Source organism: Glycomyces albidus (assembly GCF_009451885.1).
Taxonomy (GTDB): Bacteria; Actinomycetota; Actinomycetes; order Mycobacteriales; family Micromonosporaceae; genus Glycomyces; species Glycomyces albidus.
In genome coordinates this window covers 1-42,186 of sequence record NZ_WIAO01000039.1, presented here as the reverse complement: position 1 = coordinate 42,186, position 42,186 = coordinate 1, and the positions used below count along the sequence as shown (strand labels likewise).

Here is a 42,186-nt window from a genome sequence, read left to right as displayed (position 1 = left end):
CGGGCCGGCGTCGACGGCACCGACCTCCTGTCGCTCGCGCCGGCCGCGATGCGCCGCCGCCGCGGCCGGGACCTCGCCATGGTCTTCCAGGACCCGCTGTCGAGCCTCAACCCGGTCGTGCCGATCGGCCGCCAGATCACCGAGGTCCTCGAACGGCACCGTGGTCTCAAGGGCGACAAGGCGTCCAAGGAGGCGACGAGCCTCCTCGACCGGGTCGGCATCCCCGACCCGGCCCGGCGCCTCCGCGAGTACCCGCACCAGCTCTCGGGCGGCATGCGCCAGCGCGTGCTCATCGCGATCGCCGTCGCGTGCGCGCCGCGGCTGCTCATCGCGGACGAGCCGACGACGGCGCTGGACGTGACGATCCAGGCGCAGATCCTCGAGCTGCTCAAGGACCTCGTCGACGACGAGGGCACGGCGCTGCTCATGATCACGCACGACCTCGGGGTCGTCGCGGGGGTCTGCGACGAGGTGAACGTGCTCTATTCGGGGCGCGTGGTCGAGTCGGCGCCGGTGCGGGAGCTGTTCGCGCGGCCCACGCACCCTTACACGATCGGGCTGCTCGGGTCGATCCCGCGGCTCGACCTGCCGATCCACGAGCCGCTGACGCCGATCCGCGGTTCGATCGCGGACGTGATCCGGTGGCGGGACGGCTGCGCGTTCGCGCCGCGCTGCGACCGGGTCGCCGAGGCGTGCGTCGCGGGCGAGCCGGCGCTGGTCGGATCCGTGCACGCCCACCGCTGCGTCCTGGCCGAGGAGATCGCATGAGCACCGAACCCGATGGCCTCGACCCGAAGGTCCCGGCGCAGCGCGTGGAGGAGCCCGTGCTCCCCGCCGCGGCCGCGCCGGCCCTGCTGGAGGTCGAGGATTTGCAGGTCCACTTCCCGATCCGCCGCGGCATCGTGGTGGAGCGGACCGTCGGCCACGTCCGCGCGGTGGACGGCGTCAGCCTGTCCGTGCCGCAGGGCGGGACGTTCGGGCTGGTCGGCGAGTCCGGTTGCGGCAAGACCACGTTCGGGCGGGCGGTGCTGCGCCTGGAGGAGCCGACGGCGGGGCGCGTGTCCCTCGGCGGCGAGGACGTGACGGCGCTCAGGGGCGAGCGGCTGCGGAGGTTCCGCTCCCGCATGCAGATGGTGTTCCAGGACCCGCTCGGCTCGCTGAACCCGCGGCACAACGTGGACATGCTGCTGTCGGAGCCGTTGAAGGTCCACGGCGTCGGCTCGAAGGAGGAGCGCCGCCGCCTCGCGGTGGAGACCCTCGACGCGGTCGGCCTGCCCAAGTCGGTGCTGGAGCGCTTCCCGCACGAGTTCTCGGGCGGGCAGCGCCAGCGTCTGGGCATCGCCAGGGCGCTGATGCTGCGCCCGGACCTGATCGTCTGCGACGAGCCGGTGAGCGCGCTCGACGTGTCGATCCAGGCGCAGGTGATGAACCTGCTCGACGAGCTCCAGGACGAGTTCGGCCTCACCTACCTGGTGATCGCGCACGACCTCGCGGTGGTCCGGCACCTGTCGGACCGGGTCGGGGTCATGTACCTCGGCAAGCTCGTCGAGGAGGCCGACTCCGAGACGATCTACGAGCACCCCCGCCACCCGTACACGAAGGCGCTGCTTTCGGCTGTGCCGCAACCGGATCCGGAGATCGAGGCGACCCGCGAGCGGATCATCCTCAAGGGCGACCTGCCGTCCCCGGCGAATCCGCCTTCGGGCTGCCGCTTCCGCACCCGCTGCCCCTGGGCGGAGGACATCTGCGCCGAGAAGGAACCTCAGTGGCGCGAAGCGGCGAGCGGCCACAAGGTGGCGTGCCACTTCGACCTCTGAACCGGCGTCGCAGGCGCGGACCGCGGCAGGGGTCCGCGCCTGCGACCGTTCACCCTTCGGCCAGCCGCTCGATGTCGACGACGGTGGGTGGTACGAGTTCTTCCAGGTACGCCGTGAGCTTGTGGTGCCCGTCGGGCATGTACGCCGGCCCGCCGCCGACCGGTCGCAGCAGCACCAAGGCGGGCCGCGCGCCGTCTCTGATCGCCTTGCGGTATCCCCGGACGGCGTTGCGGTCAGGGGCCGGCCAGCAGTCGGTCGGGACGAGTTCGATGTCCGTGTCGAAGCAGTACCACCATTGGCGCTCGCCATCGAGGTGGACGACCTTCACTACGGGTATCCGGTAGCCGTGGGCCGTCTCGTGCTTCGGGCGCGTGTACCCGCCGACGCACGCGAGCCCGGGCGCGATCTCCTCACGCGGAGCGAGGAGCAGGGAGTCCAGCTCGCGCATGTCGACCCGGTACTTTCCCGACTCAAGGAGCTGCAGCAGCGGGCGGGTCCCGGCGAGTACGTCTTGCGGTCCCGTCGGCTCCGCGAGCCAGCCGCGGACCCGGTAGAGCTCCTCCGCGGTCATCCACCGGTCGAGACCGGGACGCCGGTGCCACGACTTCGGTACCCGCACCGCCATCCGTCCGGCGCTCCCGTCGCACCATCCCTGCCTCACCCACGGCGCCAACTCGATCAGCAGCTCGCTGTGGTGCTCGTCCCCGGAGACTCGGATGGTTCCGAACCCGTCCTCGATCTCGACGGACCCGTCCTCGAGCCGACGCATCACGAGTATCCGGTCGAGGGCAGTCCGTCGAGCCGGCCCCTGCGCGGATGCTCGCGTTCGAAGCGCCGCTCCCACATGTGCAGGGCCGCACCGGCTTCAGCGAGGTCGGGACGGTACAGGCGGCGGATCTCACCGTTCGGTGGCCGGTTCAGCAGGAACGCCCAGAACTTCAAGATCGCCTCCTCGGCTTCGCGAAGCGGGTACGACTGGATCTCGCCGTCGATGTCGACCAGGACGAGCTCCTCGGGCGTGTAGAGCGTCTCCATGTACTCCGTGTCGCCTTCGAGTGTCGAGCACGTGCCCGAGCGCACCCGGTCGACCGCATCGAGCGCTTCGAGCACGCCCTCCTCACCCCGAATCTCCATGATGATCCAGACCGCGAGGAGCATGGATCGGTCGTCATCGAAGTCGCACCTCGGCCGACCGTACTCGCCTTCGAAAAACCCGTTGATCCCCATCGAGCTCCGATCAGAGAGGGCGCGGCCTGACCCCCGGGGGGCCGTGCGGCAAGGGGCTCAGGCTGGACCTGTCGCGGGGATGCCTTCGACGCGGCCGCGGTACGGGTGCGGCCTCCGCCAGTATGCTTCCCATTTGAGCAGGCTCGACAGGTGGGGCGGCAGGTCGGGGCGGAACTCGTACGTCACGTTCGGGTTGGCCGGTACGGTCAGCAGGAATCGCCAGAATGCCTCTGTCGCCCTCCGGACTTCGTCGATCGGATAGGTGCTCGGAGGTATGTCGTCGTGGTGAATGTTCCTGAACACCGCTTCGCGGGTGTTCATCTCGATGGCGAACTCGTTGCCTTCGAACCCCGCATCCGGATCCCTGCCGGAGACGGCGTCGTCCACCGCGCGCAACGCATCCAGGCAGGCGGTGAAGGAGAGATCCACGTCCCATGACAGCCACATGCCGAGGGCGGCGTATTTCCGTCGGTCGCCGACCTCGTACTTGGTGGAGCCGTCGGCATCGCGGTAGAAGCGGATGTCCATCAACCCTCGATTTCCTCTACTGGTCGGCGACCCGTGCCGGGTAGCCGTGTCCGATCTTACCGGTGTCGGGGTCCCAGCCCCCCTTGATCTTCACGCCGTCGTAGACGCCCTCCCATCGCGGGACGCCCTGGTCGTCGATGAACTTTCGGCCGTTCTTGAATGCCTCGGTGGTCGCTTTGTCGACCTTCTGCGGCGACCAGTCGTCGGGAAAGAAGGTGTTGACCGTGCCGTTCTTCTTGGGCACGAAGGGGGGTGGCGGTTTCGGGTTCTGGAATTCCGGCCGGGCTTCGTACACGCCGTTGGTGTGCCGCGATTCCGGTTGGGCGATGCGCCGGCCGGGGTAATCGTTGCCGCCGGGGCGGTGGTGGTATCCGCTGCCGCGGTACGCGCCTTCGCGGCGGTCCCATTTGACTTCGCCGCGTTGCTGGTGGCGCAGCGAGGAGCCGGACATCCGGTTCGGCCCGCCCTTGCGCTTGCGGTTCTTCCTCAGGAAGTCGAGCGCCGCGCGGATCAGCGGGTTGGCGCCGCCGCTGCGTCTGCTGTTGGGACCGGGCACCTACGCCTCCAGCAACTTGAAGACCGCCTCTTGGAAGAGGTTGCTCACGACGGTGCGGGCGAGCTGCTGGAAGATCGGGATCTGGACCAGCGAGGCGCCGAAGGTGACGGCCGCCTGGGCGATCGCCATCGCGATCTGGACGGCGAGGATGATCAGCTGGACGATCACCATGATCTTGAGGCACAGGACGATGACCGCGCAGATCATGAGGCCGACGCCGGCGATCATCGCGCCGATGGCGCCGTCCTCGATGACCTTGCGGGGGCTGTCCTCGCCTTCCCACCAGGTCTTGAACGCGTCGATGTCCTGGCCGATCTGGTCGGCCCACGCGCTCGCGGACGCGGCGCCTGCCTGGGATCCGATGTCGCCGAGGTCCCCGCTGAAGTCCATCCAGGACTGCCCGAAGTTCATGAGGTTCGTCTCGTCGGACTGCGGCCAGTCGTAGCCGAGCATGCCGAGCACGGCGACGAGCTCGGACGGCAGGGTCATCCCCATCAGGACCTCCCGAGGTCGGAGGAGAGCTGGGTGAAGATCTGCGCGATCGCGTTGTCGGCGTCGAGGTGCTGCTTGGCGAAGTCGCGCACGTCGATGCCGGCGTCGGCGATCTCCTGGGCCGCTTCCTGGAAGCACTCCTTGGCCCACGCGAACACCTCGGTGTGGGCCTGCTCGATGAGGCCGCCGATCTCGTCGGACCCGCAGGCCTCGGTGACGCCTTCGATGCTGGAGGCGAAGCGGTCGACGGCGGCGAAGAACTGCTCCGCGACCGCCTCCATGGCCTGGCCGGCGCCGTCGAGGGCGTCGGGGTCGATCTGGAGGCCCGACATCACTCGACTCCCTTCGCCTGGGCGGCGGCCTGCACGATCCTGGAGTGGGACGCGGCGAGGGTGTTCATGAACGACGACAGCTGCTGCACCGACTGCTGCTGGATCTCCTCCACCTTCTCCGACAGGGCCGCGAGGTCGACGGCGCCGGGCATGCCGGCCTGCTCGCGGGCGGCGTCGAGCGCGGCGTTGATGCCCGCGGTGAGCTCCTCGCTCAGGTACTCCTTGCTGAGGCGCATCGCCCGCGGGTCGAGGATGTCGACGGCGACCTTCCCCGCGAGGGTCGCCGAGGCCCGGACCATGCCGTCGGCGGCTTCGACCTCGACCCGCTGGACCTCGGTGCCCTCCTGCGCCTGCCGACCCTCGCGGACGAGGTCCATCGCCTTCGCGAGCGCGTCGGTGATGCCGTTGGGTTCGGGTGTCGAGCTCATGGGGGCTCCTCTGGGTCGTCGGGATGTTGGAGCACACCGAAGTTAACAAGCCGGTGCAAACCTCGGATTCGTCGATGCGTGCCCTTTGCGCCGCACCAGCGTCCCGGCTTTCGCCTTGCCGCCCTGCGTGACCCGGTTTCAGGCGCGGCGGCCCCGGTGAGGACCGCCGAGTGCACCCGGGACGACCTGTCCGAGTCGTGCCTCCGCCGCGAACGGGCCGGTCACGGCACGTCTCCGGGGGTAGCGTGGTGAGGGACGGGCTGGAGTGCACGCGTGTGACGCGGGGGCGCGGAGGCGATGCGATGGCGGAGCTGGATTACGCCGCATTGTTCGAGGCGACGCCGAGCCCGCACCTGGTGATCGACACCGGCCTGGTGATCGTCGAGGTCAACCGGGCCTATCTGCGGGCGACCGGCCGCACCCGGGAGGACCTGCTCGGCAAACCCCTCTTCGCGGCGTTCCCGGCCAACCCCGACGATCCGGAGGCCGACGGGGTCCGGAACCTGACCGCCTCGCTGCAGCGGGTCATGTCGACCCGCCGGCAGGACACGATGGCCCTCCAGAAGTACGACATCCCGGTCGCGGGCCGGCCGGGCGTGTTCGAGGAGCGCTGGTGGTCGCCGGTCAACTCGCCGATCACGGGCCCGGACGGCGAGGTGGCGCTGATCATCCACCGGGTCGAGGACGTCACCCCGTACATCCGGGCGCTCGCGTCCGGGGACTGGCCGCCGAGCGGCCGTCCGATCGACCGGGAGGCGGTCGTGGCGGAGCTGTACGCGCGGGCCCGCGAGCTGCAGCGGCTGAACGATGAGCTGCGCTCGGCCCACGCCCGCGAGCGCCAGGTGGCGCTGACCTTGCAGGAGGCGATGCTGCAGTCGCCGGACCTGGCCCGCCACGACAACGTCGCGCTGCGGTACCTGCCGGCGACGCGGTCGCTGGAGGTCTGCGGGGACTGGTTCGACATGGTGGACCTGTCGGACGGGAAGTTCGGGGTGGCGGTCGGCGACGTCGTCGGGCACGGCCTGGAGGCCGCCGCCGTCATGGGCATGCTGCGGAGCGCGCTGAGCGCGACCATCCGGGCGCTGGAGCGGCCCGCGCAGGCCCTGGACGTGCTGAACCTGTACGCCCGCTCGGTCGAGGGGGCGCAGAACACGACGGTGGTGTGGGCGATGGTCGATGCCCGCAGCCGGTTGATCACCTACAGCAACGCGGGGCATCCGCCGCCGGTCCTGGTGCACCCGGACGGCGGCTGCGAGCTGCTGGATCAGGCGGTCGACCCGCCGCTGGGCGCGCGTCCGGAGCACGTCCCGCACCCGCAGGCGGGTCTGCCGTACGCGCCGGGCGACACGCTGGTGCTGTTCACGGACGGGCTGTTCGAGCGCCGCGGCGAGGACATCGACACGGGTCTGGAGCGGCTGGTGGCGTCGCTGCGGAGCCATGCCGCGGAGGGCCCGGAGCAGGTGGCCGACGCGGTCCTGGAGGACCTGGGCGTGGCGCGCGGCGCGCGCGACGACATCGCGCTGCTGATCATCCGGTTGTAATTCCGCCGACCCGGAATTGTCGGGTACCCGACACTACCGGGGTTCGCCGCGCCTGAATGACCGCGCCTCCGGCGGTCCATTGGAGGATTCCGATCCCGGGATCGGTCACGATTCGTATCTTTCTCATGACCGCAAGTAGCGGCTCGAAGAGTTCAAGTGCCCCACCTGAACGGTGGGAGCGGAAGGAGCACCAAATCATGCGCAAGCGCATCATGGCGAGCATCGCCGCCGGATTCCTCATCGTCTCGGCCCTGGCCTCCCCTGCGTCGGCCGGGTGGGACCACGACCACCACCACGACGGTCCGGACGACTGCCCCCGTCACGCGGTCTGCTTCTGGGAGAAGCCGCACTTCAAGGGCGACATGGACGTGGTGTGGAAGGTCGGCCACAAGTGCCACGAGGCGGAGGACCACAAGATCGGCTCGGTCGTCAACAACACCCACAGGAAGATCAAGCTGTACAAGGACGACGACTGCGACCACAAGGTCGACGTCGTCCACGCTTGGGACTGGGACAAGCACGTCCACGCGAAGAGCTGGAAGGGCAAGTAGGCGCTGCGCCCGCTTACCCCTGGGCCCCGCTCCGCGAGGAGCGGGGCTCTTCGCGCTGTCCGGGAGCCGCTTCCCCGCCAGTGCGGCCGGCCCGATCGCCCCGGCCGCTCCTCATGTCGAGAGCCGGTCGACCTTCACCTCGCCGCCCTGCATGATCAGCTTGAGGCGCGTATCAGGGTCGGTGAGGACGCCGAGGTCTTCGAGCGGGTCTCCGTCGACGACGAGGAGGTCCGCCAGCGCCCGGGGGACGATCTGTCCGAGCCGCCCTTCCTCGCCGAGCAGCCGTGCCGCGGTCACCGTCGCGGACCGGATCACGTCGGCCGGGGGGATCACCGCGCCTCGGATCGCGAACTCCTGCAACTGGTGCCGCCGCATGCCGCCGAGCAGATCCGAGCCGTAGCAGAGGTTGACGCCCGCGCGGTGGGCGAGCTCGAGCGCCTGGAGCCCGGCGTCGAGGACGAGCGCGTTCTTGGCGAGGTTCGCCTCCGAGAGCCCGTATTCGGCGCCTTCGGCGGCCATGCGGTGGTAGGTCACCAAGGTGGGCACCAGGAACGCGTCGTGCTCCAGGAACAGCTCGACACTGGACTCGTCGAGGAGGTTGCCGTGCTCGATGGAGCGGACCCCGGCCTCCAGTCCCCGGTTGATGGCCCGCGCGGTGTAGGCGTGTCCGGCGACGTACCGGTTGGCGGCCTGCGCCTCGTCGACGATCGCGCGGATCTCGTCGAGGGAGAACTGCGTCGAGTCGATCCGGTCGGTCGGGGAGGCGACGCCGCCGGACAGCATGATCTTCACGTGGTGGGCGCCGGTGCGGAGCTGCTCGCGGGCGGCCTTGCGCACGCCGTCGACGCCGTCGCAGACGAGCCCGAGGCCAGGGCAGCACCGGTGGTCGTCGTGCACCGACCGGCCGCGCGGGCGCATGTCGACGTGGCCCCCGGTCTGCGAGAGCGCCTTGCCGCCGAAGAAGAGCCGCGGCCCGTCGATGAGCCCTTCCGCGACGGCGTCGTGGATGCCGAAGTCGGCTCCGCCGGGGTCGCGCACGGTGGTGAACCCGCGGTGGAGCGTCTCCCGCAGCTCGATCGACGCCTTGACCGCGACATAGGCCGGCGACTGGTCGCCCAGTCCGGCGAGGTCCGCGGTGTGGGCGTTGACGTGCACATGGCAGTCGATCAGCCCGGGCATGAGGGTTCTCCCGCCCAGGTCGACCACCCGCGCCCCCGCGGGCGCGGCGACGTCGGTCCCGACCGCGGCGATCTCGCCGCCGCGCACCAGCACCCGCTGCCCCGCAGCGATCGCCCCCGCCGCGGTGTCCAGCACCCCGGCGTTCGTGAACAGGATCTCGCTCATTCCCGGCTCCTTCGACTCTCGCCGCACGCCTTGCCGAGCGGCTAGTACACCTTGTCAATATGCCGGATCGCCCGCGCCCGCCGAACCGCGGACCGGGAGTCGCGGGTGCCGCGGCCCGACGCCGGTTTCCGCCGACTCCCAGCGCGGTGCGATGATCGTGGCGAAAGGAGCGTGATCGACTTGACCTATCCCGAACCGAGGTACTTCGGCGACGACGGCGAGATCAGCGCCTACTTCCGGCCCGCGTCGGCCCCGCCCGACCTGGTCTACCCGAACGGCGGCTCGGCCGGCTACCTGGCGACCGGCAAGACCACGAACGGCCAGTTCGGGCTGTACCAGTGGAACATGAGCGGGGCCCGCTCCGGTCCCGACCCGCACTTCCACCGCACGATCTCCGAGTCCTTCTACATCCTCTCGGGGACGATCAGGATCTACAACGGCGCGAAGTGGGTCGACCACGAGCCCGGCGACTTCGTGCACGTCCCCGAGGGCGGGATCCACGGCTTCCGCAACGAGTCGGGCGAGCCCGCCTCGATGCTGCTCATGTTCCACCCCGGCGCGCCCCGCGAGGACTACTTCGAGGGCCTCCTGACGCTCGGCGAGCTGTCCGAAGAGGAGCGCAAGGAGTTCTTCGCCCGCCACGACAACTTCTGGATCGAGGAGTAGCGCCCGCCCGCACGGCGCCGCACCCGGGCAGACCGCGCACTGGTAAAGACAGCGCACCTGGAAAGGCAGCGCACCCGGAATAGACGGGGGGCCGGGCAGCATCGCCGCCCGGCCCCGTCCGCTCCGCTCGCTTAGAGGTTCTCGATGACCTCGCGCATGAGGCGCGCGGTCTCGCTCGGGGTCTTGCCGACCTTGACGCCGGCGGCCTCGAGGGCCTCCTTCTTGGACTCCGCGGTGCCGGCCGAGCCCGAGATGATGGCGCCGGCGTGGCCCATCGTCTTGCCCTCGGGGGCGGTGAAGCCCGCGATGTAGCCGACGACCGGCTTGGTCACGTGGTCCTTGATGAACTCGGCCGCGCGCTCTTCGGCGTCGCCGCCGATCTCGCCGATCATGACGATCGCCTTGGTCTCGGGGTCCGCTTCGAACGCCTTGAGGCAGTCGATGTGGGTGGTCCCGATGACCGGGTCGCCGCCGATGCCGACGGAGGTCGAGAAGCCGATGTCGCGCAGCTCGTACATGAGCTGGTAGGTCAGCGTGCCGGACTTGGAGACGAGGCCGATCGGGCCGGCGCCGGTGATGTCGGCGGGGGTGATGCCCGCGTTCGACTTGCCGGGGCTGGCGATGCCGGGGCAGTTCGGGCCCACGATGCGGGTCTTGCCGCCCTTGGCCTCGGCGTGGTTCCAGAAGGCCACGGAGTCGTGCACCGGGATGCCCTCGGTGATGACGATGACCAGTCCGATCTCGGCGTCGATCGCCTCGATCACGGCGGCCTTGGAGAACGCCGGGGGCACGAACACGACGGAGGTGTTCGCGCCGGTCTCGGCCATGGCCTCCTGCACGGAGGCGAACACGGGGAGGCTCACGCCGTCGACGTCGACCTTGGTGCCGGCCTTGCGCGGGTTGACGCCGCCGACGATCTCGGTGCCGGCCTTGAGCATGCGTCGGGTGTGCTTCATGCCTTCGGAGCCGGTCATGCCCTGGACGATGACCTTGCTGTTCTCATCGAGGAAGATAGCCATCGGTCTAAGCCTCCTTGTTCGCGAGTTCAGCGGCCTTGTCGGCAGCGGCGTCCATGGTCTCGACCACGGTGATGAGCGGGTGGTTCGCGTCGGCGAGGATCTGTCGACCCTCCTCGGCGTTGTTGCCGTCGATGCGGGCGACGAGCGGCTTGGTGACGGTCTCGCCGCGGTCGGCGAGGGTCTGGAGGGCGCCGAGGATGCCGCGGGCGACCTCGTCGCAGGCGGTGATGCCGCCGAAGATGTTCACGAACACGCTCTTGACCTGCGGGTCCGACAGGACCACTTCGAGGCCGTTCGCCATGACGGCGGCGGAGGCGCCGCCGCCGATGTCGAGGAAGTTCGCGGGCTTGACGCCGCCGTGGGCCTCTCCGGCGTACGACACGACGTCGAGGGTGGACATGACGAGGCCGGCGCCGTTGCCGATGATGCCGACGGAGCCGTCGAGCTTCACGTAGTTGAGGCCGGAGTCCTTGGCGCGCTGCTCGAGCGGGTCGACGGCGCCCTTGTCCTCGAACTCGGCGTGCTCGGGGTGGCGGAAGTCCGCGTTCTCGTCGAGGGTGACCTTCGCGTCGAGCGCGAGGACCTTGCCTTCGGGCGTGCGCACGAGCGGGTTGACCTCGACGAGGGTGGCGTCCTCGGCGACGAAGGCGCCCCAGAGCTTCACGAAGATGTCCACGAGCTGGTCGCGGAGGTCCTCGGGGAAGCCGGCCTTGTCGACGATGCCGCCGGCGATCTCCGGGGTGACGCCGACGCCGGCGTCGATCGGGAGCTTGACGACCTTCTCGGGGGCGGTGTGGGCGACCTCTTCGATCTCCATGCCGCCGGCGGTCGACGCGATGCACAGGAAGGTGCGGTTCGCGCGGTCGAGCAGGTACGAGAAGTAGTACTCCTCGTCGATGTCGGCGGTGACCGTGAGCATGACCTTCTCGACGGTGTGGCCCTTGATGTCCATGCCCAGGATGTTCTGGGCGTGGGTGTTGGCCTCGTCGACGGTGTCGGCGAGTTTGACGCCGCCCGCCTTGCCGCGGCCGCCGACCTTCACCTGCGCTTTGACGACCACCCGTTCGCCGAGGCGCTCGGCGAGCTCCACGGCCTCCTGCGGTGTGGTGGCGACGCCGCCGTCCAGTACCGGCACTCCGTGCCGGGCGAACAGTGCGCGGCCCTGGTATTCGTACAGATCCACTGTAGAGTCCGCTCCACTAGCTAGTCTTCTTTGACCGGACGGCCTGGGCCTCCCCGCCCGGGCCCGGTGCGGGCCGCGGTCTCGGCGAACCGGGTCCGGTCGGACGGGGGAGCACGTGCAGGTGCCCGTTATCGCAGGGTAACCCCGCGCGAGGAGCGGAAGCCCCCGGCGGGCGGCAGGTGTGACGAGGTCGAGGATTTCACGGCGGCCAGGGCGCGCGGTGAGGTCGGGCCGCGTCCCGGGGACGGGAGTGCCGGGAAGGAACCGCCCACGGCTTCGGTGCCGCCCGGTGGGTGCGACATGGGCGGCGCGGCCGCCGGAGGTCCCGGGGCCGGTGCGAAGCGGGAGGGCAGTGAAGCGGGAGGGCAGTGGAGGCAAAGAGGCGGGGACCGGACGCACCCCTCAGGCGTCCGGTCCCCTTAGCGGGAACCAAGCCCACCCCTCAAAGGCTTGATTCCCTTAGGCACGATGCCCTATCGCCACCCCTCAATCGACAGGGCATCGGCAGCTTGTGGCACAGCTCAATTCCACGGCGCTTCGGAAGTGAACTCCCGATGAAGCGGCGGTGTTATTGACCGGCGGCCTTTCGACCGACTGCTGATGCGTCTTCCGCGGTTTGCGTTCCGCGTCCGACACTAATAAGAACGAGGGCCGCAGCGGCCGGTTACGGTCTCCCAAAAGAATTTTTTGCCCCGGGCGTTCTCCCTGGCAGCGGCCGTTCAGACGGTCGCGGGGCGTCCCTGATCGGGTGAGGGCACATGGGTGCGGACCCATTCGGCGATGGCCTGGGTCGAGGCCCCGGGGCCGAATATCTCGGCCACTCCGGCGGCGCGCAACTCGGCCGCGTCCTCGTCGGGAATGATGCCGCCGCCGAATACGACGATGTCGCGGGCGTCGTTCTCGTCGAGGAGTTTCAGCACTCGCGGGAAGAGCGTCATATGCGCGCCGGAGAGGATGCTCAATCCGATCGCGTCGGCGTCTTCGGCGAGGGCGGTGGCGACCACCTGCTCGGGCGAGTTGTGCAGGCCGGTGTACACGACCTCCATGCCCGCGTCCCGCAGCGCCCGCGCCACGACCTTCGCTCCCCGGTCGTGGCCGTCGAGCCCGACCTTCGCCACGACGACGCGGATGGGCGTCCCGGATGCCGACATGCTGTACCTCCTCGTACGGAGGCCGCGGCGCCGTCGTCGCTCGTGGCGATCCTGGCGCCGCGGCCTGTTCACATACGGGTGAGCTTAGTCGCGACCGGCGGGGGTTGGAAGTCCTACTGGCCGTAGGGCGGCGTCGGCGGCTGCTGCTGGCCCGGCTGCTGGTAGCCGGGAGGCGGCGGCGGGTACGCGCCGGGCTGCTGCTGCGGCTGGCCGTAGGGCTGCTGCTGCGGGTAGCCCCCGGGCTGGCCGTAGCCGGGCGGCGGGTAGCCGCCGGGCGCGGCGCCGGCCGGGGCGCCCTTGATGTACGCCTTGACCTCGTCCTTGGTCAGGTACAGGAAGCTGGCGTAGCCCAGGGTGCCCGCCATGACGAGGCTCTGGACCAGCAGGACCGCCCCGAGGCCGCCGAACAGCGCGAACGCGCCGAGAGAGCTCAGGAGCGACAGGATCGAGAACCCGGCGCCGATCATGACCAGGATGATGCCGGTCAGGCGCAGGCCGGGGGAGGTGATCTTGCCCTGCGGCAGGGCCCAGCCGTACCAGCCCCAGGCGGCGGCGAACAGGATGCCGAAGACGGCGCTGCCGATGTAGAAGCCGCCGAAGGTGGCGAAGACGATGATGTTGCCGAGGAGCCCGACGCCGGCGGCGATGAGCACCATCAGGCCGATCCGCCTGATCCCCTCGGGCGCGGCGCCCTGGGGGCCGGTGGCCTGCGGCTGCGGGAAGCCGGCCTGCGGCGGGGGCGGCGGGTAGCCGCCGGGCTGCTGGCCGGTCTGGCCGTACGGCTGCTGCGGGGCCTGCGGCATCTGGCCGGAGCCGAGCGGCGGCTGCTGCTGGGGCGGCTGGCCCGCGGGCTGGAACCCGGTCTGGGAGCCGCCGGTCTGCGGCATGACCGTGGTCTCGGCGTACGGGGCGCCGGGCGGGTCGGCCGGGCCGGTCGGGTTGCCCAGCGGGGAGGGCGGCGGAGGCGGCGCGCCCTGCGGGGCCGCGGAGCGGCTGATCTTCATGGTGCGGTCGAGTCCGGGCTCCTCGCCTTCGGGAGCCGCGGGCGGCGGGGCGCCGGCGCCGGGCTTGAGCTTGAAGGTGCCGCCGTCCTCGTCGTCGGGTCGGTCGTTCTCTGGGGGAGTCATGACATCCACTCTCCATGCCGGATCGGTTGTGACTGCTCTCCACCTCACCTTACCGACCGTCACGCCGCAAGAGGGTATGCCGTCCGCAGGCGCTCAGATGCGCAAGCGCCGCAACGGTTCACAGGAGCCGATCTTAGGGAGCGGGATCAGCGGCCGAAGTGGCGCTCCAGCACCGTCCGGTAGGTCGGCCGGGCCGCCTCGTACCGCTCGCACCCGGAGGGGGTCAGCATGAGGAACATGGCGCGGCGGTCGAAGTCGCAGGTGGCCCTCGTGACGAGGCCGTCCTTCTCGAGGCGGGTCACGGTGCGCGAGAGGGCGCTCTGGCTGAGGTACATCTCGGCCTCGAGGTCCTTCATCTTCGCCTTGCCGCCGCCGTCGCCGCAGCGGCGCGACAGGATCTTGAGCACCTCGAACTCGCTCAGGCCCAGTTCGTGACGGGCCTGGAGCTCGTTCTCCAGTTCGCATGATGTGTCGTGGTACACGCGAAGTGTTTCAGACCACTGAGTGCACACATCGTCGTCCGCTACAGCCTCCATGACCAGGAGATTACCATGTCAAGACATTTAATGTCCACTCATTAGATGTGTTGACATCCAATGCGCGTGCATGTAAGTTTCTCGGCATGACGATCACCGAACCGAAACCCGCTGACGCCGTCACCTCCAGCCCCGTCGATCCGCCCTCACATGCCCCGAGCAGATGGGGGCCAAAGCTCTGGGCCGTCCTCTTCGTGGCCGGCCTCGCGATGTTCCTGGACGCCCTCGACGTCTCCATGGTCGGCGTCGCGCTCCCGTCCATCGGCGCCGAACTCGGCCTCGAGACGTCCTCGCTCCAGTGGATCGTCAACGGCTACATCCTCGGCTACGGCGGCCTGCTCCTCCTCGGCGGACGCATGGCCGACCTGCTCGGCCGCCGCCAGGTCTTCCTGACCGCGCTCGTCGTCTTCGGCCTCGCCTCCCTCGTCGGCGGCCTGGTCGAGAACGAGGTCCTCCTCATCGCCTCCCGCATCGTCAAGGGCGTCGCCGCCGCCTTCACCGCCCCGGCGGCCCTGTCGATCATCACCACGACCTTCAAGGAAGGCCACGACCGCAACAAGGCCCTGTCGATCTTCACGGTCTTCGGCGCCACCGGGTACGCCTCCGGCCTCATCGCCTCCGGCCTGCTCACCAGCCTCGACTGGCGCCTGACGTTCTACGCGCCCGTCGTCGTGGTCGCCGGCGTCCTCATCGCCGCGTTCTTCGTGGTCCCCAAGAACGCCGAGCGCGAGAAGGGGCACATCGACTTCCTCGGTGCCACCACCCTCACCGGCGGCATGCTCGCCGCGGTCTACACCATCGTCACGGTGCCCGAGACCGGCTTCACGCCGCTCGTCATCGCGACCACCGCGGCCGCGGTCGTGCTCCTCGGCGCGTTCTTCCTCGTGGAGAACAAGGTCGCCCACCCGCTGGTGCGCCTGAGCATCTTCAAGGTCAAGTCGATCGTCCGCGCCAACCTGGCCGCGCTCGCGATCTTCGGCTCCTACATCAGCTTCCAGACGATCGTGTCCCTGTACCTCCAGAACACGCTCCAGTGGGAGCCCATCCAGATGGCGCTGGCGCTGGCCCCGGCCGGGATCATCGTCGCGTTCCTGTCGCCGATGGCCGGCAAGTTCATCGACCGCTACGGCACCAAGTCGATGATCATCGCCTCGATGGGCGCGTTCGTCCTCGGCTACCTCTGGTTCATCCTGCGCGGCGGCTCGGCCCAGCCGAACTACTTCGCCGACTACCTGCCCTCGTTCCTGCTGCTTGGCCTCGGCTTCGCGATCGGCTTCTCGGCCGTGATGGTCCAGGCCACCGAGGGCATCTCGGACGACGAGCAGGGCCTGGCCTCCGGCCTGGTCCAGACCTCCGGGCAGATCGGCGGCGCGGTCGTCCTCGCGGTCGTCACCGGCCTGATCTCCGGCGGCGCCGCCACCTCGATCGCCCAGTACCGCCCCGGCCTCTACCTCGTGACCGTGGTCGCCGTCGTCGGCCTCCTGGCCAGCGCCACCGCGCTGCTCGGCCGCCGCGCCGCGGTGGAAGCCGCCTAGACCCGAGTCCGCACCGAACACCCGAATCAGCAGGGCCCGCCGTCCATCGGACGGCGGGCCCTGCCGGGTTCCCGGATCAGCGTGCGGACGCCAGGACGGGCCGCAGGCGCGCCCCTTCGAGTGCGAACACGGCGTGGGCGCGGGAGGCCGCGGCCGGGTCGCGGGTGACCATGAGCAGGCCCGGCGCCCACTCGTCGACCAGTTCCCGCAGGAGGTCGAGGATCGCGGCGCCGTCGGCGGGGTCGAGCGCGCCGGTCGGCTCGTCGGCGACGACCAGGTCCGGGCGGGACGCGAAGGCCCGCGCGACCGCGGCCCGCTGCTGGTGCACGGCCGCGAGGTCGCCGGGGCGGCGCTGGAGGAACCGGTCGACGCCGGTGCGCTCGGCGAGGTGGCGGAGCCAGTCGCGGTCGGCCTCGGCGCCGGCGAGGCGCAGCGGCAGGGCCAGGTTCTCCTCCACGGTGAGCGAGGGCAGCAGGTTGTACGACTGGAACACGAAGCCGACGCGGCCCTGCCGCAGCAGGGTGCGCTTGGCCTCGCCGAGGCCGGTGATGCGCCGGTCGGCGATGCGGACCTCGCCGCCGGTCGGGTCGTCGAGGCCCGCCGCGCAGTGCACGAGGGTGGACTTGCCCGAGCCGGGGGCGCCCATGACGGCGATGAGCGCGCCGGCGGGGACGTCGAGGGCGACGCGGTCGAGGACGGTGTGCGCGCCGTCGTAGGTCTTCGTGATCTCGCGCAGCGCCAGCGCGGGCGCGGCGGTCGCGGCCCTGGGGGGAGCGGCGAGGGTGGTCGTCGTCATCGGTGCCTCCGGGTTTCCTGGTATGACTGCACGCTAAGGGGACCGGGGTGCGATTCCAATGCGGTCAGCTGCCGGATCGGGGGTGGGGACAACCGGAGCCGGACCGGTACAGCTACCTGTAGTACCCGTTCTCGCGGCCGGGTACAGCTGGCTGTAGCGACGGCGGCGGGCGCGCGCGGGTACGTTTCCAGGCGAGCTCTTGGAGGATGCATGGCAGGCAGGCGCGAACGCGTGCAGGCGTGGTTCGACGCCCAGCTCCGCCCGGGCGGCGGGGAGAAGGGCGGCATGGGACCGCTGCTGCTCGCGTCGCTGCGCGCCTCGGGGTACGGCGCGGTCGGCGCCGGGTTCGGGTTCCTCGCGCTCTACACGATCCCGCTGCTGCTGCTGGCCGCGTTCCTGTCGGTGCTGGGCCTGGGCCGCTTCCTCGTGCACCCGGCGATGCAGTGGGTGCGGACGCTCGCCGGGCTCGAGCGGCGCCGCCTGCAGCGCCTGGGCCGCGAGGTCGAGTCCCCGTACGAGGGCCCGGACGCCGAGTCGCCCCGCAGCCTCGCGGAGGTCCGGGCCGACCCGTCGGCCCGCCGGGACCTGGTCTGGCTGTTCCTGCACGGCACGTGGGGGCTGATCCTCGGCGCGTTCCTCATCCAGATGCCGTTCATCGCCGTCCGCGACGCGACCTACCCGCTGTGGTGGACGTTCACGTCGGGGACGGACCGGAGCATCCTCAACGGCACGATCGGCGTCGACACCCAGAGCGAGGCCGCGCTCGGCCTGGCCACCGGCATCGCGGTGTTCGCGCTGTGGCTCCTGTTCGGGCCCAAGCTCCTCGACCTCCAGACCGTCCACGGGGTCCGCTTCCTCGGGCCCGACCCGGACGTCGACCTGTCCGAGCGGGTCGCCCGCCTGACCGCGACGCGCGCGGCCGCCCTCGACGCGCACGCCGTCGAGCTGCGGCGGATCGAGCGGGCGCTGCACGACGGCGCGCAGAACCGGATCGTCGCCGTCGCGGTGCTCGTCGGCGCCGCCAGGCGCGAGGTCCCGCGCGACCCGGACCGGGCCGTGGAGATCCTCGGCCGGGCCCAGGACACCGTCGAGGACGCGCTCGCCGAGCTGCGGGCGGTGGTCCGGTCGATCCTGCCGCCGGTCCTGGAGGACCGGGGGCTCGCGGGCGCGCTCAACGCGATCGCCTCCGACTGCCCCGTGCCGTGCACTGTGGACGTCGACGTGGAGGCGCGCTGCCCCGCGAGCGTCGAGGCCACCGCCTACTTCGTGGTCGCCGAGTCGCTCACCAACGTGGCCAAGCACTCCCGGGCCGAGCACGCCTCGGTGGAGGTGCGGCTGCGGGGGAATACGCTGGCGGTCGCCGTGGTCGACGACGGGCGCGGCGGCGCCGACGCCGCGGCGGGCTCCGGCCTCGCGGGCATCCGGCGCCGCGTGGAGGCCCTCGACGGCACGACGACCGTGACCAGCCCACCCGGTGGGCCGACCGAGATCAGAGTGGAGCTGCCGTGCGGATCGTGATCGCCGAAGACGACACCCTCCTGCGGGAGGGACTCAACCTGGTGCTGCGAGGCGAGGGCTTCGACGTCGTCGCCTCCGTCGGCGACCCGGCGGCGTTCCTCGAAGCGGTGGAGGAGCACCGGCCCGACGTCGCCGTCGTCGACGTCCGCATGCCGCCCACGCACACCGACGAAGGCATCAAGGCCGCCGTCGCGGCCCGCCGCGCCCACCCCGGACTGGCGGTCCTCGTCCTCTCCGCCTATGTGGAGCAGTCGTTCGCGACCGACCTCCTCGCCGACGGCGCCCGCAGCGTCGGGTACCTCCTCAAGGAGCGCGTCGGCCGCGTCGACGCGTTCGTCGAGGCCCTCCACCGCGTCGCCGGCGGCGGCACCGCCATCGACCCGGAGGTGGTCGCGCAGCTCTTCGCGCAGCGCCGCGCCGACGACCCCGTCGAGCGCCTCACGCCCCGCGAGAAGGAGGTCCTCTCGGTCATGGCCGAGGGCCTCGGGAACGGCGCGATCGCGCAGCGGCTGTTCATCACCGAGAACGCCGTCCACAAGCACATCAGGAACATCTTCCTGAAGCTCGGGCTGACCCCGGACGACCAGACCGACCGCCGCGTCGCGGCCGTCCTCCACTACCTCGAGCGGTCGTGAACGGCCGCTAGTCGGCCGCCAGGGACTTCCACATCCCGCGGCGCTCGCCCTTCGCGAGGCGCTCGGCCTTGCGCAGCGTGTCGCCGATCGTCAGCTCCTGGTGCCGCATGATGTACGTGTGCGCCATGCCCTCGGCGACGGCGAGGACGGCGTAGTTCATGCCGTTCTCCATCACCACGTGCGCGAGCAGCCGGTCGTACTGGTCGTACATCGGGTCGCCCGGGTCGGTGAACAGGGTGACCGTGCGGCCCTCGAGCTTCGACTTCGCGTACACCTTCGCCTCGGCGCCCCAGTCCTCCTCGTCGCGGAACCCGCCGGACTCGGGGGAGTTGATGCCCATGATCCGCACCCGGATCTTCTCGCCGCCGATGAAGGCGCGGAACGTGTCACCGTCCACGACCTCCTCGACGTCCACCGTGGCGTAGAAGTCGCCCGGACCCTCCATGCTGCCTCCTCCATGCCCGCCCACCGCTGGGCGCGTCGACCCATCCTCGCATTCGGGCGCCCGCCATGGGAACCGTGCTCCGCACGCCCCCTTGTGACAGACTGGGCGGCGTGGAGCGACGACCGAACCGACGCCCTGGCCGCACAGGGTCCGCGCAGCGCGACACCGTGCGCATCAGCGACTCCACGCCGCACCAGCGCGAGACCGAGGCCCTCGGCCCCGGCCCGCGTCCCCGGCCGAAGCGGCCGCGGGCGCTGCTGGCCTCCGCGCTGGCGACGACGCTCTGGTGCGCGACGGTGGTCTTCACGCCGATCCTGGTGTGCGTCATCGCCGGCTGGTGGCAGGCCGGCGCCGAGGGCTCGGTCGCCACGGTCGCGGCCGCGGCCGGGACCGCCTGGCTCGCCGGGCACGGCGTGCCGGTCGACATCGGACCGATCCGCCTGAGCGTGGCCCCGCTGGCCTTGACCGCGGTCGTCGCCTGGCGGCTCGCGAAGGCCGCCGCCGGGACGACCCGCGCGATCGGCGGCCGGGACGCCGCCGCGGTGCGCGCCGCCGCCGGGCTCGTCACGATCCTCTACACCGGACTGGTCGCCTCGGCCGCCGCCCTGAGCGCGCGCGGGCCCTTCGGCATCGACATGCTCCCCGCGCTGCTGCACGCCGTCCCGCTCATCGCGGCCGCCACCGCGTTCGGTTCGGCCCGCGAAGCCGGGGTCCTGCCGTGGGGCGCCGCCTCGGTGTGGCTGCGCCGGGGCCTGCGCACCGGGTTCATCACGGCCGGGGCGCTCCTGGCGTTCGGGGCCGCCGCCACCGGGGTCGCGTTCGCCGTCCGCGGGCCCGTCGTCGCCGACACGCTCGGCGTGTACGGGAGCGCGTCGTGGATCGTCGCCCTCATGAGCCTGCTGTACCTGCCGAACCTCGCGATCTGGGCCGCCGCGTACATCGCCGGGCCCGGGTTCGCCGTCGGCGAGGGCACCGCCGTGCAGACCGCGATGGTCGAGCTCGGGCCGCTCCCGGCGTTCCCGGTGTTCGCCGCGGTCCCGAACGCGCCGCTGCCGGACTACGCGACGGTGCTGGTCGGGCTGCCGCTCATGCTCGCGGCCGTGTTCGGCGTGATCCTCACGTACCGGTCCCCGGACCTGCGGCTCCCGCGCGTCACGACCGCGTCGATCGTGGCCGCCGCGACCGCGGCCCTGACGCTCGCGCTCCTGTCGTACCTCTCCGGCGGCGCCGCCGGGCACGACCTCCTCGCCGACCTCGGACCCGACCCGCTCGCGGTCGCCGGGACCGCCGGCGCCCAGCTCCTGATCGGCCTCGTCGGCGCGGCCCTGGTCGCCCGCCTGTTCGCGGTCCACCGCCGCGCCGCCGAAGCCGAGCTCGTGCGCAGAGACACGGTGGTCATCCCCGAACCGGCGCCGGGCCGCGACGACGCGTTACCGTGGCACCCGTGACCGCTGTGCAGAATCCCGGCCCCGCCGGCGCGGCCGCGGCGAGGCTCGTCGTCCTCGTCTCCGGCTCCGGCTCGAACCTCCAGGCCCTCCTCGACGCCTGCGCCGACCCGGCCTACGGGGCCGAGGTCGTCGCCGTCGGCGCCGACCGCGACGGCACCTACGGGGCCGAGCGCGCCGCCAAGGCCGGCGTGCCGACGTTCGTCCACAAGGTCAAGGACTACGCGACCCGCGACGAGTGGGACGCCGCCCTCACCGCCGAAGTCGCCTCCTACGAGCCCGACCTCGTCGTCTCGGCCGGGTTCCTCAAGCTCTGCGGCCCGCGCTTCCTCGAGGCGTTCCCCGGCCGCTACGTCAACACCCACAACTCGCTGCTCCCGGCGTTCCCCGGCATGAACGGCCCCGGCGAGGCCCTCGCCGCGGGCGTCAAGATCGCGGGCGCGACCCTCTTCATCTGCGACTCCGGCGTCGACACGGGCCCGATCGTGGCCCAGTGCGCCGTCCCCGTCGAAGACGACGACACCGTCGAGACCCTGACCGAGCGCATCAAGGAGGCCGAGCGGGCCCAGCTCGTCGAGTCCGTCGGCCGCATGGTCCGCGACGGCTGGAAGGTCGAAGGCCGCCGGGTCGTCCTCGGCTGACCCGCATCACCGCCCGCGCGCGGTGCCCGGACCGCCGGGCCTGCGCGGGCCGCGGTTAGGGTCGCTGCATGATCGCTCCCCTCGCCGTCAACGCCCTCGAAGCGAACACGCTCGCCGTCTCCTTCGCGCTGCTGCCGCTCGCGTTCGCCGCGGCCTGGGCGCTGGCCGCGTGGCGCATCCGCCGCGGCCGGCCCCGGCGGGACGCCTGGCTCGACTCGCTCGCTGAGGTCGGCGCGGTCGCCGGCTCCGTGCCGCTCCTGTTCCTCGGCCTCACCTCCCGCGAGGGCGCGAACGCCGTCCAGCTCGTCCCGTTCGTGGACCTCGCCGACCTGGTCGGCGCCTCGCCGCGGGTCATCGTCGAGCAGTTGACCGGGAACCTGTTCGTGTTCGCCGCCGCCGGGTTCTTCCTGCCGGTGCGGTTCACGATCGGGCTCGGCGCGGTCGCGGCCGGGGCGGTCGCGGCCGCCGCGGCGCTTGAGGTCCTCCAGTACACGCTCCTGACCGGCCGGGTGGTCTCGGTCGACGACGCGCTCATGAACGCGGTCGGCGCGGTCCTGGCGGCGCTCGCGTCGCGCCCGTGGTGGCGCCGGTCTCGCGCACGCGCGGCGGTCGGGCCGGAACCGGGGGCGACCGTGTTACGCTCGGCGGGTCGCGACTGGCGAGTGACGTCTTTCGAGGTTTCCCGTGGCACGGACCGGGCAGCTCGTTGTTGAGGGGGAGCCTCCTCGAGACGTTCGCAGGTGGAGCACCACCGGGGAGCGGCACTGCTGAACCTGTTACTGCGGTCGAACGCCTGGGCCGCAGTCATTACCCGATCAGGAGCAGTGCATTCATGTCCGAGCGGAAGCGCATCAAGCGAGCCCTCATCTCCGTCTACGACAAGACCGGGATCATCGAACTTGCCGCGGCACTCGACAAGGCGGGCGTGGAACTCGTCTCCACCGGGTCGACCGCCGCGAAGATCGCCGACGCCGGCATCCCGGTGACCAAAGTGGAGGAGCTGACCGGGTTCCCCGAGATCCTCGACGACCGCGTCAAGACCCTCCACCCGAAGGTCCACGCCGGCATGCTCGCGGACGTCCGCCGCGAGTCCCACCGCGCGCAGCTCGCCGAGCTCGGCATCGAGGCGTTCGACCTGCTCGTCGGCAACCTCTACCCGTTCCAGCAGACCGTCGCCTCCGGTGCGGGCTTCGACGACATCGTCGAGAAGATCGACGTCGGCGGGCCCTCCATGGTCCGCGGCGCCGCCAAGAACCACGCGAACGTCGCGGTCGTCGTCGACCCGGCCGACTACTCGTGGATCCGCGAGGCCGCCACCGAGGGCACCACCGCCGAGCAGCGGCTCCGCTTGGCCGCCAAGGCGTTCGCGCACCTGGCGACCTACGACTCGGCCGTCGCGTCCTGGCTCGCCGAGCAGGCGTCCGAGGGCCTGGGCGACTTCACTGCCCTCCCGGCCGCCAAGCTCGCGGACCTGCGCTACGGCGAGAACCCGCACCAGGACGCCGCGGTCTACGCGGTCCCCGGCGCGCCCGGGCTCGCGCAGGCCGAGCAGCTCCACGGCAAGGCCATGAGCTTCAACAACTACACCGACGCCGACGCCGCCTGGCGCGCCGCGCACGACTTCGACGCGCCGGCCGTGGCGGTCATCAAGCACGCGAACCCGTGCGGCATCGCCGTCGGCGCGACGATCGCCGAGGCCCACCGCAAGGCCCACGCGTGCGACCCGCTGAGCGCCTTCGGCGGCGTCATCGCCGCGAACGCCGAGGTCGACGCCGAGGCCGCGGCCCAGATCGCCGAGATCTTCACCGAGGTCGTGGTGGCGCCGTCGTTCACCGACGAAGCGGTCGCGATCCTGTCGGCGAAGAAGAACCTGCGGATTCTGCGCGCCCCCGCGTGGGCGCCCGCCGGCCTCGAACTCAAGCCGATCTCCGGCGGCCTGCTCGTCCAGCGGCCCGACCGGATCGACGCCGACGGCGACGACCCCGCGAACTGGACCATCGCCACCGGCGAGCCCGTCGACGCGGCGACCCTCGCCGACCTCGAGTTCGCCTGGCGCGCCGTCCGCTCCGTGAAGTCCAACGCGATCCTCCTCGCCTCAGGCGGCGCCTCCGTGGGCGTCGGCATGGGCCAGGTCAACCGCGTCGACTCCGCGAAGCTCGCGGTCGAACGGGCCGGCGCCGAGCGCGCGGCCGGATCGGTCGCGTCCTCCGACGCGTTCTTCCCGTTCCCCGACGGCCTCCAGATCCTCATCGACGCCGGCGTCAAGGCCGTGGTCCAGCCCGGCGGCTCGCTCCGCGACGAAGCGGTCATCGCCGCCGCGAAGGAAGCCGGCATCACGATGTACCTCACCGGCACACGGCACTTCACCCACTAGGCGTCAAGCTGCGCAGGGCCGCACCGGACTCCTCCGGTGCGGCCCTCGCCGTGTTCTTGCTGTGAGAACTCACAGGTGAGCCGCCCGGTTCTGGTTGGGCATGCATGGCCGATCCACGATATGTTGATGTCATGATGCAGATGCTGTGTCCGAAATGTCAGAATCCGATGAATCAGTACGAGCGCAACGGCGTGGTCGTGGAGCAGTGCTCCGAGTGCAAGGGCATCTTCCTCGACCGGGGCGAGCTCGAGCACCTGATGAATTTCGAGTCGCAGTTCCACGCTGCACCGCCCGCGGCCGCTGCGGCGCCCGCCGGTCCGCCGCCGCGCGAGCCCCGCTACGACGACCGCCGCGATGACCGGCGGTACGACGACCGGCGCTACGACGACCGGCGCCGCGACTCGCACTACGACGACCGCCGCCACCACGGCGACGACTACCACTACAAGAAGAAGAAGCGCAAGAGCGTCTTCGAGGACCTCTTCGACTTCTAGCGGTCGCCGCGCAGCGAGCCGCCGGGCAGCGAGCCGCCGGACGATCTCCGGCGGCTGAGCCGTGCCCGGCGCGCGCCCTCAGGCCTTCGGGAGTCCGCCCCGCATCGCGTTGCCGCCGCCGAGCGGGAACACCGCCCTCGGGGTCCACGGGACCGGGGCCCCCGCGAGGGTCTCGAAGGTCCAGGCCCCCGGGTTCGGGTGCGTGTAGAGCGTGAAGGACTCGACGCGGAACTTCGCCTCGAAGCCGGCCAGGGCGGTGAAGGCCCGGTCGAGCGCCTCGGTGCTCACGTTGTGGGCGATGGTGATGTGCGGGTGGTACGGGAAGCTGCGCTCGCGCCCGGCCGGGCCGCGGCGGATGGCCGCCTCGAGCTGCTCGCAGACCGCGATGCCGTCGACGACGGCGACGAAGACGACCTCGGTCACCGGCCGGAACGACCCGGTGCCGCGCAGGTGCAGGTCGAACGGCGGGCAGCCCTCGGCCACCGACGCCAGGTGGGCGCTGAAGTCCGGCAGGACGGCCCTGGGCATCTCGGTGGGCCCCAGCAGCGTCAGGTGCGCCGGGACGATCCCGCCGAGCGGGTCGCCGGAGGCGATCCGGACCCGGTCCAGGAGGTCGCCCCAGGGCGCGGGCACCGGGATGGCGACGCCCACGGTCACGGTCGGCGACTTCCCGACGGGTGCAGGCGCCGCCGCATCCACTAAAGCGCCGCCGGAGGGTAGAAGCCGACCTTCTTGTACGCCTTCGCGAGCGTGCGCGAGGCGACGTGCCGGGCCTTCTCGGCGCCCTTGACGAGGATGCGGTCGAGCTCGGCCTTGTCGGCGAGGAACTCCTTGGTGCGGGCCGAGATCGGCCCGAGGTAGTCGGCGACGACGTCGGCCAGGTCGCCCTTGAAGTCGCCGTAGCCGCGCCCGGCGTACTCGGCCTCGAGCTTCTCGATCGTCGTGTTGCCGAGGGCCGCGTAGATGTTCATCAGGTTCGACACGCCCGGCTTCGCGTCGGGGTCGTAGCGGACCTCGGCCTCGGAGTCGGTGACGGCGCTCTTGACCTTCTTGCGCATCTGGTTCGGCTCGTCGAGCAGGTACAGGCACCCGCGCGGGCTGGCCGAGGACTTCGACATCTTCTTCTCGGGCTCGGCGAGGTCCTTGATCGTCGCGGTCTCCTTGACGATGTGGACGTCGGGGACCGTGAACGTCTGGCCGTACGTGTTGTTGAACCGGATCGCGAGGTCGCGGCTCAGCTCGAGGTGCTGGCGCTGGTCCTCGCCGACCGGGACCCGCTCGGTCTGGTACAGCAGGATGTCGGCGACCTGGAGGATCGGGTACGTGAACAGGCCCACGGTTGTGCGTTCTTGTTTGGCGGACTTGTCCTTGAACTGGGTCATGCGGCTCGCCTCGCCGAACCCGGTCTCGCACCCCATGATCCAGGCGAGCATCGCGTGCTCGGGCACCTGCGACTGGACGAACAGCGTGCTCCGCTCGGGGTCGATCCCCAGCGCCAGGAGCTGAGCGGCACTCACCCTCGAGCGCTCGTGCAATACCTTGGGGTCGTGATCGACGGTGATCGCGTGGAGGTCGACGACGCAGTAGAACGCGTCCGAGGTGTCCTGAAGCGCCACCCACTGCCGCAGCGCGCCCAGGTAGTTCCCGAGGTGGAACGAGTCCGAGGTGGGCTGGATGCCTGAGAAGACGCGGGGTACGCGGTCGGCAGTGGTCATGGACCGATTCTGACATCCGGGCCGAGAGGGCGGCCACCCGGTATTGCGGCCCCGCCGATCCTGATGTTCAATTGTGTTGGATCTTGATCGGAAGACTGGATCGGAAGGAGAGTCGCCGATGCTGGCGCAGCAGCGACAGAGCCGGATCGCCGAACGCGTCCACCGGACCGGGGCGGTCCGGGTGGCCGAGCTGGTCGAGGAGTTCGGCGTCTCGGACATGACCATCCGACGCGATCTCGAGACCCTCGCCGAGCGCGGCCTGGTCGCCAAGGTCCACGGCGGCGCGACCGCCGTCGACTTCGGCTCCACCTCCGAACCCGGTTTCGCCGTCAAGCAGGTCCGCCAGGAGGCCGAGAAGCAGGCCATCGCCGACGCCGCCGCCACCCTCGTCGGCCCCGGACAGGCCATCGCCCTCTCCGCCGGGACCACCACCTGGACCCTCGCCCACCGCCTCACCGACGTCCCCGACCTCACCGTCGTCACCAACTCGGTGCCCGTCGCCGACGTCTTCTACCGGGCCGGGCGCCCCGACCAGACCGTCATCCTCACCGGCGGCGTGCGCACCCCCTCCGACGCCCTCGTCGGGCCCTTCGCCGTCGCCTCGCTCGAACGGGTGAACGTCGACACCGTGTTCCTCGGCGTCCACGGCATGTCCGAGCGCGCCGGGTTCACCACCCCGAACCTCCTCGAAGCCGAGACGGTCTCGACCCTCGCCGCGAAGGGCCGGCGCCTCGTGGTCGTCGCCGACCACACCAAGTTCGACGTCGTCGGCATCGCCACCATCGCGGCCCTCGACGACGCCGACGTCATCGTCACCGACTCCCTCCTCGACGAGGAGGCCCGCCGGGCCCTCGGCGAACACGTCGACCAGGTCGTGCTCGCCCCGGTCCCTGACGCGGAGCCGCACGGCGCCAAGCGCCCCCACCCGCGCCGCCCGCACTCGACCGAAGACGCCGCGACCCAGACCGAGAAGAGACCATGACACCGTTCCACATGGAGTCCGGCAGCCTCGCCGACGGCCGCCAGATCCTCTACTTCAACACCGCGCCGGACGCCGGCCGCGCCTCCTTCGCCGACAAGCGCGACCTGGGCGACCGGGTCAGCGCCGGGGAGATCCGGTACGACGTCCTCCGCGACGAGTGGGTGGCCGTCTCCGCCGGGCGGTCCAACCGCCCCATGCTGCCCGTCGCCTGCCCGCTGTGCCCCTCCGACGGCCACGAGCTGACCGAGGTCCCCGCCCCCGACTACGAGGTCGCGGTCTTCGAGAACCGCTTCCCGTCCTTCGGCGGCTACGGCGAACCCGGCCCGCTCCCGCCGGCCGAGGTCACCGGCATGGAGAACGCGGCGCCGGCCTCGGGCCGGTGCGAGGTCGTCTGCTTCTCCGACGACCACGACTCCTCCCTGGTGGACCTGGGCCCCGAGCGGGTCGCGCTCATCGTGCGGGCCCTCGCCCAGCGCACCGCCGACCTGTCCGCCCGCGGCGACGTGGCCCAGGTCTTCTGCTTCGAGAACCGCGGCGTCGAGATCGGCGTGACCCTCCACCACCCGCACGGGCAGATCTACGGCTACCCGTACACCACCCCGCAGACCCGCAAGCACCTCGACGCGAACAAGCGCCACCGCGCCGCGACCGGCCGCGACCTGTTCGACGACATCATCGAGTCCGAGCGCACCGGCCCCCGCGTCATCGCCGAGAACGACCACTGGATCGCCTTCACCCCGTACGCGGCCCGCTGGCCCTTCGAAGTCCACATCTACCCGAACGGGCGCTTCGCGGACCTCACCGAGCTGCCCGACGCGCACATCGACGCGTTCGCGCCGCTCTACCTCGACGTCCTCAAACGCTGCGACGCCGCCTACCCCGGCGAGCCGATGCCGTACATGGCCGGCTGGCACCAGGCCCCGGTCGGCGAGGACCGCGAGTTCGGGCGCCTGCGCCTCGAACTCGTCTCCATCCGCCGCGGCCCCGGCAGAGTGAAGTTCCTGGCGTCCTCGGAATCCGTCATGGGCGGATGGGTCCACGACCTCGGACCCGAGACGGCCGCGGAGATCCTGAAGAAGTCCAGTACCAAGGGGGCACTGTGAAATACCTCGTGACCGGCGGCGCCGGCTACATCGGCTCGATCGTCGCCACCATGCTGCTCGAAGCGGGCCACGACGTCGTCGTCCTCGACGACTGCTCGACCGGAGCCGCCGAGCGCGTCCCGGCCGGCGCCGAACTCGTCCGAAAGCCCGTCCAGCGGGTCGCCGAGGTCCTCGACGGCTCCTTCGACGGCGTCCTCCACTTCGCCGGCCTCATCGCCGCCGGCGAGTCCATGGAGAAGCCCGAGATCTACTGGGAGGCCAACACCAACGGCACGTTCGCCCTCCTCGCCGCCATGCGCGAGGCCGGCGTCCGCACCCTCGTGTTCTCCTCCACCGCGGCCGTCTACGGCAACCCGGTCGAGGTCCCCATCAAGGAGGAGGCCGCCAAGGCCCCCACCTCCACCTACGGCGCCACGAAGCTCTCCAGCGACATGGCCATCCAGTCCGAGGCCACCGCGCACGGCCTCGCCGCGGTCTCCCTGCGCTACTTCAACGTCGTCGGCGCCTACCGCGACCGCTCCGGCGTCTGGCACGGCGAGAACCACGAGCCCGAGACCCACATCATCCCGATCGCCTTCGACGCCGCCACCGGCCGCCGCGACTCGTTCGCGATCTTCGGCGACGACTACCCGACGCCCGACGGGACCTGCATCCGCGACTACATCCACGTCGCCGACCTCGCCGAGGCCCACCTGCTCGCCCTCACCGCCGCCGAGCCCGGCGCCCACAAGATCTACAACCTCGGCAACGGCAACGGCTTCTCGAATAAAGAGGTCGTCGCCACCGTTAAGAAGGTGACCGGCGCCGACTTCCCGGTGGTCGTGGGCCCGCGCCGCGCGGGCGACCCCGCCGAGCTCGTCGCCTCCGCCGAGCGCGCGAGGACCGAACTCGGCTGGAAGCCCAGCCGCGACAGCCTCGACCGCATGGTCGCCGACGCCTGGGAGTACTACCGGCATGCCCGCCGGTAGCGCCCCGTCCGCCCACCACCCGAACCGGAAACACACGCCATGACCAGCACACCTGACCCGCACGCCGCCGAACTCGCCGAGACCGCCGCGGCCGCCTTCCGCGAGGCCCACGGCACCGAGCCCGAAGGGCTGTGGGCCGCACCCGGCCGCGTCAACCTCATCGGCGAGCACACCGACTACAACGACGGCTTCGTCATGCCCTTCGCGCTGCCGTTCTACACGGTCGCCGCCGCCGCGAAGGCCGACGCGTGGGAGTTCACCTCCACGTTCGGCGGGGGCGAGACGGTCCGCCTCGACCGGCTCGAAGGCGCCGAGGGCTGGGTCGCCTACCCGGCCGCGGTCGCCCGCGCCATGGCCGACGCCGGCTACCCCGTCGGCCCGGCCCGCGTGCTCGTCCACTCCGACGTGCCCACCGGCGCGAGCCTCTCGTCCTCGGCGGCCCTCGAGGGCGCGGTGTTCCTGGCGCTGGCGGGCCTGTACGGCCACGACGTCCCGGTCGAGGAGGCCGCCGCGATCTGCCAGCGGGCCGAGAACGACTACGTGGGGATGCCCTGCGGCATCCTCGACCAGTCCGCGTCGCTCATGTGCGAGGCCGGGCACGCCATGTTCATGGACTGCCGGGACCTCTCGCGCGAGCAGGTGCCGTTCAAGCTCGAGGACGAGGGCCTGGTGATGCTCGTGGTCGACACGAACGCGCCGCACCGGCTGGTCGACTCGGAGTACGCGGCGCGGCGCGCCGACTGCGAGAAGGCGGCGGGTCTGCTGGGCGTCAGCCACCTGCGCGACGCCCCGCGGCACGCGCGCCTGGACGACGAGCGCCTCGACCGGCGGATGCGGCACGTCCTCACCGAGGACGAGCGGGTGCTGGCCGCCGCGGCCCTGCTGAAGGAGGGCCGGGTGGCCGAGATCGGCGAGCTGCTCACCGCCTCGCACACCTCGCTGCGGTACGACTACGAGGTCTCCTCGGTGGAGCTCGACTCCGCCGTGGACGCCGCGATCGGCGCCGGCGCGCTCGGCGCGCGCATGACCGGCGGCGGCTTCGGCGGCAGCGCCATCGCCCTCGTCGAGGCCGCCTCGGCGCGGAAAGTGGAGGCCGCCGTGATCGACGCGGCCGCCCAGGCGGGCCTTCCGGTCCCGCGCGTCTTCGTGGCCCGCGCCGCCCAGGGCGCCCACCGCGTCCGGTAAGCGCACGGGACGGCGGCCCGGATCGATCGCGGTCCGGGCCGCCGTCCCGAACCGCGCCGCCGTCTCCGCGCCCTCGACGCGACCGGCCCCCGGATGCGCAGACGCCGGCCGACCGCGGCCCGCTGTGACAGCGGCTGCGGGACCGGCGGCGCAGTAGGGTCACCGCTCCCGCACTCTGGAATACTCCGCGGCATGGATTTCGTGCACCTGCTGCTGCGCTACCTCCACCTGCTCGGCTTCGCCGCGGTCTTCGGCGGCTGGCTGGTGTCGTGGCTCTCAGGCAAGTTCAACTGCAACACGGCGATGCTCTACGGCGTCGCGACGCAGCTCGCCACCGGGATCGTCCTCTACGGCCTCGCGAGCGCCGAAGGGGACGCGAACCACGCGAAGCTCGGCGTGAAGTTCCTGCTCGCGCTGCTGCTCGCGGTCATGATCGCGATTCCAGTGTGGAAGAAGCGTGAAAGGGTCGCGGCGGGGCACTTCTGGGCCACCGGTGCGCTCATCGCGGTCACCGCGGGCGTCGCCGTCTTCTGGCAGTGACGGATCCGCGGGGATTCACTCCGGTTGGGGCCGTTCCGGCCCGCGCGGAGCTGCAATGCCGCCGTAGTAGCGGCGAAACACCAGTTCACTCCTGGTCTCAGTCATAGGATGTTTCGGTAACGAAATCATCAAGGACAGTGTCGGAGGCCCGCGAGTGCGGCCATGATTAGGCGGGTATCGACTTACCCCCTTGAATCGTCAAAGGAGACCGCAATGGCTGTCAAGCCGTTCAAGCTGGCCCTGGCGGGCTTCTCCGCCGTGGGCCTCGCCGCTCTCGCCGCCTGCGGCGAAGCACCGTCCGACTCGAACGGCGGCGACAACGCCGACGCCTCGTTCCAGGCCTGCATGGTCACCGACTCGGGCGGCATCGACGACAAGTCGTTCAACGAGTCCGCCTGGGCGGGCATGGAGGCGGCCGCGGACGAGAACTCGGACATCGAGGTCACCTACAAGGAGTCGTCGAACCCCGACGACTACGACCCGAACCTGCAGGCCTCGGTGGACGACGGCTGCGAGTTCGTCGTCGGCGTCGGCGGGCTCATGGCCGCGAACGTCACCTCCGCCGCGCAGGCGAACGAGGGCGTCGGCTTCGCGATCGTCGACGGCACCCCGTCCGACGCCTCCGGCGCCCCGGTCGAGGTCGGCAACGTGTACTCCATCCAGTTCGACACCGCCCAGTCGGCGTTCCTCGCCGGCTACATCGCGGCCGCGCAGACCCAGACGGGCACCGTCGCCACCTGGGGCGGCATGCAGATCCCGCCGGTGACGATCTTCATGGACGGCTTCGCCGAGGGCATCGCCAAGCACAACGAGGACAAGGGCACCGACGTGCAGCTCCTCGGCTGGGACGTCGAGGCGCAGACCGGCACCTTCCTCAACAGCTTCGAGGACGCGGCCGCCGGCAAGAGCACCTCGGACACGTTCATCTCGCAGGGCGCGGACATCCTCTTCCCGGTCGCCGGCCCCGCCGGCATCGGCGCGCTGACGGCGGCCCAGGAGGCCGGCGACGCGGTGAACGCGATCTGGGTCGACACCGACGGCTACGAGTCCACCGACTACGGCTCCGAGCTCATCACCTCCGCCGAGAAGGGCCTCGCGAACGCGGTCCGCGACGCGGTGCTCGCCGCGTACGACGACGAGGCCGGCAACGGCACCTACGTCGGGACGCTCGAGAACGGCGGGGTCGGCATCGCCCCGTTCCACGACTTCGAGGACGCGGTCTCCGAGGAGACCAAGGCCGAGGTCGAGGCGCTCAAGCAGCAGATCATCGACGGCACGCTCGTGGTGGAGTCCCCGGCCAGCCCGACCGCCTCGTAGCCGGCCGCACCGGCACCCAACTCCAAAGGGACGTGCATTGCGACTCGAACTGAAGGGCCTGACGAAGCGGTTCGGCTCGTTCACCGCAGACGACGACATCGACCTGGTGGTCGAGCCCGGCCAGATCCACGCCATCCTCGGCGAGAACGGCGCGGGCAAGTCGACGCTCATGAACATGCTCTACGGGATCCTCCAGCCCACCAGCGGGGAGATCCTCATCGACGGGGAGCCGGTCTCCTTCTCGGGCCCCGGCGACGCGATCGCCGCCGGGATCGGGATGGTGCACCAGCACTTCAAGCTCGTCGGTCCCTTCAGCGTCGCCGACAACGTGCAGCTCGGCCGGGAGCACACCCGCGGTGCGGGGGTGCTCTCGGCCCGGGCCGCGCGCCAGGCCGTCCTGGACGTGTCGGAGCAGTACGGGCTCCGGCTCGACCCCGACGCGATCTGCGAGGACCTGCCCGTCGGGGTCCAGCAGCGCGTCGAGATCGTCAAGGCCCTGTCCGGGCCGGAGACGCAGCTGCTCATCCTCGACGAGCCGACGGCGGTGCTCACGCCCGCCGAGATCGCCGAGCTGCTCCAGATCATGCGGAACCTCGCCGAGGCGGGGACGTCGATCCTGTTCATCTCGCACAAGCTCAAAGAGGTCCAGGCCGTCGCCGACCGGGTCACCGTGATCCGGCGCGGCAAGGTCGTCGCCCAGCTCGAGCCGACCGCGTCGGAGTCCGAGATGGCCTCGGCGATGGTCGGCCGGGCCGTGTCGCTGCGGGTCGACAAGACCCCCGCCGAGCCGGGCGAGCCGCGCCTGGAGGTCAAGGACCTCACCGTCGTCTCCGACGCGGGCGTGAAGGTCCTCGACGGACTCGAGCTCACCGTCCGCTCCGGCGAGATCGTGGGCCTCGCGGGCGTCGAGGGCAACGGCCAGACCGAGCTCGCCCGCGCGATCCTCGGCCTCGTCAAGCCCGACTCGGGGTCCATCGCGGTCGACGGCCGGGACGTGCACGGCCGCGGCCCCGCGAAGCGGATCGCCGACGGCCTCGGCTACATCCCCGAGGACCGGGGCCGCGACGGCCTGGTCTCGGAGTTCTCCGTCGCCGAGAACCTCGTCCTCAACCAGTACCGGGACGAGCCGTTCGCGAAGGGCGGCGTCGTCGACGCGGGCGCGGTCCGCCGGCGCGCGGTCGACTCGATCGCCGAGTTCGACATCCGCACCCAGTCGCCCGAGGAGAGCGCCTCGGCGCTGTCGGGCGGCAACCAGCAGAAGGTCATCATCGCCCGCGAGTTCTCCCGGCCCCGCCGGTTCCTCGTCGCGGCGCAGCCGACCCGCGGCGTCGACGTCGGCGCCTCCCAGTTCATCCACTCCCGCCTGGTCGCCGAGCGCGACACCGGGACCGGGATCCTCCTCATCTCGTCCGAACTGGACGAGATCTACGCCCTCGCCGACCGCATCGCCGTGATCTACAACGGCCGCATCGTCGGCGAGGTCGACCCCGACACGCCCCGCGAGGTCATCGGCCGGCTCATGGTCGGCGGCTCCGCCGACGCCGGGCCCGGCCCCGCGACCGACCCCGACCATCCCGCGAACGACGAGCACGCCAATGGAGGTGACCGGTGAGCGACAGCACCGCGACGACTGAAGCGCCGGCGGAGCCGCCCGCACCGGACACCGAAGGCGACGAGGCGAAGCCGAACTTCATCCGGCTGTTCGGCCGCTACCTGACCGAGGCGAACTCGGTCATGGTCACGATCTACTCCCTGGTCCTGGCGTTCCTCATCGGAGCGATCCTCCTCATCGTGTCCGACGAGTACACCCGCTCGACGTTCTCGTACTTCTTCGCCCGCCCCCAGGACGCCTGGTACGCCTCCCGCGACCTCGTCGCCGAGTCCTACACGGCCCTGTTCGAGGGCGCGATCCTCAACTTCAACACCCTCGCGTCCTACCAGGCCGGCGACGCCGAGTTCGGGAACCTCCTGCGGCCGATCTCGGAGACGCTCACGTACGCGACCCCGCTGATCTTCACCGGCCTCGCCGTCGGCCTCGCGTTCCGCGCCGGCCTGTTCAACATCGGCGCCCAGGGCCAGCTCATCTTCGGCATGATGGGCGCGCTCATCGTCGGCTTCACCCTCGACCTGCCGATCTGGCTGCACCTGCCGCTCGCGATCATCGCCGGCGGCCTCGCCGGGGGCCTCCTCGGCGCCGTCCCCGGCGTCCTCAAGGCCGCGACCGGCGCGCACGAGGTCATCTCGTCGATCATGCTGAACAACATCGCCGCCCTGTTCCTGGTGTGGGCGCTCGGCACGGCGTTCCTCCACTCCGAGACCCAGTCCGACCTGGTGTCCAAACCGGTCGAGGAGTCGGCGGTCCTCCCGACGCTCCTGTCCTCGCTCAACCCGTCCCTGCGGGTCAACCTGGCGCTGATCATCGGCTTCGCCGCCGCGGTCTTCACGTGGTGGCTGCTGTCGAAGTCCACGTTCGGGTTCCGCATCCGCGCCGTCGGCTTCAACGAGCACGCCGCCGCGACCGCCGGCATGCGCATCGGCTCGACCTACACGACCACGATGGCCGCCGCGGGCGCCTTCGCCGGCCTCGGCGGCGCGGCCCTCGCGCTCGGCGTCGCCAACGGCGGCATCACCACCAACACGGCCCTCGACTACGGCTTCAGCGGCATCACCGTCGCCCTGCTCGGCCGCGCCAACCCCGGCGGCATCGTCGCCTCCGCGCTCCTGTTCGGCGCGCTCAAGGCCGGCGCGCTCTCGGCCCAGCCGGACGTCCCGGTCGACATCTCGACCCTGCTGCAGGCCACGATCGTGCTCTTCATCGCCGCACCGGCGCTCGTCAAGGCCATCCTGCACCTGCGCACGCCGCGCGGCGGCCTGGTCACCCTCGAAGCGAAAGGCTGGTGAGCCCCATGGCAGTGGACACCGCGCCCGCACCGGCGCTCGTCGACGACCGCGCCCCGGCCCGCCACGTGAAGGCCGGCGCCGCGTACGCCGTCCTCGGCCTGCTCCTGGTGCTCGCCGCGGTCGCCTGGCTCGGCGGCCGCACCACCACGATCGCGTTCGACCGGACCCTGACCGACGCGAGCTGGGAGGCGCCCACGTTCGGCGTGGTCCTCGGCCTCGGCGTCCTGTGCGCCGCCGCCGGCGCCTGGATGCTCGTCGGCCTCCCGCAGCGGCGGTTCAAGCCCGCGTCCGCGGTCGCCGTGACGGCGTTCGCGCTCGCGCTGCTGTTCTGGGCCTACTCCCAGGAGGGCACGGTCTTCCGCGCGGAGTCGATCCTCGCCGGCGCCCTGTTCCTGTCGATGCCGTACATCTTCGGGGCCCTCTCGGGCGTCGTCTGCGAACGCTCCGGCGTCATCAACATCGGCATCGAGGCCCAGTTCCTCATGGGCGCCTTCACCGGCGTCCTGACCGCGAACATCACCGGGAACATCTACGCCGGCATGGCCGCGGCCATGGTCGCCGGCTCGCTCTCCACGATGCTCCTCGCGCTCCTGGCCACCAAGTACCAGGTCAACCAGGTCGTCGTCGGCGTCATCCTCAACCTGCTCGCGCTCGGCTTCACCAGCTTCATGTACGATCAGCTCAAGAAGGCCGACGGGTTCAACGACGCGTTCTCGGTCCCGGTGATCTCCTGGGGCCCGCTCGCGGACATCCCGGTGCTCGGCCCGGTCCTGTTCCAGCAGAAGCTGTTCGTGTACGTCGGCCTGCTCCTGGTGTTCGTCATCTGGTTCCTGCTCTACCGGACCCGCTGGGGCCTGCGCACCCGCGCCGTCGGCGAGCACCCCGCCGCCGCCGACTCCATGGGCGTCAACGTGAACCGGCTCCGGTACTGGAACGTCACCGCCGCCGGCCTCATCGCCGGCTTCGGCGGCGCCTGGTTCACCCTCGGGAACTCCCTGGCGTTCAACAAGAACATGACCGCCGGGCTCGGCTTCGTCGCGCTCGCGGTCATGATCGTGGGCCGCTGGAACCCGCTCGGCGTCCTCGCCGGGGCCCTGATCTTCGGCTTCACGACGCAGATCGCCCGCGACCTCTCGGCCGCCGGCTCCGGCGTGCCCGGCGAGTTCCTCCAGATGCTCCCGTACGCGGTCACGCTCGTGGTCGTGGCGGGCCTCATCGGCAAGGCCAAGGCCCCCGCGGCCGACGGCGTGCCCTACAACCCGGGCGACAAGTAGGCGGGGGACCGACATGGACATCGACTGGGACCTCCTGCGCGGCAAGGCGCGCGAGGCCATGCGGCACGCGTACGTCCCGTACTCGAAGTACCCGGTGGGCGTGGCGGGGCTCGTCGACGACGGCCGGATCGTCTCCGGCTGCAACGTCGAGAACGCCTCGTACGGCCTGACGCTGTGCGCCGAGTGCGGCATGGTCTCGCAGCTCGCCGCCACCGGCGGCGGCCGGCTCGTCGCGATCGCCTGCGTCGACGGCGCCGGGGAGCCCCTCACCCCCTGCGGCCGCTGCCGCCAGCTCCTGTTCGAGCACGGCGGCCCGGACTGCCTCGTGGACGAGCGGCCGGAGCCGACGACCGTGGGGGCGCTGCTCCCCGGCGCGTTCGGCCCCGACCACCTGTCCGGCGACTGAATCGACCCCCGGCATCGCGACCGCCCCTCGGGGCGCTCCCGGTGCCGTTCGGGTTCCACCGACTAGTGAGGGAATGCCAATGATCACCGCTGTGGACGTCATCCGCACCAAACGCGACGGCGGCGAGCTCTCGACCGCGCAGATCGACTGGGTCATCGACGCCTACACGAAGGGCGCCGTCGCGGACGAGCAGATGTCGGCGCTCGCGATGGCGATCTTCCTGAACGGGGCCCGGCCGCGCGAGATCGCCGACTGGACCGCCGCGATGATCCGCTCGGGGATCACGCTCGACCTCTCCTCGGTCGGCAGGCCGTGCGTGGACAAGCACTCCACCGGCGGCGTCGGCGACAAGATCACGCTCCCGCTCGCGCCGCTCGTCGCGGCCTTCGACGTCGCCGTCCCGCAGCTCTCCGGCCGGGGCCTCGGGCACACCGGCGGCACCCTCGACAAGCTCGAGTCCGTCCCCGGATTCACCGTGGACCTCACCGAGGACCAGGTCCTGAAGCAGCTCAAGGAGATCGGCGCGGTCATCTGCGCGGCCACCGGCGACCTCGCCCCGGCCGACAAGAAGCTGTACGCCCTCCGCGACATCACCTCCACTGTGGAGTCCATTCCGCTGATCGCGTCCTCCATCATGTGCAAGAAGATCGCCGAGGGCGCCGACGCGATCGTCCTCGACGTCAAGGTCGGCTCCGGCGCCTTCATGAAGGACTTCGCGAAGGCGAAGGAGCTCGCCGAGACCATGGTCCGCCTCGGCACCGACCACGGCACCGACACCCGCGCGCTCCTCACCGACATGTCGGTCCCGCTGGGCCGCACCGCCGGCAACGCCCTCGAAGTCCGCGAGTCGGTCGAAGTCCTCGCCGGCGGCGGCCCCGCCGACGTCGTCGAGCTCACCGTCGCCCTCGCGAAGGAGATGCTCGCCGCCGCCGGGCTGCCCGACGCCGACCCGGCCGCCGCACTCCAGGACGGCCGCGCGATGGACAAGTGGCGCAGCATGATCGCCGCCCAGGGCGGCGACCCCGACGCCCCGCTCCCGACCGCCCGCGAGACCGAGGAGGTCACCGCCGACGCCGACGGGTACGTCACCGAGATGGACGCCTACGCCGTCGGCGTCGCCGCCTGGCGCCTCGGCGCCGGCCGCGAGCGCCAGGGCCAGCCCGTCCAGTTCGGCGCCGGCATCGAGATCCTCAAGGCCGTCGGCGAACCCGTGCAGGCCGGCGACCCGGTCTTCCGCCTCCACACCGACACCCCCGACCGCTTCGCGGCCGCCAAGGAGACGCTGACCGGCCAGTGGGCGGTCGGCACCGAACCGGCCCCCCGCGGCCCGATCATCCTCGACCGCGTCACCGCGTAAGCAGACGCGCAAGGGCGGCACCGCGGACCGCGGTGCCGCCCTTCCGCGTTCACTCGGCGCAGCACGCACCCCCGGGCGCTGCGCACGGCGACCACCACGCCGAGAGCACCGCGCCGGGGACGGCGCTCACGCACGTGCCGGGGACGCCGGCGGCTCGTTGGGCATGGAACGCTCCAGAGACCCGCATCGCCGACCCCGCAACGGCAGCCCCCCGCGTCCGGCTTCCCGCCGCGCTCGGCCGTCATGACGTTCGCGTGAGCAAAACATGGCGGCCAGTGCGATCCTCGGCGGACCCACTACCCGACTCCAGCTTGCGAGGATCGCCGTGCAGACCGGATCGATGATCGCCGACCGCTACCGCCTCGACGCCCCGATCGCCTCCGGCGGCATGGGATCCGTCTGGAAGGCCCACGACACCCGGCTCGAACGGGCCGTCGCCCTCAAGATCCTCAAGTCCAATCTGGAGCGCGACGAGACCGCCCGCGCCCGCTTCCAGCACGAGGCCCAGGCCGTCGCCTCCCTCCGCCACCCCGGGATCGCCGCCCTCCACGACTACGGCGAGACCGAAGGCGACACCGGCGAAACCCTCGCCTACCTCGTCATGGAGCTCATCGAAGGCCGCACCCTCACCGCCCGCCTCCTCGAAGGCCCCCTCCCGGCCCCCGAGACCATGCGCCTGTGCGCCGAAGTCGCCTCCGCGCTCCACCACGCCCACGAGACCGGCATCGTCCACCGCGACATCAAGCCCGCCAACATCATCATCGACCGGCGCGGCCAAGCCGTCCTCGTCGACTTCGGCATCGCCCTCTCCCCCGGCCGCGGCACCATCACCGAATCCGGGATGCTCATGGGCACCCTCTACTACGCCTCGCCAGAGCAGCTCGAAGGCCGCCCGCTCACCGGCGCCACCGACGTCTACTCCCTCGGCGCCGTCGCCTACGAATGCCTCTGCGGCACACCGCCGTTCACCGGCGACACCGCCGGCACCATCCTCAACGGGCACCTCAACCAGCCGCCCCCGCCGCTGCCCGGCCACGTCCCGCCCGCACCCGCGGCCGCGATCCTCCAGGCCCTCGCCAAGGACCCCGGCGCGCGCTGGCCCTCGGCCGAAGAGTTCGCGCGCGTGTGCCGCGACGCCGAGGCCGATCCGCAGACGCCGCAGGCGGTCTCGCCGGTCCTCGCCGTCCCGGGCGCGGCCGGGCCGTGGACGCCGCCGGCCGGCGCCCACCCGTTCGAGCCGGCCACCACCGCGCTCACCGACCGGCGCCGCCGGCCCCGCCGGGCCCTCATCGCCGTTCCGGTCGCGATGGCCGTGCTCGTCATCGCCGTGGCCGTTTCGCTGTCGCCGTGGAGCCGCGCCGACGACAACGGGAGCGGCGCCTCCGGGACCATCGAAACCCAAGGCACGGAAGCGGAGACGACCGGAGCGGTCGCCGGCGCGGGCACGCCGGCCTCGGAGTCCCCGGCGTCCCCGAGCGGGTCCGCTCCCGCCGAGACCACGGCCGCCGCAACGGATGGCGGGGTCGAGACGAGCGGCGACGACACCGCAGGCGGCGGAGGGGGCACCGGCGGCGGAGACGGCGGCGGCGAGGAGTCCGACGACGAGGAGGGCGGCATGGTCGACCCGGGCGCGGCGTCGATCCCCGACGTGACCGGCCTCTGGTACGACGATGCCCGCGCCGAGCTGCGGGCCGCCGGCTGGGAGTCGGTCGCCCTCGACACGGTGTCCGACGACCCTGACACCGGTCAGACCGAGTGCACCGTCGTCTACCAGGACCCGCCCGGCGGGACCCCGACCCACTATGACGAGACGGTCACCTTGACGTACTGGGAGATCGAACCGGGCTTCTGCTGATGCGGCCCGGTCTGGGGCCTCGTCTGGGGTCTCGTCTGCGGCCTCGTCTGGGGACGCGGCCGGTCGCGGTCTTGAGCGAGCGGTGACAACGAGGTTTGCAATCGGTTCGGATCCGAGTCCGGCTTCCGTGACGGATGGTCGCGGGTCCTTAAACGGCGACAACAGGGTTCCCGTCAGGCCCGGTCTGGTTTCGGCTTTCACGGGGTGGACGCTTGCGGTCCTCGGCGGCGATGACGAGGCCGGTGGTGGTCCGCGGCGGTTGCTCCGGCTGTCGGGTGCCGTTCGGGTTCCGGCTCTGAAGCCGACAACAGGGTGTGTGTGGGGCGGAGGCGAGCTGTTCGGCGGTCCGGTGCCGTCTGGGCGCGGGTCTTGAGGCGACGACACGGCAGTGGACGGTGACGCCGGGCCTTCGGCTGTCCGGTGCCTTTGAACTTCTGGTTTTGAAGCGGCGACAACAAGGTGTGTGCTGGGCCGGGGTGGACGTGTCGGCTGTCCGGTGCCGCCTTGGTTCGGGTCTCAAGGCGGCGACGACCAGGCGGTCGAGGGCCAGGCCAGGACTCCGGCCGTCCGCCTGGTCGCGGTCCGGGTCTCTCGGCGGCAGTAGTGGAACCAGGGCAATGCTTGGCGTCCCGCCTCATCGCGGTCCGGGGTTCTCGGTGGGGTGGAGGGCCGGGGCAGTGCTCCGGCTGTCCGGTGTCGTCAGGGCCCAAGTCGTTTGGCGGCGAAGGAGAGGGGCGGGGCGGGGCGCCGGTTCGGCTCTCCGGTCCGTCGTCCTCTTAGGCGGTCCGGGTCCGGGGCTGTCCGGGTCCGGGTTTTGTGCGGTGACACCGTGGGTGTGGTGGGTCGGGGCGGGTGTCGCGGCATTTTGGTATCGCGGCGGGGGGACGGCGGGGGCGAGCGCGGGCGTTTGGTGGCGAGGGCCGGGTGCGGCTGGTGGCGCCCGGCCTTCGACCGTCGGGTGCCGTTCGGGTTCCGGTTTGGAAGCGGCGACAACAAGGTGTGTGCGGGGCCGGGGTGGAGGTGCCGGCAGTCCGGTGCCGTCGGGGCCCAAGTCTTTTGGCGGCGACAGGGAAGGGCGGAACCGGGCGCCGGTTCGGCTGTCCTGTTCGTCTGTTCTGCGCTGCATGGGCCGGGGTTCTCCGGAGTTCTGCAGTGCCGAGGACGACCCGTGTGGAGGGCGGCCCGGGGTGAGCGCCGGGCCGGATCAGAAGGGTGGTTCGCCGGGGTCGGTGGGTGGGGGGTGGTGTGCTGGTTGGGGGGTGCGGGTGTCGTGGTGGTGGTGGTTGGGTGTGGGTCGGGTGCCGGGGGGTGCGGTGCCGGCGGGTGGTGCCGGGCGCGGTGGCCGCTGGCTGGTGCCGAATCGTTCTCGCGCTTTGGTTCTGGCCTGTCTGATGGCGGTGCGGGCGCGTTCGGTCTGGACTGCTTCGGCTCGGGTGTCGAGGTCGGCCTTGATCGAGGCGGCCCATTCGGTCCGGTAGAGCCCGGTCGCGAAGACGTCCCAGTCCGAGCCGTGATGCTCGGTGTCGAGGTCGGCATCGGTGCGCCAGTCCACACACCCGCAACCGTTCCCGGTTGCAGTCTCGGTCCCGGTCGCCGCCTGCCCGCCCTGGCCTTGCCCGGCCTGGCCGCACCCGGTCGCGCCGCCGAGAGTAACGGCCGCGTCGGCGGGGTGGTCGTGGTGGGTGATGAGGGCTTGGCCGGGGCCGGTCTTGTCGATGGTCCAGCCGGTGGTGTGGATGCGGCCGTGGTGGAACCGGCACAGCAGGATCAGGTTGTCGGCGTCGGTGGGGCCGCCGTCGGCCCAATGCACGATGTGGTGGGCCTCGGTCCAGGCGACGGGCCGGTCGCATCCGTGCCAGGCGCACCCGCCGGGCTGCTCGAGTTCGAGCTTGCGCCGCAGCGCCGTGTTCGGTAGGCGCGCGGTCCGCCCGAGTTCGACCGCTTCACCGGCCGCGTAGTCGAACACGGCCGGCAGCACATTCGTCTCACACGCGAGCAGCCGGGCTTTCGCCACCGACACCGGGCGGCCCTCCAACAGCGGAATACGACCCCCACCCGCACCAGCGCCCAGGCCCTGAGGTGTAGCAAGGATCTTGGACGCGGATCTCATAACGGTTGGGTTTCAGGCGGCGCGAGCGTAATACTCGGCCAGGGTCTCGGCGGGGGTCTTGTAGCCGAGGGTCGAATGTAGGCGTTGACGGT

42 protein-coding genes, 1 pseudogene and 1 riboswitch are annotated in these 42,186 nt (G+C 71.4%); of the genes and pseudogenes, 25 read left to right on the top strand and 18 right to left on the bottom strand.

Annotation, left to right across the window (positions count from 1 at the left end; all coding sequences use genetic code 11):
- Together GFD30_RS22455 and GFD30_RS22450 are read left to right on the top strand one after the other, a co-directional pair.
- Nucleotides 1–768, top strand: a 768-nt coding sequence (locus GFD30_RS22455; protein WP_153027399.1) for an ABC transporter ATP-binding protein, incomplete at its 5' end; no start/stop codon positions are given.
- Nucleotides 765–1,817: an ABC transporter ATP-binding protein gene (locus tag GFD30_RS22450; RefSeq protein ID WP_153027398.1), complete on the top strand. Its 1,053-nt coding sequence runs from the start codon at nt 765–767 to the stop codon at nt 1,815–1,817. The genes GFD30_RS22455 and GFD30_RS22450, both read left to right, overlap by 4 nt.
- Before the next feature lie 49 nt (nt 1,818–1,866).
- Here GFD30_RS22450 and GFD30_RS22445 read toward each other — a convergent pair whose 3' ends face one another.
- The 7 genes from GFD30_RS22445 to GFD30_RS22415 form a co-directional block, all read right to left on the bottom strand.
- A complete protein-coding gene (locus tag GFD30_RS22445) occupies nt 1,867–2,586 on the bottom strand; it encodes a hypothetical protein (protein WP_153027397.1) in 720 nt (239 codons plus the stop codon).
- On the bottom strand, nt 2,586–2,975 hold the full coding sequence (locus tag GFD30_RS22440) for a hypothetical protein (RefSeq protein ID WP_153027396.1): 390 nt from the start codon (nt 2,973–2,975) through the stop codon (nt 2,586–2,588). The genes GFD30_RS22445 and GFD30_RS22440 overlap by 1 nt, the downstream gene beginning before the upstream one ends.
- A 126-nt stretch (nt 2,976–3,101) precedes the next feature.
- The gene (locus tag GFD30_RS22435) at nt 3,102–3,572 is read right to left on the bottom strand and encodes a hypothetical protein (protein ID WP_153027395.1); all 471 of its coding nucleotides are present in this window, start codon (nt 3,570–3,572) and stop codon (nt 3,102–3,104) included.
- A gap of 16 nt (nt 3,573–3,588) precedes the next feature.
- On the bottom strand, nt 3,589–4,128 hold the full coding sequence (locus tag GFD30_RS22430; protein ID WP_322633513.1) for an EndoU domain-containing protein: 540 nt from the start codon (nt 4,126–4,128) through the stop codon (nt 3,589–3,591).
- On the bottom strand, nt 4,129–4,623 hold the full coding sequence (locus GFD30_RS22425; protein WP_153027394.1) for a WXG100-like domain-containing protein: 495 nt from the start codon (nt 4,621–4,623) through the stop codon (nt 4,129–4,131).
- The gene (locus GFD30_RS22420; RefSeq protein ID WP_153027393.1) at nt 4,623–4,952 is read right to left on the bottom strand and encodes a hypothetical protein; all 330 of its coding nucleotides are present in this window, start codon (nt 4,950–4,952) and stop codon (nt 4,623–4,625) included. Before GFD30_RS22420 ends, GFD30_RS22425 begins: the two co-directional genes overlap by 1 nt.
- Nucleotides 4,952–5,380, bottom strand: coding sequence for a YbaB/EbfC family nucleoid-associated protein (locus GFD30_RS22415; RefSeq protein ID WP_153027392.1), 429 nt, complete (start codon nt 5,378–5,380; stop codon nt 4,952–4,954). Before GFD30_RS22415 ends, GFD30_RS22420 begins: the two co-directional genes overlap by 1 nt.
- 302 nt (nt 5,381–5,682) lie before the next feature.
- On the opposite strand from GFD30_RS22415, the gene GFD30_RS22410 reads away from it, so the two are divergent.
- Both GFD30_RS22410 and GFD30_RS22405 read left to right on the top strand, forming a co-directional pair.
- Nucleotides 5,683–6,921, top strand: coding sequence for a PP2C family protein-serine/threonine phosphatase (locus GFD30_RS22410; protein WP_153027391.1), 1,239 nt, complete (start codon nt 5,683–5,685; stop codon nt 6,919–6,921).
- 197 nt (nt 6,922–7,118) lie between these two features.
- Nucleotides 7,119–7,472, top strand: a complete 354-nt coding sequence (locus GFD30_RS22405; protein WP_194202074.1) for a peptidase inhibitor family I36 protein — start codon at nt 7,119–7,121, stop codon at nt 7,470–7,472.
- Nucleotides 7,473–7,583: 111 nt separating this feature from the next.
- Here GFD30_RS22405 and GFD30_RS22400 read toward each other — a convergent pair whose 3' ends face one another.
- Nucleotides 7,584–8,816: a metal-dependent hydrolase family protein gene (locus GFD30_RS22400; protein WP_153027389.1), complete on the bottom strand. Its 1,233-nt coding sequence runs from the start codon at nt 8,814–8,816 to the stop codon at nt 7,584–7,586.
- Nucleotides 8,817–8,996: 180 nt separating this feature from the next.
- Between GFD30_RS22400 and GFD30_RS22395 the strand changes: the two genes are divergently transcribed.
- Nucleotides 8,997–9,482 (top strand): cupin domain-containing protein, encoded by a 486-nt coding sequence (locus tag GFD30_RS22395; protein WP_153027388.1) that lies wholly within the window; start codon nt 8,997–8,999, stop codon nt 9,480–9,482.
- Between the two features lie 131 nt (nt 9,483–9,613).
- Here the strand turns inward: GFD30_RS22395 and sucD are convergent, their stop codons facing one another.
- The 5 genes from sucD to GFD30_RS22370 form a co-directional block, all read right to left on the bottom strand.
- A complete protein-coding gene (sucD, locus tag GFD30_RS22390; RefSeq protein ID WP_153027387.1) occupies nt 9,614–10,501 on the bottom strand; it encodes a succinate--CoA ligase subunit alpha in 888 nt (295 codons plus the stop codon).
- A 4-nt stretch (nt 10,502–10,505) separates the two neighbouring features.
- Nucleotides 10,506–11,684: an ADP-forming succinate--CoA ligase subunit beta gene (sucC, locus tag GFD30_RS22385; RefSeq protein WP_322633512.1), complete on the bottom strand. Its 1,179-nt coding sequence runs from the start codon at nt 11,682–11,684 to the stop codon at nt 10,506–10,508.
- Between the two features lie 719 nt (nt 11,685–12,403).
- On the bottom strand, nt 12,404–12,835 hold the full coding sequence (locus GFD30_RS22380) for a cobalamin B12-binding domain-containing protein (RefSeq protein ID WP_153027386.1): 432 nt from the start codon (nt 12,833–12,835) through the stop codon (nt 12,404–12,406).
- A 113-nt stretch (nt 12,836–12,948) separates the two neighbouring features.
- Nucleotides 12,949–13,962 carry a hypothetical protein gene (locus GFD30_RS26415; protein ID WP_194202073.1) on the bottom strand — a complete coding sequence of 338 codons (1,014 nt, stop codon included), beginning with the start codon at nt 13,960–13,962 and terminating at the stop codon, nt 12,949–12,951.
- Nucleotides 13,963–14,108: 146 nt separating this feature from the next.
- Nucleotides 14,109–14,444, bottom strand: coding sequence for a MarR family winged helix-turn-helix transcriptional regulator (locus GFD30_RS22370; RefSeq protein WP_322633511.1), 336 nt, complete (start codon nt 14,442–14,444; stop codon nt 14,109–14,111).
- A 140-nt stretch (nt 14,445–14,584) separates the two neighbouring features.
- On the opposite strand from GFD30_RS22370, the gene GFD30_RS22365 reads away from it, so the two are divergent.
- Complete coding sequence (locus GFD30_RS22365) at nt 14,585–16,033, top strand: MFS transporter (RefSeq protein WP_153027384.1); 1,449 nt, start codon at nt 14,585–14,587, stop codon at nt 16,031–16,033.
- A 76-nt stretch (nt 16,034–16,109) separates the two neighbouring features.
- On the opposite strand, the gene GFD30_RS22360 is transcribed toward GFD30_RS22365, so the two are convergent.
- The gene (locus GFD30_RS22360; protein ID WP_153027383.1) at nt 16,110–16,829 is read right to left on the bottom strand and encodes an ABC transporter ATP-binding protein; all 720 of its coding nucleotides are present in this window, start codon (nt 16,827–16,829) and stop codon (nt 16,110–16,112) included.
- A gap of 210 nt (nt 16,830–17,039) precedes the next feature.
- Between GFD30_RS22360 and GFD30_RS22355 the strand changes: the two genes are divergently transcribed.
- Both GFD30_RS22355 and GFD30_RS22350 read left to right on the top strand, forming a co-directional pair.
- Nucleotides 17,040–18,347, top strand: coding sequence for a sensor histidine kinase (locus GFD30_RS22355; protein WP_153027382.1), 1,308 nt, complete (start codon nt 17,040–17,042; stop codon nt 18,345–18,347).
- Complete coding sequence (locus GFD30_RS22350; protein WP_322633510.1) at nt 18,335–18,982, top strand: response regulator transcription factor; 648 nt, start codon at nt 18,335–18,337, stop codon at nt 18,980–18,982. The genes GFD30_RS22355 and GFD30_RS22350 overlap by 13 nt, the downstream gene beginning before the upstream one ends.
- 7 nt (nt 18,983–18,989) lie before the next feature.
- Here the strand turns inward: GFD30_RS22350 and GFD30_RS22345 are convergent, their stop codons facing one another.
- The gene (locus GFD30_RS22345; RefSeq protein WP_153027381.1) at nt 18,990–19,427 is read right to left on the bottom strand and encodes a thermonuclease family protein; all 438 of its coding nucleotides are present in this window, start codon (nt 19,425–19,427) and stop codon (nt 18,990–18,992) included.
- Between the two features lie 167 nt (nt 19,428–19,594).
- Between GFD30_RS22345 and GFD30_RS27270 the strand changes: the two genes are divergently transcribed.
- The 5 genes and pseudogenes from GFD30_RS27270 to GFD30_RS22325 all read left to right on the top strand — a co-directional run bounded on the left by GFD30_RS27270 (nt 19,595) and on the right by GFD30_RS22325 (nt 24,381).
- Nucleotides 19,595–20,875 carry a cell division protein PerM gene (locus tag GFD30_RS27270; RefSeq protein ID WP_322633509.1) on the top strand — a complete coding sequence of 427 codons (1,281 nt, stop codon included), beginning with the start codon at nt 19,595–19,597 and terminating at the stop codon, nt 20,873–20,875.
- 5 nt (nt 20,876–20,880) lie between these two features.
- Complete coding sequence (gene purN / locus GFD30_RS27265; protein WP_407649152.1) at nt 20,881–21,513, top strand: phosphoribosylglycinamide formyltransferase; 633 nt, start codon at nt 20,881–20,883, stop codon at nt 21,511–21,513.
- Between the two features lie 68 nt (nt 21,514–21,581).
- Nucleotides 21,582–22,070: pseudogene (locus GFD30_RS22335) on the top strand (VanZ family protein); the annotation flags it as partial.
- A gap of 84 nt (nt 22,071–22,154) precedes the next feature.
- Nucleotides 22,155–22,319, top strand: a riboswitch (ZMP/ZTP riboswitch).
- A 26-nt stretch (nt 22,320–22,345) separates the two neighbouring features.
- Nucleotides 22,346–23,887, top strand: coding sequence for a bifunctional phosphoribosylaminoimidazolecarboxamide formyltransferase/IMP cyclohydrolase (gene purH, locus GFD30_RS22330; protein ID WP_153027379.1), 1,542 nt, complete (start codon nt 22,346–22,348; stop codon nt 23,885–23,887).
- Nucleotides 23,888–23,991: 104 nt separating this feature from the next.
- Nucleotides 23,992–24,381, top strand: coding sequence for a TFIIB-type zinc ribbon-containing protein (locus GFD30_RS22325; RefSeq protein ID WP_322633507.1), 390 nt, complete (start codon nt 23,992–23,994; stop codon nt 24,379–24,381).
- A 78-nt stretch (nt 24,382–24,459) separates the two neighbouring features.
- On the opposite strand, the gene GFD30_RS22320 is transcribed toward GFD30_RS22325, so the two are convergent.
- Nucleotides 24,460–25,038: a 2'-5' RNA ligase family protein gene (locus GFD30_RS22320; protein WP_322633506.1), complete on the bottom strand. Its 579-nt coding sequence runs from the start codon at nt 25,036–25,038 to the stop codon at nt 24,460–24,462.
- A gap of 41 nt (nt 25,039–25,079) precedes the next feature.
- A complete protein-coding gene (gene trpS, locus GFD30_RS22315) occupies nt 25,080–26,096 on the bottom strand; it encodes a tryptophan--tRNA ligase (protein WP_153027378.1) in 1,017 nt (338 codons plus the stop codon).
- A 118-nt stretch (nt 26,097–26,214) separates the two neighbouring features.
- Between trpS and GFD30_RS22310 the strand changes: the two genes are divergently transcribed.
- The 12 genes from GFD30_RS22310 to GFD30_RS22255 all read left to right on the top strand — a co-directional run bounded on the left by GFD30_RS22310 (nt 26,215) and on the right by GFD30_RS22255 (nt 39,984).
- Nucleotides 26,215–27,078, top strand: a complete 864-nt coding sequence (locus GFD30_RS22310) for a DeoR/GlpR family DNA-binding transcription regulator (protein WP_153027377.1) — start codon at nt 26,215–26,217, stop codon at nt 27,076–27,078.
- Nucleotides 27,075–28,181: a galactose-1-phosphate uridylyltransferase gene (galT, locus tag GFD30_RS22305; RefSeq protein WP_153027376.1), complete on the top strand. Its 1,107-nt coding sequence runs from the start codon at nt 27,075–27,077 to the stop codon at nt 28,179–28,181. Before GFD30_RS22310 ends, galT begins: the two co-directional genes overlap by 4 nt.
- A complete protein-coding gene (gene galE, locus GFD30_RS22300) occupies nt 28,178–29,149 on the top strand; it encodes a UDP-glucose 4-epimerase GalE (RefSeq protein WP_322633505.1) in 972 nt (323 codons plus the stop codon). The genes galT and galE overlap by 4 nt, the downstream gene beginning before the upstream one ends.
- Before the next feature lie 39 nt (nt 29,150–29,188).
- On the top strand, nt 29,189–30,334 hold the full coding sequence (gene galK, locus GFD30_RS22295) for a galactokinase (protein ID WP_153027374.1): 1,146 nt from the start codon (nt 29,189–29,191) through the stop codon (nt 30,332–30,334).
- Nucleotides 30,335–30,526: 192 nt separating this feature from the next.
- Nucleotides 30,527–30,874 (top strand): hypothetical protein, encoded by a 348-nt coding sequence (locus tag GFD30_RS22290; RefSeq protein ID WP_153027373.1) that lies wholly within the window; start codon nt 30,527–30,529, stop codon nt 30,872–30,874.
- A gap of 213 nt (nt 30,875–31,087) precedes the next feature.
- Complete coding sequence (locus GFD30_RS22285; RefSeq protein ID WP_153027372.1) at nt 31,088–32,191, top strand: BMP family lipoprotein; 1,104 nt, start codon at nt 31,088–31,090, stop codon at nt 32,189–32,191.
- Nucleotides 32,192–32,228: 37 nt separating this feature from the next.
- Entirely contained in the window at nt 32,229–33,803 is a 1,575-nt protein-coding gene (locus GFD30_RS22280) for an ABC transporter ATP-binding protein (protein ID WP_153027371.1), read from the top strand.
- The gene (locus tag GFD30_RS22275) at nt 33,800–35,092 is read left to right on the top strand and encodes an ABC transporter permease (RefSeq protein WP_153027370.1); all 1,293 of its coding nucleotides are present in this window, start codon (nt 33,800–33,802) and stop codon (nt 35,090–35,092) included. Before GFD30_RS22280 ends, GFD30_RS22275 begins: the two co-directional genes overlap by 4 nt.
- A 5-nt stretch (nt 35,093–35,097) precedes the next feature.
- Complete coding sequence (locus GFD30_RS22270) at nt 35,098–36,366, top strand: ABC transporter permease (protein ID WP_153027369.1); 1,269 nt, start codon at nt 35,098–35,100, stop codon at nt 36,364–36,366.
- 13 nt (nt 36,367–36,379) lie between these two features.
- Nucleotides 36,380–36,772 carry a cytidine deaminase gene (locus tag GFD30_RS22265; RefSeq protein WP_153027368.1) on the top strand — a complete coding sequence of 131 codons (393 nt, stop codon included), beginning with the start codon at nt 36,380–36,382 and terminating at the stop codon, nt 36,770–36,772.
- 79 nt (nt 36,773–36,851) lie between these two features.
- Nucleotides 36,852–38,129: a thymidine phosphorylase gene (locus tag GFD30_RS22260; protein WP_153027367.1), complete on the top strand. Its 1,278-nt coding sequence runs from the start codon at nt 36,852–36,854 to the stop codon at nt 38,127–38,129.
- 325 nt (nt 38,130–38,454) lie between these two features.
- Nucleotides 38,455–39,984 carry a serine/threonine-protein kinase gene (locus GFD30_RS22255; protein WP_194202072.1) on the top strand — a complete coding sequence of 510 codons (1,530 nt, stop codon included), beginning with the start codon at nt 38,455–38,457 and terminating at the stop codon, nt 39,982–39,984.
- 1,204 nt (nt 39,985–41,188) lie between these two features.
- Here GFD30_RS22255 and GFD30_RS22250 read toward each other — a convergent pair.
- Nucleotides 41,189–42,004, bottom strand: a complete 816-nt coding sequence (locus GFD30_RS22250; RefSeq protein ID WP_322633504.1) for an HNH endonuclease signature motif containing protein — start codon at nt 42,002–42,004, stop codon at nt 41,189–41,191.
- Between the last annotated feature and the right edge of the window lie 182 nt (nt 42,005–42,186).

Excerpts from the sequence above, each read along its gene's own strand:
- GFD30_RS22290 (WP_153027373.1), top strand. The coding sequence starts at position 30,527 with ATGGATTTCGTGCACCTGCTGCTGCGCTACCTCCACCTGCTCGGCTTC.
- sucD (WP_153027387.1), bottom strand. The coding sequence starts at position 10,501 with ATGGCTATCTTCCTCGATGAGAACAGCAAGGTCATCGTCCAGGGCATG.
- GFD30_RS22325 (WP_322633507.1), top strand. The coding sequence starts at position 23,992 with ATGGCCGATCCACGATATGTTGATGTCATGATGCAGATGCTGTGTCCG.
- GFD30_RS22435 (WP_153027395.1), bottom strand. The coding sequence starts at position 3,572 with ATGGACATCCGCTTCTACCGCGATGCCGACGGCTCCACCAAGTACGAG.
- galT (WP_153027376.1), top strand. The coding sequence starts at position 27,075 with ATGACACCGTTCCACATGGAGTCCGGCAGCCTCGCCGACGGCCGCCAG.
- GFD30_RS22360 (WP_153027383.1), bottom strand. The coding sequence starts at position 16,829 with ATGACGACGACCACCCTCGCCGCTCCCCCCAGGGCCGCGACCGCCGCG.
- GFD30_RS22355 (WP_153027382.1), top strand. The coding sequence starts at position 17,040 with ATGGCAGGCAGGCGCGAACGCGTGCAGGCGTGGTTCGACGCCCAGCTC.
- GFD30_RS22380 (WP_153027386.1), bottom strand. The coding sequence starts at position 12,835 with ATGTCGGCATCCGGGACGCCCATCCGCGTCGTCGTGGCGAAGGTCGGG.
- GFD30_RS22410 (WP_153027391.1), top strand. The coding sequence starts at position 5,683 with ATGGCGGAGCTGGATTACGCCGCATTGTTCGAGGCGACGCCGAGCCCG.
- GFD30_RS22310 (WP_153027377.1), top strand. The coding sequence starts at position 26,215 with ATGCTGGCGCAGCAGCGACAGAGCCGGATCGCCGAACGCGTCCACCGG.
- GFD30_RS22365 (WP_153027384.1), top strand. The coding sequence starts at position 14,585 with ATGACGATCACCGAACCGAAACCCGCTGACGCCGTCACCTCCAGCCCC.
- GFD30_RS22265 (WP_153027368.1), top strand. The coding sequence starts at position 36,380 with ATGGACATCGACTGGGACCTCCTGCGCGGCAAGGCGCGCGAGGCCATG.
- GFD30_RS22450 (WP_153027398.1), top strand. The coding sequence starts at position 765 with ATGAGCACCGAACCCGATGGCCTCGACCCGAAGGTCCCGGCGCAGCGC.
- purH (WP_153027379.1), top strand. The coding sequence starts at position 22,346 with ATGTCCGAGCGGAAGCGCATCAAGCGAGCCCTCATCTCCGTCTACGAC.
- GFD30_RS22445 (WP_153027397.1), bottom strand. The coding sequence starts at position 2,586 with ATGCGTCGGCTCGAGGACGGGTCCGTCGAGATCGAGGACGGGTTCGGA.
- GFD30_RS22400 (WP_153027389.1), bottom strand. The coding sequence starts at position 8,816 with ATGAGCGAGATCCTGTTCACGAACGCCGGGGTGCTGGACACCGCGGCG.
- GFD30_RS26415 (WP_194202073.1), bottom strand. The coding sequence starts at position 13,962 with ATGACTCCCCCAGAGAACGACCGACCCGACGACGAGGACGGCGGCACC.
- GFD30_RS22260 (WP_153027367.1), top strand. The coding sequence starts at position 36,852 with ATGATCACCGCTGTGGACGTCATCCGCACCAAACGCGACGGCGGCGAG.
- trpS (WP_153027378.1), bottom strand. The coding sequence starts at position 26,096 with ATGACCACTGCCGACCGCGTACCCCGCGTCTTCTCAGGCATCCAGCCC.
- GFD30_RS22285 (WP_153027372.1), top strand. The coding sequence starts at position 31,088 with ATGGCTGTCAAGCCGTTCAAGCTGGCCCTGGCGGGCTTCTCCGCCGTG.
- GFD30_RS22270 (WP_153027369.1), top strand. The coding sequence starts at position 35,098 with ATGGCAGTGGACACCGCGCCCGCACCGGCGCTCGTCGACGACCGCGCC.
- GFD30_RS22425 (WP_153027394.1), bottom strand. The coding sequence starts at position 4,623 with ATGGGGATGACCCTGCCGTCCGAGCTCGTCGCCGTGCTCGGCATGCTC.
- GFD30_RS22345 (WP_153027381.1), bottom strand. The coding sequence starts at position 19,427 with ATGGAGGGTCCGGGCGACTTCTACGCCACGGTGGACGTCGAGGAGGTC.
- GFD30_RS22405 (WP_194202074.1), top strand. The coding sequence starts at position 7,119 with ATGCGCAAGCGCATCATGGCGAGCATCGCCGCCGGATTCCTCATCGTC.
- GFD30_RS22420 (WP_153027393.1), bottom strand. The coding sequence starts at position 4,952 with ATGTCGGGCCTCCAGATCGACCCCGACGCCCTCGACGGCGCCGGCCAG.
- GFD30_RS22415 (WP_153027392.1), bottom strand. The coding sequence starts at position 5,380 with ATGAGCTCGACACCCGAACCCAACGGCATCACCGACGCGCTCGCGAAG.
- GFD30_RS22440 (WP_153027396.1), bottom strand. The coding sequence starts at position 2,975 with ATGCTCCTCGCGGTCTGGATCATCATGGAGATTCGGGGTGAGGAGGGC.
- galK (WP_153027374.1), top strand. The coding sequence starts at position 29,189 with ATGACCAGCACACCTGACCCGCACGCCGCCGAACTCGCCGAGACCGCC.